The following is a 57,671-nucleotide window of genomic DNA, read 5'->3' on the forward strand; positions in this document are numbered from 1 at the left end:
TACTGGTTTTTGTAGTTTTACTAGCCTCTGTTGAATCTTCTTCATCAACGTCAACATTAGGAAGAGGGGCTTTTCTAATTAAAATCCCAAAAATAAATAGTACAATTGCCATTACAATATATGGTGTAACCACACTGTCAGCCATTGTATCTAATAATTGGCCTTTTTCTGCATCAGAAACCGTTCCTAATTTATCTTTAACATCATCTATTCCTGTTAGCAATAATGCTCCAAATATGATGTTTGCAATAATTCCAGCTAATTTATTAGAAATCCCCATAATAGCAATACGCTTTGCTCCACTTTCAATAGGTCCTAACACCGTAATATATGGATTTGCAGCTGTTTGTAAAATGGTCATTCCTAAACCTTGAATAAAAATTGCAACTAAAAATATCCAATAGGTTCGTGCCCCTGCTGCTGGAATAAACACCAAAGCTCCTAAAGCCATAATAATTAAACCTACTGACATTCCTTTTTTGTATCCAATTTTGTTTAATAGATAAGATGCAGGTAATGCCATGACCACAAAAGAAATATAAGATGCAGATGCTACGAGATAAGATTGTGCTTCGGTTAGCTCATTTATGGTTTTCATAAATGGAATTAGGGTTCCATTTATCCAGGTTACAAAACCGAATATAGCAAACAACCCTGCTATAATAGCTATGGCTCCTGCGTTACTTCTTTTGGATACTTGTGTCATAATCTTTTGTTTTAATTATTAATTAGTTTTTACTATGTCCTATAAAAGTTATCTCAATTTTATAAAAGCTGTACATTTATAAATTAGAATATTATTATTTATAATATAGTCTTTAATTCATTCCTTTTTTAATTTTCTACATCCATTTGAGCCATCATACTATCAATAAGTTTAAATTGATTTTTTGATCTGTCTAAATTGTGCTCTGGATACTTTGTTTTATAATATACATCTCCATTTAAAAAATCTGTTAAAAAGCGTATAGCCATAATAAAAATCATGGTTTTTGCTGCTAAAGGCAATGTTTTTATCTCCAAAGGAGATAATGCCGATTCTACCTTTTCTAAAAACCCTTTTTTATAGGCTTTATAATACTCAACATTAAAGTTTACCAAATCTAAATTAGTTTCGTCCTCGGCAGCTGTATTACAAATGGTTCTTATGGCATCACCGAAGTCGTAATGTACTACTCCAGGCATTACGGTATCAGTATCTATCATACAAAGGCCCTTATTGTTTTTGTCAAATAGGGCATTAGATATTTTTGTATCATTATGAGTAACTCTTAATTTTATATCTCCTGATTCCTTTAAATTTTGGATAATATGCATTTCTTCTTTAAGTGCATTAACCCTGTCTATATATTCTCCTGCTTGTTCAAGCCTTTCTTTAGTAGCTACTTTTAAAGCTTCATCAAATTGCCAAAAACGAAATGACATATCGTGAAATTTCGGAATCACCTCGGTTAAAATCGAAGCATTAAAATCGCTAGTTAAATTTAAAAATTCTCCAGCTAATTTCCCTCCTTCATATGCAACTTCCACATTATTTACAATTTCATGAGTGTTACTATCACTAATGTAAACCATGACATTCCAATAATCACCGTCTTCATCTTTATAATAGTATTCTCCACTTTTTGCTTGAACAAAAGTAAGCACACTTCTTTTCAGTTCTTCTTCAGATAAATGTGATAATTTTTTTTGAATATGTTTACTAACACTTACTTTATTAGAAATTAAACCTGGTACATCTTTAAAAACCAGGTGGTTTATGCGTTGAAGGATATAAAATGGTTCTTCTTTTGTTTCTATTAAATAAGTGTCATTTATATGTCCTGAAGCCAATTCTTTATGCGACACATAAGTTGAAGCATGATTAAATTGGTTAAATTTATATTTTAATTGCTCCTGTGTCATTAATCCCAAAGGTTTTTTGGATAAACATTTTTAGTTTTTAATTCTCTAATTGCATTTTGAACAATTTCTTTGTCTTCTTTATATGTTACTCCAAACCATTTAGCATCTGACTTTAAGACTTCAACAGTTGCTTTTCCAGATTTCAATATGTCATTGACAATAGAAGGAATATAAAATTCAGATTTTAAGTTTGTTTTATTAGCTTCTAAAAACTCTTCAAACAAACGATTTCCGAAGTTAAAACATTTAGGTGTAAATCCCCAAAAATTCATTGAAACAATAGTATTTTCATCTATTGGAATAAATTTTCCTTCGTCATTTTTTCGCATTAATCTACCATCAACTCTTTCGATATGTGTCCGTTCTGTTACATCTGTTAAAAAACCATTTTCATCAACTTGACACTCCCCTCTTGATACATAACCATGCTCTGAAATAGTATTTTTCAATAAATACGCCATGGTATTAAACTCATGAGATGCTTTATCCTTAGTTTGTAATGATTTAGCCATGACATTAAAGGCTTCTTTTCCGTAAAAGTCATCGCCATTAATAATGGCAAAGTTTTCTTTTACTACATCTTTTGCCATTAAAAGTGCATGACCGGTTCCCCAAGGTTTTACTCTTTCTGGATTTATATATTTATCGGGAACATTTTCTAGCTCTTGATATACATATGCAACTTCTGCTTTTCCTTTTAGTTTGCCGTCAATATTTTTTTTGAATTCGTCTTCAAAACTTTTACGAATGATAAATACAAATTTTCCAAACCCAGCTTGCAGTGCATCGTATATTGAAAAATCAATAATAGTATCTCCTTCTGGAGTAAAAGTATCCATTTGTTTTAGGCCTCCGTATCTGCTTCCCATGCCAGCGGCTAAAATTACAAGTGTGGGTTTTTCCATTTTAATTTTTATAGCTATTAATTTAACTCTCTTTATTACTGTTATTTATCAACGAAAAACAGGCAAACTTACAGATTAATTAATCAAAAAAAAAGGAATTCAACAAAAAAATGTGCTCGAACACATAAATGATTTAATGTATAATATATATATTTGCCTTACATGAAGAAATATACTATAAAAGATATTGCAAAATTAGCTGGTGTTTCTAAAGGAACTGTAGATAGAGTAATCCACAAACGTGGTAAAGTTTCGCAAACGGCTTTGGATAAAGTAACTAAACTGCTAGAAGAAATAGATTACCAACCAAACCTTATTGCAAGGAGCTTAAAAAATAGTAAAAATTACCACATTTGTGTTATTCAACCTGATCCTGAAATTGATCCTTATTGGCAACCGTGTACAAATGGTGTAGATGAAGCTATTAATGAGTATAAATCTTTTGGAATAACAATTGACTCATATTATTTTAATCATGCGGAAACTCATTCTTTTTTAGAAGTGAATGAAGAAGTATTAAAACAGTCTCCAGATGCAGTTTTAATAACACCAGTTTTTCATAAAGAATCTATTGAAGTTATAAAAAAATACAATGCTAAGAATGTTATTGTAAGTACTATTAATGATCCTTTAGAGCTTAATGGGATTACAAGTTATGTGGGACAAGATTTAATACAAAGTGGTCGTATTGCAGCTAGTCTAATGGAAATGATTGCTCCAAAAAACCAAGAGATCTTAATTATTCATTTAGATGAAGTTTTTAATAACTCAATACATATGCAGTTAAAAGAAAAAGGCTTTAAAAATTATTTAAAAAACTTGTCCAATAGTAATTATAATTTAAAAACTTACAGTTTGCAACAATCAGATCTAGATGAAAAATTACACGATTTATTAAATAATCCTAACAATGTTTCTGGAATTTTTGTAACCACATCTAAGGTATACAGCGTTGCAAAAATTGTTCAAGATTTTCCTGATTTAGACATTAAAATTATTGGTTATGATTTATTAGACGAGAATATAAAATATTTAAAAAATAATGCTATCGCTTTTTTAATTAATCAAAATCCAAAACATCAGTCCTACCTTTGTATAACTCAGCTTGCAGAATACTTTCTTTTTGATAAAAAAATTCCAAAGCAAAAATTATTACCAATAGATATTGTTAATTCTGAAAATTTTGATGGGTATACAAACGATTAAACTACATTAATTTTAAAACACCAAAAGAAGTGGGTGTGTGAAAATTTGGCTGCTCAGTTTCTGGGTTAACCCAGGTAATCCAAGTAGGCTCATAATTTCCGTTTACTTGCTTATTGTATTTAGCGCGATAAATTCCTGTTTCAATCCTCCCATTTTTTAGTAAACTAAGCTTGGTTAATGAAGCAAAACTTATAGCCCCTTCTACAGTAAAATAATTATTCCCTTTTGAAGATTTAACATTAATATCTTTTAGTGGCCAATTCCAATTAAAATCGAATTGTTTACTTGGTCTAGCTATAAAATCCATAATTCTTGGAGTAGGATCAATTTCCAAACAATAATATGGATTCAAATTTTTATCAGATCTAAAAAATAGTTCAACACGATCAGAATTATTAATACTATTGTCTGTATCATCAGTTAAGTCAACATAAACATCATCATCATAAACTTTAAAACAAAAGAATAAATCTTCAGAATCGTGAAGTGCTCTAAACTCAATCTTATCTATTTCTTCTTCATCCCATGGCGAAATGAAATTAGTCAAAACCTCAGCTTGTTTCCAAGCTTTATCATCCCCTTTCCCTGTAACAATTAATCCTCTATAATCAATTTGGTTTACCTTATATGCTTTCAATATGCTATGAATGTTTTATAAATTATTAAATAAGTCACTTCATTTTTAATACTAAAAAGACGACTTAACTACCGCTTAAATGTGTTTTAATATATTGGGTAGGAGAATAGTTTGTCGTTTTTTTAAATTGCCTATTAAAGTTTGAAATATTATTAAACCCAGATTCAAAACATATTTCTGAAATATTATATTTTTCCTCCATTAATAATTTACAGGCATACCCTATACGAACTTCATTTAAATATTCACTAAAAGTTTTTCTATTTACTCGCTTAAAAACTCTACTAAAAGCTGTGGGGTTCATACAAGCAATGCTAGCAACATCATCTAAAGTTATTTTGTCTTTAAAGTTTTTAATAATGTATTCGTAAACATCAACCAAATTATTTCTTCCTGTCTTTTTAAAAGAATTCACAAAACCTATACTTGATAATAACTTATACTCTTGATGGTTTGCTAAAAAATTTAATATTTGAAAAAACTTCATGAGTTTATCAAACTTCATTAATGTTTCTAGCTCTTTAATCCAATTAATCACCAACTTAAGATCGCCAATAAAACGGATACCGCTTTGTGCTCTTATTAATAATTTTTCAATTGAACTCATTTCTGGCAGGTTAAAAAAGGCATCTCCCGCAAAATTTTCGTTAAAATGTATACTAATAGCTTGAGCTTCAAGTTTTGAATCTTTTTCAAAATATTCTTTATCATTTAACCACATATGTGGCAAATTTTTACCTATTAAAACAATTTCTCCTTCATTAAACTTTTCTATATTATCACCAATAAATCTAGTTCCTGAGCTTTTTAGTATGACTACTAACTCTAATTCAGGGTGATAATGCCATATTTTCAATAAATTAGGATAACGATTATTTCTTATCAAAAAAGAAGTGTTACTTAACTTAGTGCTTCTATCTAATAAATGTAATTTCATCCTAAACTATAATTAATAAATTCTGTAAAAATTTGATTTGAAATTATAAAAATATTTAGTTTTAAGCAAAAAAAGTATCAATCAAAAAACAAAAAATATAACCAACCCTTATCCTTTCAGAACTTACATGACACTAAATGAAAAAGTTAACTCAAATTAAAGAGTCAATTATTTTCTACTAAACTTTTGAATTTTTAAATACAGAAGGCAGTTAAAAACACTACTCATTATCGAATATTACACTAATCTATTAAATGGTTCTTAAAATCCTCAACTTTCTCACAACAAATTTGCTCCATAACCTGCTGCAACTGAGTTTTTAAAAGCGATATGGTGTGATCGCCTCCCTTATTCCCTAACGCTGCTACGCCATACATAAATGACCTACCCATAAAAGTAAATTTTGCGCCAGAGGCTAAACTCCTTGCTATATCTGGGCCAGAACGAATGCCGCTATCCATCATCACCTCTATTTGATCTCCATACTTTTTAGCAATTCTTGATAATGGTTTAATTGTAGACTCTCCTGCATCTAATTGTCTACCTCCATGGTTAGAAACAATAATGCCATCTAACCCAAGGTTTATTGCACGTTCGGCATCTAATTCATTAGCAACACCTTTTAGTACAAGTTTACCTTTCCACATATCTCTAATGGGTTTTATCTTTTCCTCGTTTAACCTGCCAGAAAACGTATCATCCATAAATTTACCCAATTGCTTTAAATCAAGGTTTTTTGGCATGTATGGTTTCAAAGTTTCAAAATTTGGTTGGCCATGCTTTAACGTTTGTAAAGCCCAATTTGGTTTTCCTAAAATTTGCAGTATATTTTTAATGGACATAGTTGGTGGCATTGCTAAGCCATTTCTAATATCTCGGGGTCTAAATCCAAACGTGGGTACATCACATAAAATAACTAAAGTATCATAGCCTGCTTTTTCACATCTTAGTAAGATATCATCTCTAAGCTCATTTTTTGCAGGATGATATAATTGAAACCATGCTTTGCCTTCTGTTAATTCTCCAATCCTCTCAATACTACTAGTTGTTACAGTACTTAAAATAAATGGAACATTATGCGTAGAAGCTGCTTTGGCTAATATTTCTGGTGCATTTGGCCACATAAGCCCCTGTAAGCCAACTGGCGCCATACCAAATGGCGCATCGTATTCATGACCAAACAAGGTCGTTTTCATACTTGATGCTGTATGCTTACTTAAGTATTGAGGTAATAATTCTACTTCTCTAATTTCAGCTGTGTTTTTATATAAATTTACATCTTCATTACAGCCTCCATCTAAATACTCGAAAGCAAATTTTGGAATCCTTTTTTTAGCACGACTTCTTAGGTCTTCAACAGAAGGATATTTAGTATTAAAACTCAAAGTGGTAATATTTATTTTTTAAAAGTATGTTTTGCATAGTTAAGGCCTAAAGCATCAAACCTGTCTTTAAAAGTGTTTAATCTAATGCTAAAGTCTTCCCAATTCCTATTTTCCTTTGATGACCAAACTACTTCTGACAATGCAGACATTCTTGGTAAAATCATATACTCTACGTGATCTGTAGTTTTCATATACTCAGTCCAAACATTAGCTTGAGCGCCTAAAATATATTGCCTTTCTTCAGGAGTTAATTCTTCTGGCATTGGTTCATAAGCATACACATCTGCAACTGTTGTTTTCCCTCCAATGGCTAATGGTTCTTTATCTTTATCTTCCGTTTGATAGTGATCAAAATATACAGAATGCCCGGGCGTCATTACTACATCATGCTTTTGTTTTGCAGCCGCTATACCTCCTTCTGTTCCTCGCCATGACATTACTGCTGCATTTGGAGCTAATCCTCCTTCTAATATCTCATCCCACCCAATAATATTTCTTCCTTTAGAATTTAAGAATTTTTCAATTCTCTTTATAAAATAGCTCTGCAGTTCATGCTCATCTTTTAAGCCTTCACGTTTTATAACTTCTTGGGCAAATTTGCTATTTTTCCATTGAGTTTTAGGAGCTTCATCTCCCCCAATATGAATTAATTTGCTAGGGAACAATTCTATAACTTCGGTTAATACGTCTTCCAAAAACCCAAATGTTTTTTCACTTGGTGCATAAATTTCATCATAAACTCCCCATCTAGTTCCAACCTCATATTGTTCTCCTGTATTTCCCAACTCCGGATAGGCAGTGATTGCTGCTAGAGAATGACCAGGGAGTTCAATTTCTGGGATTACGGTAACATGTTTTGTAGTTGCATAAGCCACAATATCTTTGACTTCTTCTTGAGTGTAAAATCCACCATACCTTTTACCATCATATTTTCTATCTAACTTTTTAGTAGCTCCATGACCAACTAATGTTTCTTTTCTCCAAGCACCTATTTCTGTTAATCTTGGATATTTTTTTATTTCTATACGCCATCCTTGATCTTCTGTTAAATGCCAATGAAATGTATTCATTTTATGCATAGCAATTAAATCGATGTATTTTTTTATAAATTCTGCAGGGAAAAGATGACGACCTACATCTAAATGCATTCCTCTGTACTTAAATCTTGGGTTATCTTCTATTTTTACAGCAGGTATAGTTAATTCTTTTAAACTACCATCTTTAGCTTCAATACTTGCAGGCATTAATTGTCTTAACGTTTGAATACCATAAAAGATCCCTTTTGCTTTTTTAGCAGATATTTCAATCTTATCGAATGCCACATTTAATTTGTAACCTTCTTCATTTTCAATAGCATCATCTAATTTTAGAGTAATATTTCCTTTGCCTTCAGAGGAAAAACTAATTGATTCTGCAGTCGCGCTACTTAACATATTAGCTAATAGTTCTCCTTCATTTTTTAAAGCCTCACTGCCAACAACCCTTGTATTTGCATTTACTAAAAATTTACCAGTTAACATACCCATCTTAGATGGTTTAGGAATAACTTGATAATCCTCAGGTGTGTTTTTAACCTCTTTGTATTTGTTGTTACAAGAAAAAGTTAATAAACAAACAAATGCAATAATTGAAATCCTCATTTAATTTAATTGTTATTTATAGTTGATATATTTTATCCATTAACAGCCATTTTTCTCCTGCTTTGGCGGTTGGTAGTGCTTGTTGATATTTCCACATTAACATTTCCCATTCTTGTACTTTAGGATTGTTGGCATCCATTTTAGATTTCTTTTCAAAGGAAAATGAGTCGTTTACTTCCATAATCATAAACATCCTATTACCTACGTTATATATTTCTAAAACCTCAATACCAGAATCTAAAATACTCGCTGTTATTTCTGGCCATATTTTTTTGTGATATTCTTTATATACTGCCATAAGTTTTGGATCATCAACCAAATCTAAAGCAAAACAATATCTCCTTAGTTTATTCATTTAGAATTTATTCAGTAACATGTAATGCATCATCAGTTGCTTCGTGTCTTTTATAAACTCTTAAACCATACCAAGCGATATAAACAAAACATATTAATGGTAGAATGAATGAAAAGTTAACTTCTGAAACGCCCATTATTTTAGTATCTGCAACTCCATTGCCGCCAATATCTATAATCGTTCCTTGCAAGAAAGGCATTGTAGCACCACCAACAATTGCCATTATTAATCCAGCTGACCCAACTTTAGATTGCTCCTCAGTTAAATCTCCTAAAGCTATACCGTAAATAGTTGGGAACATTAATGACATGAAAAATGAAATAACTACTAAACAATACAATCCAACAATTCCTTGTATAAATATTGTTCCAGCAGTAAATAATAATGATAGTATTGCAAAATACATAAGTAGCTTACCTGAGCTTATAAATCGTAACATGTAAGTTCCTACTGCACGACCAACTATAAACAAACCAAAAGCTGCGAGCTGGTAACTACCTGCAGTAACGCTGTCTACGCCTATACCTTCTGCATATTGGTAAATATAGGTCCAACACATAATTTGAGCACCAACATATAAGATTTGAGCTAAAACACCCAAAACATATTTTACATTTTTACCAAGAGCAGCAAAAGTATCACCAATACTTGGCATGTCTCCTTCTTCTTTAGATTGAGGCATTTTACTAACCAAAAACAATACAAAAATACCTATAAGTACTAACCCTAGAATTACATAAGGGTTACGAATAACCATTAAATCTGAGGTCTTAATAGCAATTTTAGAAGCTTCGTCTAAAACACTAAAATCTGTAATATCATCTGATTGGAGATTCTTTAATACAAATTGCTGTGCAACAATTAGTCCTGCAATTAATCCAACTGGATTAAAAGCTTGTGCTAAATTTAAACGCTGTGTAGCTGTTTCTTTCGCTCCCATTGCTAATATATATGGGTTAGCAGCGGTTTCTAAAAATGCTAAGCCAAAAGTTAAAATATATAAGCCAGCACAGAAAAACATAAAATTCTCTGACTGTGCAGCTGGGTAAAACAATAATGCACCAGTAGCATATAACGCTAAACCTATTAAAATTCCCACTTTATAAGAGTATTTACGCATAAACATAGCCGCTGGTAAAGCCATACAAAAATAACCTCCATAAAATGCCATTTGCACCCATGCTGCTTGTGAATTTGAAAGTTCTAATACTTTTTTAAATGCTTGTACCATGGGGTCTGTTACAGCGTTAGCAAATCCCCAAAGGGCAAATAAAGAGGTTACTAAAATAAAAGGAATTAGTATCTTTTTTGATACTACAACAGGTTTTGAATTACTCATTTTTAATTGGTATTAATAATGGGTTAAAAATTACTGAACTATTTTAATCTTTTATATTTTTTTCGCCGAACAACTTATAATGCTCTATCTAAATGTGTATATCCGCCATCAACAAAAATTAATTGTCCGGTAGTATGGCTAGATTTTTCTGAAAGTAAAAACACGACCATATCTGCTATTTCCTCAGCAGTGGTCATTCTATTCTCTAGAGGTATTTTATCGGTTATTTGTTTTAAACGCTCTTCTGGATTATCAAAAGTTTTTATCCATTTTTCGTACAGCGGTGTATAACATTCGGCAACAATTAGTGCGTTTACTCTAATATTATAGGGTAATAATTCTACTGCCCATTCCCTTGTTAATGCATTCCTGCCTCCATTGGCTGCCGCATAACCAGATGTACCTCCTTGACCTGTTAACGATGTTTTAGAACCAATATTTACAATACTACCTTTGCTTTTTTTAAGTTCTGGTAAAGCATGATGAACAATAAGATAATAATGCACTAAATTACGTTTTAATGATTCTATAAAATCTTCATAGTTTCCATGTTCTAAACTTACACCATCATTTACTCCTGCATTATTTACAACTCCATCAATGCGACCATATTTTTCAATTGCTATCTCAACTGCTTTTTTACATTGCTGAGGATCTGTTAATTCAGCAATAGCATAATGCGCTTCTTTTCCATTTGAAAGTATTTTATTAATAACACCTTCAACACTAGCTCTATTTCTACTAACTATTACAGGTATTGCACCTTCCTTTAGTAATGCCTCAGTAATCCCTAAACCTATACCTTTAGATCCACCTGTAACAATAATAACTTTATTTTTTAAATTTAAATCCACTTTAATGTTTGTATTACATAATTAAGACATTCATAAAATAAACGCGTATAACGCAAGGTAACAAATCTAATTTTTGATTGTTCAAAAATCCACTGTTTAAACAACCTTATATGATACTTTTTTTGCTATGTACTATAATTATTAATTCATATAAATACTAATTAAAAGCTTCAGTTATTGGTTTTCCTCTCCAAAACCTTGGAGTTTCCAACCCTAAAAGGTAAGCAATAGTAGCTGCTGTGTCATAAGTTACAATACTTGAGTTAAGTTTTCCTTTTTTTGGTATATTTTTACCATATAGAATCCAAGGAATTTCTATTTCTTCTAAGGTTTTTCCGCCATGCCCTTTACCTATACCTCCATGATCTGATGAAAAAATAATTGCCGTATCATCTAATAAATCATTCATCTCCAAAGCGTTAATAATATTTCCTATTAAACTATCTATTTTCTCTACGGCTTCATAGTATTCTGGTGTATCATGTCCTATACTGTGTCCAGCACCATCTGGTTCGTCAAAATGAATAAAGCTTAAAGTTGGTTTCTCATTTATAATAAAATTTAAGGCTTTATCTTTTGTTTCTTCATCAGATTTCCCATTAAAATCCAAATCAACCATATCCTTTTCGAAGAGGTAGCCTATACCGCCCCAAGTATAAGACACCCCTTTTTTGCTCTCTGGTAATTGTTCATCTATTAAACTAAAAATAGTAGGATATATGTTTCCTTTACCTATAATTCTTGATGGTAATTCAGGTGTTTTACTGCCCCATTCTGTATAACCATGTAACTCTGGTCCGGAACCCATAATCATGGATGCCCAATTTACTGCACTTGATGATGGCAATACTGATCTTGCTTTTAATGAGTAAGATCCTTCTTCCATAAGTCTTCTTAAGTTAGGTACTTTAGCCTTCTTAAAAGCATAGGCTCCAAAACCATCTGAACCTATCAAAACAACATGTTTTACAAGTTGCTTAGGCCTTTCTTCTAATTTAGGATTACAGGAAAAAAAAGTACCTATTAGTAGCAATAATACCATACTTGCTTTTAAAACTGTTTTCATATTTCTTTCCTTTTTTAGTTTATCATTACTTTTCATGCAAGTCAACTTTAATATTTTTTTTGCTTAAAATATTTAATTTTCACTATTACTCAATCACAATCCATTGATACGAATTTGCTGGTATTGCAACATTAATTTTTACACTATAATCTCGTTCCAATTTATACTTTAAAGCTTTTCCTTCTTTTTCCCTTATCAAAACATCTTCGGTAAGTCCGGTATAATAAAGAGGTAGTTTTATTTCTCTCTCCATATCTTTGTCTGTTGGATTAAAAAATAAAGCTAGTCCTTTTTCTTTTAAGCTAGGGTTTACATGTAAAAAACCATCCCAATCTTTTCCAGAAGGACGCTTCAAATGAATAATATCGCTATTAAGTATTTCTCGATATTTTTTATACCAATTAACTACTTTAATAACAACTTGCTTTGTCTTTGGCGTATCAAACAATCGCGGGCCTCTATAACAAGCTTGTACACCAGATCCATAATTTTGTATCATTTGATTTTCATAATCTAACAAGTGATCATTTAAAGGTTCTAATGTAGCAGCAGCACCTCCTCCGTGGTATTCTGTTAAAGGCACAAAAGTCCAATTCATACTAGGTATTCTATCCCATAAACCGTCATAAATGTTCATTCTACCAAGAACTAGTTGTCTATTTCTAGGCAATGACCAGTTAACCTCTCTATATCCTATTCCTGTTTTATTGGACCCTGAATTGATATAAAAATCTGGTATATTCATATAAATACCTTCTGATCGCATCCATTTATATAAACCTTGAATTTGAGCATATTGTTTCCATTGAGAATCTTCTAATCCATTATGGTGCTTATGTTTTGTAGAAGCGCAAACATTCCCAGGATAGGAGCCATCGTTTTCAAAAACCTGCATTCCTGTTTTAGTAAAGAATTTTTTAATTTTCTTGAAATAATCATATCCCCATTCACTACTTAAACATGGTGAAGAACCAAAAATCATTCCTCCTCGTTTTCCTGTTTTAGGATTTATAACGTCTACCTCATCACTAATCCATCTACTAGATAATAAAGAATAACCTCCTAATTCAATGCCTTTAGAGTTGGCATATTCTCGTAACTCTTTGAATTTCAGATAGTATGATTCATCTTCCTTTTCCATATCTAAACCACTACCAAAGCTCAGAATAATCATTTCATAACCCGTTTCTGCACATTGATCTACTGCGCTTTTTATAATTTCAGGGTCGGTAGAAGTTAAATGTAGAAACATTGGGTTTTCAGTAACCCAAGGTGAAATTGTTCGATACAGTTTTCTTTTAAACAAGCCAACCCGTTCTTGGTCTTTACTGTCTAGTGGTGTTTCCCAAACCCTAAAGGTTGTTAATGATTTTCCTATTGGAATTCCTACATCTGGTCCTAAAGGTGGTTTTATTTCTAATAAACATGGTAAATTTAAAGGGTAATTTGTTTGAGAAGTGTAACGCTTATCTTTTTCCCAATACGTCGTTTTGTCAGAAGTTTTTTGCTGCATAGCTCCAAACGCATAGTCACTTTCAATATGAATATTTGGTTTCACCCAATGCTTTGGTGTATCTACTAAATTTTCTCCTTCAACCATAGCTAACTGTTCTAACTTAAATTTATTCAACTGAATCATAAATTTTGATTCATTAATAACTTCTATCCATTTACTAAGTGTAGGAATGCCATCGTATAGTACATAATGTACTCTAACTTTAACTCCATCTTTTGAAAGCGTAAAAACCAATTCTTTTCCTGTTGGCATTTTTGTATTTGAAGCCCAACGCACTCGTTTCCACAATAGTCTATCTGTTAGTTCTTTAATTTCAATGTTTTCAATTGCAAAAGAATTTTGAACTGCAGAAAGTGCATCTACCCATTTCATTAAAGTGTACCCGTACTCTGGTTGCTTACTAAACCCTCCAATTTGGTAGTCTTTGCCATCTATAGTTAAAACCCCTTCATTTGAAACACTTCTTAACATACTTTCTCCTGTCATTTGGTTAACATAGTCTATAGTTGCTAAATTAGGAGTCACTCTAAAAACCCTAGCTATTAAACCATTTGAAAGCACAATGTCTTTTCCACTTTCTGTTTTATATACATTTGCTTTTACTTTATCATTATTTACTAACCAATCATAATCTGGTTCTTTAAGTGGGAAACTTATTTCTGGTAAGCTTTGAATTATACTTTTCAATTTAGTTTTCAATTCATCTGGTTGCTCTGTTACTTTTCCTTGAAATTCTTCAGAAACTACTACTGGGGGAATTTCAAAATAATCAAACATAGCGTCAGCCCAAATAGCGTGATCTCCACTTGGGTCACCTTCAGCATTTTCAACAATTAATTCTAAAATACCTCTGTCTATTTTCAGCTTTATTTCTTTAGCAGAATCACCTTGTTTCATAATCCCACTATTAAAAATCTCTTTCCCATTATGGCGTATTATAAATACAACGGTCCCTTTGTTTACCTTACCATCTATTCCTTCTACACCTAAAAATTGCTTCTTTGTTTGTGTTACATTATAAAAAATTCGCTTTCCATTAGTTAAAGGGATGGTTTTAATAGTTTTTAACCCATAATCTACCTTGGAATCGTTAACACCAACTTTTGCTGTAAAAGAGCGAGAATCATTAGTTTTAATTTTAATAATAGATTTGGAATGCACTCCAACACCATTTTTATAAGGGATTCCTGCTATGGATAATGACTCTCCTGTAACAGATTTATTAATTGTAGGTGCGCTATAGGTTTGTTGCGCCAGTGAAACTTGCAAGTCTTTTAAATGTACTTGAGATTGTGCTTTTGCTAAATTATTAAAACCTAAGAATAAAAAAAGTAAAATTATAATCTGCTCTTTTTTAAAACACTTCATTTGCTTTATAACTAAATTCTTTTGGGTGACTATATGTAACATTCCACTCTATAATGCTTTTACTTTACTATACTAAGGCTATTATTTAACCATATTTTTTCGTTTTTAGGTAACTTTACTTCACTCATTAATGACCCGTACTGAATTTTATAAATTCCTTCATTTTTTGCCAATAACCCAACTTTTACCAATTTTCCTTCTTTCCATTCAATATCTACTTCTACATTTCCTCTTGCCTTTAAACCTTTAACATTACCTGTCTGCCAGTTTTTTGGTAAAGCTGGAAGTATTCTTATAAGAGGCTCATGAGATTGCATTAACAACTCAGCTACACCAGCAGTATATCCAAAATTTCCATCGATTTGAAAAGGAGGGTGCTCGTCAAACAAGTTATCAGCAATAGATATTTGAAAAAACTTTCTAATATTTTCTTCTGCAGAATCTGTGTTTAACAATCGTGCATTAACATTAATCATCCACGCTCTACTCCACCCAGTTCCTGCACCTCCATGTTCTAACCTATAATCAATTGTTTTTTGTGCTGCTTTAAAGGCAACAGTATCTGCAACGGTAATTTGATTACTTGGGTGCAATGCATATAAATGCGACATATGCCTGTGTCCTTTTTCGGGTTCACCATAAGCTTCATTCCATTCTAAAATACGTCCTTCATTACTTACTACTACTCCAGGAAATAGCTTTTCTCTTTTTGATCTTACATCTTTTGTGAAATCGTCTTCAATATTCAAAATTTTAGCAGCTTTTAATACATTATCAAAAACTTCTGCAATTATTTGATGCCCCATAGCAGCACCATATGAAATTGCCGCTGGTTTACCATCTTTAGCAAAATAAGAGTTTTCTGGAGAAGTCTCTGGTGTAGAAACCCATTTTTGGGTATTCTCATCCCAAACGAGCCATTCGGTATAAAACTCTGCTATTGATTTAAGATACGGATATACTTGTTTTTTTAAAAACTCATCATCTTTTGTATAATTATAATGCTCCCAATAATGTTGTCCTAACCAACCACCACCATGAATCCAAGATCCCCAATATGGTCTTGCGGCTCGCATCCAAGCTGGAGCCCACAAATCGGTTGCATGATGCATTACAGCTCCTTTTCCTATGCCGTATTGCTCTTTTGCAGTTATTTTACCTCTTTCTAATAAACGATTAGAAAAATCAAATAGAGGCAAATGCATTTCACTTAAATTAGTAACCTCTGCTGGCCAATAATTCATTTGTAAATTAATGTTTAAATGATAATCAGCGTTCCAAGGGGCTTCAATATGCTCATTCCATATACCTTGCAAATTAGCAGGATTTGTTCCTGGTCTTGAGGATGATATAAGTAAATATCTTCCAAATTGAAATAATTTAGCCGCTAAGTCTGGGTCATCTTCTCCATCTTTAATACGCTGTAACCTTTTATCGGTAGGAATAGTATCTAATTCTTTTCCTCCTAAACTTAGCTCAACTCTATCAAAATACTGTTGATAGTCTTCTATATGATTTTTTAGAAGTTCATTAAACGATTTATTTGACACCTTACTTAAAATATCATTATTACTAGCTTTATAGTCTTCATGATAAAAAGAAGTTTTACAAGACAAAATTATAGTAACCTTTTTAGCTCCTGTTAAAACCAATTTTCCTTGGTCAGCTTTTATACTTCCTGATGAACTCTTAGTTTTTACTCTTGTTTCAAACTTAACGCCATAATCAATTGGGAACGGCTCATTCATCTTTTTTCCTCCATATTGAGTTACCATCCCTTCCATAGTAATCTCATCATTTGATGGGTTTGAAATAGTTACTGTCTTGTTACCTTTATCTTCTGGACGGCTTAAGGAAACACTAAAATTCATTCCTTCTTTTGCATCAGTCTCCAACTCAACAATTAATACATCATCAGCTCCTGAAGCAAAAACCTTTTGAGAATAATTATTACCTCTTGACGTATAATTTACAGTTGATACTGCATTATTTAAATTTAATGTTCTTGTATAGTTTTCTACTTCTCTATCTTTTAAAAAATCTATAAACAAATCTCCCATGGTTTGATGTGACCGCAAAACCGATTTATACGAAAATCGTTCTACAATAAGTTCATCAACCTTATGAGCGTCTCCTTTTTTTAAAAGTCGTCTTAATTCTTCTAAATCTTTTTTATTTCCTTTTGAATCTCCCCAATCTGGACCACCAGGCCACATAGAATCCTCATTTAATTGAATTCTTTCATGGTTTGGATTTCCAAAAACCATAGCGCCTAAACGTCCATTCCCAACAGGTAATGCCTGCATCCATGTTGCAGCTGGTTGTTCATACCAAAGAGTTAAATTGTGATCACTTATTACTTCGTTTTGAGTTTTGTTACAAGAACAAAACGCTGTAATAAAAATAAGAATCAATAAAGTTTGTTTCAAATACATATACTAAAAAAGTTAGTCATTATTTATATCAATTTTCCAATCATCAGTTCTAAAAGCTGAGGCTGGTAATCCTGACATGTTATACAAATTAGGTAATGCTGTGTCTGAAAATGCAAAACGGACAGCTACTGGTTTTTTTACTTTTTTTGAACTAACAACAACGGTGTTATTTTTTATTTTTGCTATGGCTGGATAAAATTTTTGATCTTCTCCTGCAATAAAAAACTCTCTTAACTCCTTTTCTTTTTTTACTAAACCATTTTCTGCATAATCAAAATGAAGCACTATTTTATTCTTTTTTATCTCCATTGATTTATAAACAGGTCCACTAAACATAAGGTCCTTCACTCCGTAAGTTTTCACCAATGCCCAAAGTGCTAACCGCTTGCTTACTTCCTGTTTATTTATGGGGTGAATATTCTTTAAGTTCCCAATATCATTTGTTACCGCCATTCCAGTTTTTGGAAGGGTTAACATAGTATATAATTGTGCATCCCTTACCACTGCAGCTTCAATATTAGTCTTACTTTTATAATTAAAAGGGGCTATTTGCGTAAAATAAAAAGGGAATTCTTTTCCCCATTCTTTTCTCCAAAACTCGATAAGTAAAGGGAATGATTTGTAATATGAAAATGCATTATCTCTATTAGATTCACCTTGATACCAAATAACACCAGCAATATTGAATTTTGTAATAGGGTGAATCATTCCGTTATATGCACTTCCAGGCAACCCTGGCCACCATTCATATCTTTTTAGTTTTTTAGCTGCTTTTTTAAGTTCTTCATCATTTTCTATCAATTCTTTTTTTATCCATGGTTCAACAGGTGTGCCTCCCCAACTAGAATTTATCAAACCAATGGGTACATTTAATGCTTGATATAATTCTTTTCCATAAAAATATGCTACAGAGCTAAACTTTCGCATAGTTTCTGGTTTACATTCTGTCCAATCTCCTACTAAATCATCTTGTGGTGTAATAGATTTGGTTTGAGGTACCTGAAAAAATCTAATATTTGGGTAATTAGCCTTTTTAATCTCTTCCTCGGCATTTAAAAGTCCATTCTCTGGAGTCCATTGCATATTAGATTGTCCTGAGCATAACCAGACCTCTCCTAATAATACATTACTTAAAACTATTTCTTCATGTCCTTTAATGGTAACTGTATATGGTCCTCCTGCCTTTATAGTTGGTAAAGTCACTGACCAAACTCCTTGGTAGGCCTTTACTTTAACAACCTCACCATTCCAAGAACCAATAACTTCTATAGTTTCAGCAGTTGATGTTGTCCAACCCCAAATAGTAGCGTTTGAATTTTGTTGCAGTACCATATTGTCTGATAGTATTGACGGTAACCAAATTTTTGCGAAGCTGATATTTGCAGTTAACAGTAGCAGTATAAGTAAATGTATTTTTTTCATGATTTATAAATTATAAAATTTAATAGCATTGCTTCCAAGTATTTTTGTCTTGTCATTTTCTGAAAAACCTTTAATATAATCTTGAACAAGTTGTAATTGTTGTTCATATTTTGCAGCCAGTAAACAGACCGGCCAATCGGAACCATATAAAATTCTATCTATTCCAAAGGCATTAAATACAACATCTAAATAGGGTGTGAAATCTGAAATTTTCCAATGCTTTAAATTGGCTTCAGTAACCATCCCTGATACTTTGCATAGTACATTTTGTGCCTTAGCCAATTCAATCATATTTGCTTTCCACTCATCAATTCTTCCTGTATTAATATATGGCTTTGCTATATGATCAATTACAAATCTTTGATTTGGAAATTTATTCACCAAATCAATAGCGGATTCTATTTGCGGTGGAAATATTAAAATATCATAGGTTAAATTAAACTGCTCTAATTTACTAATACCATTTTGAAAATCTTTACGTAACATAAAGTCGTTTGCCTCGGCTTGAACAATATGGCGAACTCCTTTGAACAGAGAATTGTTTGAGTAGTGCGCTAATCGGTCTTCAACATTTGAAGCTCTTAAATCTATCCAACCAACTGCCCCTTTAATAAATGGATTTTGCTTGGCATTTTCTAATAAAAATTCGGTTTCAATTTCGCTTTGATCTGCTTGTACAGCAATACATCCATCAATATTATTATCTTTTAGAATAGGTTTTAAATCTTGAGGCAGAAAGTCTTTTCGAATGATTTGCATCGAATCATCAATCCAAGCATCCCGAACAGGGTTGAATTTCCAAAAATGTTGATGTGCGTCTATTTTCATTAACTCTTTTTGCTTTTATGTATACATTAGTCTTTTATATCAAACTCAAAACTATAATCAGACATTTCTGCTGAATACACCATGCCTTCAATTCCTTTTGGCATTCCCATATCGTAAGGAGAAGGAGTCATCCATTTGCTTTTAACACCTTCAATATGTATAGTTCCTTTTTTATTTATTGTAGCAAAAGCATACAACGGGTCTTTATAACCGGCTATATGAGGCAGGTTACCATATTGATCATAAAAACTTTTCGGAAAACGCTCAGTACTTTTATATTTACCAGATACCCATTGATAAGACATACTATTAATTTCTATATAGTCTATTCCATTTTGATGAAAATGATAATCTAAATGGTTATGGCCATTCATACAGCAAATTATTTTTTGTTTATTGGCTTCTAATATTTTTTGAAGTGCTAATCGATTTTTTACTCCCCATTGATAATGCCATAAGCTTTGATGTGAAAACACAATAGTTGGCAAATTTGTAGTTTCCAAATCAGCTTTAAACCACTCTATCTGTTCATTATCAATATAGGTTTTAATGCTGCTATCGACATAAAAATTTGCTTTATTATAATCTATAAATTCGCCATCTTGATATAAAAAATTAGCATCCAAAACAATAAAATGAATTCCTTTAAAATCATATGAATAATACGTTTTTGGCATTTGCCAAAACTCTAGCATATCCTGTTTCGAATTTCTATCCATATCATGGTTTCCCAGTACATGGTATTTTGGACTTTGAAAAGTATTCCAGATTTCTAAAAAGTCTTTATTTTTATTATCAGCCATACAAAAATCACCAAGCTGGATAATAAAATCAACTTTCCTTTCTGTAGCTTTATTTATAAATATTTCTAGCCTTTTATCTGCATCTGGCATTAAATCTTTATGCACATCGGCTACAATACCAAAGCTTAAATTTTCAGAACTTTCTGTTAATAAAGTTGATGGTGTAAAAGAAAGTAATGTACTAGGCAAAAAGACGGTAGTAGCACCTATTCCTAACTGATTTATAAATTTTCTACGGTCCATTTTTATTGTATTACATCTTCATAAATCAATTCTAAATTTAAAACATCTCCTTTTTCCTTTTGCAATTGAACTAGGTCGTTAAATAGCGATTTTATTTTAGTAATATTTTCAGGGTTAGATGCTATATCTTTTAATTCCAAAGGATCTTCTTTAAGATTATATAATAAGACTTCTTTCGTTTTTGGATATAGAATTAACTTGTAGTTATCTTTTCTAATCATCCGTTGTGAAGCTTTTTCGTAAACGCCATAAATACTACTATATTTACTTTTGGTTTGTGTCCCTTTTGCTAGTTCTAAAAGACTATTAAACTCTATGTATTCGGGCTTTTTAATACCTGAAATATCTAATGCTGTTGCCATTACGTCTTGCAAATAAATATCTGTATCTATTTTTTTTCCTTTATCAATATTGGGTCCAACAATCATTAAAGGGACTCTCATACTGTGGTCGTACATATTCTGTTTTCCTAAAAGACCATGTTCTCCTATAGCCAAACCATGATCTGAAGTAAAGAAAATATATGTGTTTTCTTTTAGCCCATTTTTCTCTAAAGTTTCTATAATATCTTTTATCTGATCATCTAAATGTGTAGTAATGGCATAATACTCTTGTCTATTTACTTTTACCGCGTATTCAGTTCTTGGAAATGGGGCTAACCTTTCATCTCTTAATTTTCGTCCTGCTCCCATTGTTTCTGCATAGGGATATTCGGGTATAAAACTCTCTGGTACCGAAATGTTTTCCAGAGGATATTTATCTACATATTTTTTTGGAGATTGTCTAGGGTCGTGTGGTGCATTAAATGCGATGTACATAAAAAATGGATTATCTTTTTTAGCTGCATCGTCTATAAAAGATACTGCATCTTCTTTTACTAATTCGCTCCAATGCTTACCTCCTTTCCAATAACCTCCAAATTCTTTTTTCCAAGGTTTCCATAAGGTATCATTACTACTTTGTGGGCGGTTATATCCTTCTGGTGTATCAAAAGGCATGCCTCTTAACACATGACCAACATGGTTAAAAATAGAATCAGGTTTTGCTTGCACATGCCATTTCCCTGACATATAAGTTTCATAACCTGCAGTTTGCATAAGCCTAGGCCAAGTTTTATCTAAATCTTCATTTTTAGAATAATTTCCAGAAATTTGCTGTGCTCTCCACACAGATCTTCCACTAATAATCATAGCTCTGGAAGCTACACATATGGCTCCATTCCAGCCCCCCATATTATAAGTATGTGTAAAGGTTGTCCCTTCTTCTACTAATTTATCCATAGTAGGAGTAATAACTTCAGGATTACCTAAAGCATTAACGTCTTTAAAGCTTTGATCATCAGAAAACAAGAAAATAATATTAGGTTTTTCATTTGTTTTAGTTTCAAGATTAGCTTTTTTAGAATGTTCTTTACATCCTAAAAACATGAGGAGTAATACTATTTTAAAACCAATTACCTTTTTCATTTTTTATTAATTAAGTTTATACTAATTGTTAGTTTTTATGGGTATATGAACATTAAAAGGAAGGCTTAAACTGTCTTTTCCTTTTTTTAGTTGTGCCGCACAAAACAACATAGCCGGCTGCCCTTTCTCATTTAGCCAAATTTGAGGCCTCTCTAAATATTGTAACTCACTTACTGTTCCATCTTCCCATACTATTTCTGGCTTCATTACATTAGGGTTTTTAGAAACTTCCCATTTTTCACCATTAGTAGAGGTAAACAACGCTAACCCATGAGTTCCTGTATATAGACCTCTCTGGTCATCAAGTACAGCATAATACTTTCCTTCTTGATACCATAGAAAAGGATCTTCAGCTTCCTTATCTGTTAAAATTGGATTTTCTGCAATAACAAAGGGTCCTTCAGGACTTTTAGATGTAGCTATGCATTGTATCATTCTATTTTTAAGGTCTGGTTTATTGGAGCGCGTTTTAAAAATCATAAGATATAACCCATCTGGAGTCTTACAAACACTAGGGTTTACCATATACCCTTCTGCTCCTTTTCCTTCTTGGTAATCAATCAAAGGTTCTTTTGACACCTCCCATGGTCCTCTAGGATTATTGGCTATTGCAACTCCAATTCTTTGACCCCAACGATGGTTTTCCGTATCATTCTTTTTCCCAAAGTCTTTATTTACATGAGAGATAAAGTACAAATAATATTTATTTCCGAATTTTTTGATATGCGGATTATGAGCAGATTGTTCGTTCCAATTTCCTTTTCCAAATCCATCTAATATCACTTTTTCGTGTACGTAAGGGCCTCCTATATTATCTGATGTTGCATGTGCAATTGCAGAATAATCTAGCCAGCCTCCAAAACCTTTAGACTTTGGCCATCTTGAATAATATAAGTGATATTGCTTATCATCACCTTGCACCATAGAAGCTCCCCATATATAATAATTAGGATCTTTTAAAACAGAATGGAAAGGAACGGGTTGGATTAATTTACCTAAATCTAACTCCTCATGATTTTCGGTTACCTCTTCTTTTTTATCTGCCTGCTTATTGTCTTTACAAGAAACTAGTACTATAAAAGCTATGACAAATATTTTTAAAATGTATTGTTTCATGCGTTATATTTTCCCTACTTCTCTTTTATTAAGATTTAAATTAGCATCAAGTTCTGTCATAATTTTCTTTAATTCGATTATCTTTTCTGGTAGGCTTTCTGATATATTATATGCCTCAGAAATATCACTTTCTAAATCAAATAAAAAGGTGTCATCTTCAATAATTAGAAGTTTATACTTACCTTTTCTTATGCCTTGAAGTTCCCCTCTGCTAGAATAATACAAAAATGGTTTACTTTCTTCATTTTGTTTTTCTCCAAAAAGTGCCGAAGAAACATCAACACCATCAATATCTTTTTTTGGCAAATTTGCACCGCATAAATTCGCAATTGTTGGTAACAGATCCATATTTGTAATAACTTTTGTTTGAAAAGAGCCTGAAGGTATTTTCCCTGGCCACCAAGCTATACAAGGTACACGAGTGCCTCCCTCCCAAGTAGTTCCTTTTCCACCACGAAGTGGTCCTGCAGAACCGCCATCGGTTTTAAACACTTTCCAAGGTCCATTATCTGAAGTAAAAATGACTAAAGTATTACGCTCTAAATCGTACTTTTTTAATGTTTTTAATACCTCTCCTACACTCCAGTCGATTTCTTCAACTGTATCTCCGTATTTACCTCTTACACTCGTATTTTGAAATTTTTCAGAAGCATATAAAGGAATATGGGGCATTGGGTGCGCTAGGTATAAAAAGAACGGGGTGCTCTTATTCTTCTTAATAAAATCTACAGCCTTATGCGTAAGTCTTTTTGTTAAGTATTGTTGATTTGGGTCTAACTCAATTGTATCTTTTTGAGACATTAAAGGAAGTTGCCATTTGTAGTTTTTATTTCCATAAATATCCTGTTCCTTTCTACTCATATCATTACTAAAAGGGATACCATAAAAGATATCAAAACCTTGATTGATTGGTAAGAATTTTTCTTGATAGCCTAAATGCCATTTACCGATACAAGCTGTAGCATAATCTTTTTCTTTTAAAATTTCTGCAATGGTTTTCTCTTCTGGATTTAAACCTGTTTTAGATGAAGGAAATAATACTCCTTTCTCTAAGCCAACTCTTTTAGGGTAAGCTCCTGTTAATAAAGCCGCCCTTGAGGGAGTACATACAGGTGCTGCAACATAAAATTGAGAGAGTTTCATTCCTTGGGTAGCCATTTTATCTAACTCTGGAGTATGCAATGTTGGGTTTCCATAACTACTTAAATCACCATAACCCAAATCGTCAGTATAAATAATAACCACATTTGGTTTATTATTAGCTTTACCTTCTCTATTTAATTCTTGAGAATACCCTTTAATTCCTATAAGTAAAAGGAATATTAATATTTTAAAATCAGTTGTTTTTTTCATTTATATTTATGTTTTCATTTTAAACCTTGATATTGTTGGTGCAATAGGATCGTTAGGCAATGTTTTTGGTAAATTCATTTCTTTAGGCCCTGGTCCAACAAATTTTGTCTTTTTAGGCTCTATAATTATACAATTGTCTTTTATTTTTACAAAAGTGAATAATGGGTCTTTATATGGGATTGTATATTTAATCCACTCATATTTTTCATCAATTTCATTACTATACCTAATAACTTTATGTTCTCCTCCAACCCATCTATAGGATGCGCTATTAATTTGAACATAATAAACACCATTAATTTGAGTCATATAATCTGTATGCGTATGCCCACTTATACAACACATTACTTTTTTAAAACCTGCTTCTTTATTTGTGCTTTCTATAATTTCTCGAATCTCTTTCATATTAGCCACCCCATCATACTCTAATTCTAACGATTGGTGACTAAAAATAACAGTAGGTTTATCAGTTTTCTTTAAATCTCTTATAAGCCACCGCTTTTGCTCATCTCCAATGTAACGGTTGTATCCCGACCATGGTTTTGGATTAGCATCATTACCATCTAAAACTATAAAGTGAACACCTTTTTTATCAAACGAATAGTAGTTTTTGGGCATGTTCCAATATGCCTTGGTTTCATCTCTCGTAAACCCACCATCGGTATCATGATTTCCCAGCACATGATATTTTTCGCCTTTATAACCATTCCAAATATTTAAAAATGGTTTGTTATAATCGTAAGGCCTACAGAAATCTCCTAGCTGCAAAATAAAATCTAATTCTTTTTTATTTGCTGATGCTATAAATGCTCGTAACCTTTCATCTGCATCATGCATAACATCTTTGTGTACATCTGCAATTAAACCAAACTCAATGGTTTCCTTTTTTATAACTGAAGAAAAAACATTTATCGGCAAAGTAATAGCTCCCGCTACTAGTGTCGATTTTCTTATAAAGTCTCTACGCTTCATTAGCTTGCATTTATTAAACTTTTTATTATTTAATTTACATTTTTACTGATATACTTTTACCCAATCTATAACCATATTTACTGGCAAATCTTTTGGGTTTACTTTTCCAACCCAAGCTCCTTCTAGTTGCTGATCTATTAACAAATAAAAAGGCTGATCGTATGGCCATTGCGATGCATCTACATTTTTTACCCGCGGATAGGTAAATGTTTCTTCTCCGTTTAATGTAAAAACTAACTTATCAGGAAACCATTCTAATCCAAAGGTGTTAAAAGCTTCTTTATTAAACTTTGAAGTTTTGTAATATGGTGGATTTGTTTTTTGTTTAAGCTCAAGAGTATAATAAGAATGAGTTGTTTGATAAATCATATCATCATAGTTTAGATGTTCCATAATATCAATTTCTCCATTTCTTGGATACTTCCCGTATTTATTATCTTGAGATAGCATCCATATTGCTGGCCACGCACCTTGTGCGCTTTCTAATTTGGCATGAATTTCAATTTTACCATACTGAAAGGCAAACTTTCCTTTTGTATAAATACCTCCAGTTAAAAAAGGTCTAGAATCAGAAATAGTATCAGTATTTACAATACCTTTTAAAAACAATTTTCCATCAGAAATATCAAAACATTTAGAATCATTCGTCATATAATTCCCCCAATCAGCATTGTTTTTAGGAATTTTTGTCCATTTAGTAGTGTCTAAACTTGTATTTTCAAAATTATCTTGCCAAACTATTTTCCAATCTTCTTTCTTAACATCAACATTCTGAATATACTTATAGTCATCAACAACCTTAAATGATTTGCTTTTACAACCAACTAAAATAAATGTAAGTAAAATGAAACTATATTTTAACATTTGATTTTTTATATAAATTAACTTTTATAAGCTTTAGTTACTTGTTTTGAAATTCCTAGTCCTTCTATTCCTAATTCCATAACATCACCTGGCTTTAAATATTTAGGAGGATTAAACCCTAAGCCAACTCCAAAAGGTGTCCCTGTTGAGATTATATCTCCAGGAAGTAAGGTCATGTATTGACTAATGTATGAAACTACTTCTTGCACATTAAATATAAAATCTGAAGTTGATGAATGTTGCAATCTTTCTCCATTAACATCCAACCATAATTCCAAATCATTAGGGTTTTCTATTTCATCTTTTGTAGCAATAAATGGTCCTACAGGAGCAAAAGTATCGCATCCTTTTCCTTTACACCATTGTCCTTCTTTTTCAATTTGAAAAGCTCTTTCTGAAACATCATTATGAAGCACATAACCTGCTATATGATTAAACGCATCAGCTTCTTCAACATAAGAGGCTTTTTTACCTATTACAATAGCTAATTCTACTTCCCAATCCGTCTTTTCTGAGTTTTTGGGAATAATAACGTCATCATTTGGCCCGCACAACGCTGTAGTAGATTTAAAGAATAAAACCGGCTCTTTTGGCACAGTCATGCCTGCTTCTTCTGCATGTTTTGCATAATTTAATCCTACACAAACTATCTTAGATGGACGTGTTAAAGGAATTCCTAAACGAGCATCATTTTCAATTACCGGGCAACTGTTTTGATTGGTCTCTAACCATTTTTCTAGTCGTTCTAACCCATCACCGCCAAAAAAGTCTTCGTTATAATCTTGTCCAAATGCTGATATGTCAATTCTAGTCCCGTTTGCTAATTGTATGCCTGGTTTTTCATTCCCTGCTGCTCCAAATCGTATTAATTTCATTTTTATTTCTTTATTAATTCATTATATTTTTCTCGTATAAACTTTCCCCAAACTTGATATCCTTCTGGTTTTAAATGTATTCCATCACCGCTATAAAGGTTGTCTTTTAAATTACCGTCTTCATCTGAAAACAAATCAACTAGATTGTAGTAGTTCACTAAAGGTTTCTCATCTAGATAGGCAATTGCTTTATGAATAGCATTGTATTTTTCTCGTCGTTCAGAACTGGCATCCAAACCTGTAGGCAAAGGTCCAAAAAATAAGATTTCCGAATTAGGAAATTCGGTTTCCATCAATTCAACAACTTTTACAATACCAACGCTAATTTCTTCAGCAGTATTAAATCTAAAATTATTAACTCCAATTGCCAAGGTTATTAATTTTGGAGTGTTGGAGTTATAATTCCCATTTCTTATTCTCCAAAGTATATGTTCTGTTCTATCGCCAGAAATGCCTGCACTTACATAGTTTAACCCTTTAAAGTGGGCATCTGAAGCTCCTTGACCTGGGCTATAAGTGGTTAATGTACGATTGCCTCCCCAACCTTGAGTAATGGAATTTCCAACCAATAAAATATCTAAATTTTTCGTAGCTTGACATAACGAATCGATATCTTCCATTTGATGCCACCAGCCTTTTCCTTGTTTCCATCCAGCTCCCGAACGATATTCTGAACCTGGTGTAGGGATGATTGCTAAGTTTACTTTTTTATTAGTAGCTCTTAAAATAAAATCGACAATTGGTGTTGGGTTTTCTAAACTATGAGGATGATGTCCCACTCTTGCTTTATAAATTATTTTTATGTTCCCCCCTTTATCTTTTATTTTCTGTTCAAAAATTCGGGTATTCTCATCAACAGGAACTACATTATCAGTTACACCACATACATGAAACATTGGGTAATCACCTTTTACAATGGCCTCAATTTTATGAATAGGGTTTCCTTTAAAATTATCTAGCTCTTCTTCTGTAGCAATATTATACATTTCCTTAAAGGCTTTCCAATCGCTTTCACTTCCTTTTCCTTTACCTTTGCCCCCGGGCCAACTAGCTCCATCTAAAACAGGAGCATCTGAATACACACAAGCCACCTTTTCCGGGTTTTCAGCAGCCCAATTATAAACTATAAGACCACCTCGACTCATGCCTTCTAAAACTACTTTTTTAGAAAACCCGTTTTGGGTCATAAAATCGTAAAAAACATTCCAACGGTTAACAGCTTCATTATTTCCAAAAAAACGGGAGACATCGCAATAAGCAATATGAAAACCTCTTTCTAATAAAGCAATATCTGTTTGTGGTTCGTGACCAAAAAAGCGAGCACGTAATACCCAAGGCTTTCCTTTTGCAATCTTTTTGGGTGCTACTATTTTACAGGGAACATTTTTATATTTGAAATCAGTTTGGGTGAATCCATAAAAATTACTTGTTTTAATATCTTCAATTTTTGAAACATCAAATCTTTGCTGTATGTCATCAATATTAAGAATGACATCCTCATAAATCCGTTTTGCAATTCGAGTCGCTCCCAAAGAGGATGGATGGATAGTATCTGGAAACATCCCTGGCTCCCCTGTAAATAATTGATATAAATCGATGACTTCGCTTTTAGTATCAAAAGCTACTTTTTGAGTTAAAGGAATTATTTTATTTTTAATAATAGGATTCCATATACTTGTTGAATCCTTTAGAAAAGAAGGTACAGGTAATAGCAAAACGACACGAACTTGATTGTTTTGTTGTTTAAATGATTGGATGAGTTCTTTGTAATCATTTTCGAAATCTGAATCTAAATAAACACGGTTTTGTTGTTTGCTATCATTCGTTCCTAATTTAATGTAAACTATATCTGGAGCAAATTCCAAGGCTTCTTGGTATTTATCAGATTTCCAATATGGATAGTCTCCTCTTTTTAATAATGTATTACCGTTTACACCAAAATTTTTTATTTGATAATTCTCTCCAAGTAGGGCTTGTAATTGCTTTGGATAAGCATTATTCTCGCGATTATCTACACCAGCTCCATAAGTAATACTATCTCCTATGCAAGCTATTTTTATAGGTTGTTTTTCTGGTTTGCAACCTGTAAAAGTTAGAATAATTAATAAAGATAATTTCAAAAAAAACTTCATATTAACTTATCTATATATTCATAATTGTTTTGTATTAATCTTTCTAATCTCTTCTGAAAGAAACTCAGATAAAATTTTTGCTAGCTTTTTATAGCCCTCTTTAGAATAATGTACATCATCATCTCCTTTCCCAAATTCTTTATGAATAACTTTAGATTTTTTATAAATATCATTCACCTTAATATCATACTTCTTCATAACCCTTTTAGCTACCTTATTAAACTTTTGAGCATCCTTCTTAAATCTTCCAGCTTCATATTTTGGGACATAACTTGTGGTAACAAATATTAATTGAGCATCAGAAACCTGTTTGATTGACCGTATAATATCTTCTAAATTCTTCTCATATTCTTCTAAAGAAAAAGTAACATTCCCATTTACTTTATCTCTGTTACCGTATACCTTTGCATCTGGATGTCGGTAACACAAATCCCATAAACCCCAATTAAACTGAATAATATCCCAATCTTCATTTCCTATCCATTCTTTAACTTTTTTAAGTCCTGTTCCTGTATGTTGCGCATTCCATGGATTATGCTTTACAATGGCTTTACTGCTTAAGTTTTCTTTTACAAAAGGAGTATATCCAATAGATATAGAATCTCCAATAATTAAAACTTTTGTTTTTTTATTTGAAAAGCTACAAAAAACTAAGGCTGTTACAACCAGTACAAAAAAGTAAAAATTATTTTTCGTTCTCATTCTATTGGTTTTATATAATAAGCGCTTAAGTTTTTTATTTGAGGCTCTCTTTCAAATTTCAAAACTTTTAGCCTAATTCTACTAACTTTTACAGTTTCAAATTGTTCAATTCTTTTATTACCAACACTTTCGCCTTTAGTGATGATTTGCCATTTTCCATCCACTAAACCTTCAATCTGGTAACTTCTAACACGTTCTCCTTTTTGAATATCTTCTTGAATAATAACATGGTTAATTAAACTAGGGGTGCTAAACTTGAGGGTTATTCTATTTCCTTTTCCTGAAGTAGAAGCTATTGGTATTTGAAATCTTCTTTTAATTTCGTCTCCCCATTCTTTCAATCGTTTTACGTCTGGTTTTGGCATCAACCCATCTGGATTTGGTGTTAAGCCCATAATTAAAGTTGAATTTCTACCTACAGATTTATAATACATTTCCATTAAATTTTCCAATGGAAAAATATGTTTTTCATCTCCCGGTTCCCAGAACCATTCGTGTCTTCCATTATATCCTCTTAATGGTGCATCGGACATTGCTGGAACCCAAAACTTACCATTAGAATCTCCTTGCTTTAATAGCTTATAATTGTCTTTATAAATGTTTTTTTGAGCAGTTTCTCCAGCTCCAGTACTGTTATAAGGAAATGTTGCCCAACTTGGATAACTTATTGTTCCTGATTCTGAACCTCCCCAACGAGCTTCTGCTAATTGTCCATTATGATAAAATAAGCAATTAGGTTGGTATTTACGAACTATAGGTAAAACATCTGGAGCACCATTATCTGGATGGTCTGCACCACCATCAAACCATATTTCAAAAAGCTCTCCATATTGGGTACAGATTTCTTTAACCATACCTTCTACCATGTTGTTATACCATTTTTGACGATTCTCTCTAAAAGCACCTTCACCATTTACTTTAAAATCATGGACTCCCATAAATGAGTTCCAACGAATTCCTAAATAAATTCCTGGTTTTATATCATATTTTTTACATGAAGCCACAAAATCTGCAACTATATCGCCATTACCATCACGCCATTTAACAGCCTTTAAACTATATGGGTTTACATCAGACTGATACAAAGCAAAACCTGTTTCGTGAGTTGCAGTTAAAATAGCAAACTTAGCGCCTGCATCTTTAGCTGTTTTTACCCATTGGTCTGTATCTAAGTTTATAGGGTTAAATATTTGATAATCAGGAATAGGATCAATTCTGTTTCCGCCTTGACCATACTTTTTTCCATCAAACACATGCAAATCGTAGTGAAAAACAACTCCTAATTCTGCTTCTTGCCATGCCAATTGCCTCTTATTAGGTTTTGGGTATGTAACTTCTTCTATAGGAATAAAAATACTATACGAGTCATTATCTTTCTTAACAGCAAGACTTAACACTTTTGGTTTACCGTTTTCATGATAAATAAACGGACGCTCTAATCGGTCTGGTATAAGCACCGAGCCATCTTTCATCCTAACTTCTTTTCTCATCAAAACATATTCGTTTGATTTTTTCCAGTTGATACCGTCTTCTGATGTTACCATACCTATGAAACCGTGTGTGTGAAAGACACCATAAAATCGGTTTCTAGTTTCATCATGCCATATAGACATATCTTCGGTATCTATATAATCAATAACAGGTTTTTCTTGTATTATAAAAGGTCCAGCTGGTGTTTCAGAAATTGCTACTGCTTGATTCCTAATAAAACGTTTCTCATTAGGTTTATCTCCTTTTATTACCAAGTAATATTTACCATCTTTTCCTTTATCAATTGCAGGATTAACAGTGAGTGTTGTTATTGGTCCCGACGGTTCTATTAAAGGTTGCTGCATACGTTGCCATGGACCATTAATGGAGTTAGATACTGCAACTCCGGTTCTCTGATTTGGGCGTAATATTTTCCAATTGGGATGGCTATATCCTGTTTTAGCCGTTTCAATTAAGTCTTCTTCTAAATAGGCTTTATCGCCTAAATTTGTAGAGATATAGTACAAATAATATTTTCCTTCAAAATACTTTATTTTTGGGTTATGAGCTGTAATTGCATCCCATCTGTTTTTTCCAGCGCCTTCTAAAGCGGTTTTTTTATATTTCCAAGGTCCTGATGGGTTTTTCGATGTAGCATGGGCTATTTCAGAATGTGTTAGCCAACCATAAAAACCGTACTCCTTTTTCCATCTCGAGTAAAACATATGATATTTACCATCTTTCCCTTTTATTATAGATGTTCCCCAATTATAATAGCCTTCAGTCTTAAAAATGTTCTCTGTAGCTATGGGCTCAAACTTATCATACAATCGTAAATCGTCTGTCTTTTCTTGAGCATTAATACAAAATGAAAAAAGCAATACTTGAATTAAGACAAATCCATTATTTATAAAAATATTACTAAAACTTTTCATTATCGTTTTTTAATTAATTATTCGAAAAAATCCAATTCAGCAATGCTTGCCGTTTGCTTATTTCCTGCAATAACTTTAGACTCTATTCTTATATACTGCGTTGTAACTGGCGTTTGAAAGGTATGTTTTCGAGTCGTTGGGTCGTTGATAAGGTTACCAAATTCAAAATCTTCCCATTTTTTCCATGTTTTACCATTACTGCTAACTTTTACAATTCCTTTTTCTATCATACCATTAGCATGCTGTGTTTGTGGTGTATATGCAAATTCTTTGATGGTGTATGCTTTTCCTAAATCGATATTAATATAGTGTATCTTCCCATTTGCTTTAGATTGCCAATAAGTATTTGGGTTTTCGTCAATAGCATGATTCTCTTCATTTTTATTTTGATGGCTATCAGTATTTAAAACATTCCAATCTCGCTTCAAAATTCCAAACGTTTTTGAAGCTGCACTTCCCATTTGATCTTTATCTATGGCAATGGCTTTAATTTCTGTTGATAAACCTTTAATCCCTACTTTAAATAGTTTTGAAGTTTTATTGGGTATACTGCCATCGGTTGTATACCTAATTTCATAATCTGAGTTTAAGTTTCCAGAAACATCTTCACCATGAGGTTTCCAACCAAAGTCATGCTTTTTAGGTTCTATATTAATTACACCTTCAATATTCCTTGATATTGAAAGTTGTGGAGGTCTTGTTTTGTAATAATGTGCAGTAATATTTGAAATTGCTGGACTTAAACGCGAATCCAGAACTCGGATTCTAAATTTATTTGACGTCGTTTCTGGAAAACGTAAAATACGTTTATACCCCACATTAGTTGCTGCTACTACTTCTTTCCAAGTATTATTTATCCATGCATCAACAGCATGTTTCTCAATACGTTCACTATGCGTTGTTATAGCTTCTTGAATAATTAATCTATTAATAGTTATTGGAGCCTTTGTTTCAATAATAACTTCCTTTTTGTCTGAACCTAATAATAAATAAGTATTAGTATTACCATCTAACACATTTTTTGAACCTGATGCATCAGCAAATAGATTTGTTGTATATGTATTATTTATACGCTGACCAACTTCATTTAAAACTTGAACGTCTTCTGGTGAAAATTTACCTTCTCTATTTGGTGGAATATTTAATAAAAAGGTAGTGTTTCCTCCAACCGATCGCTCGTACATATCAAAAACGTCATCAGCACTTCTTACCTTTTGGTGCGTATCATCTCTATAAAACCAGCCTTCACGAATTGATGTATTCGTTTCTGCTTGCTGATAGTGTAAATATTTAGCATCAATTAATTTTTTTCTGCTACCAATATCTTGCTCCATAATATCAGCAAATCTGTTCATCTCATGTGGGTTGGTTTTATACGGAATTATATTCCATTCGGTATCTCTAGTTGCTCCAGCTTCATTACCACACCAGCGAATGTCTTGTTTACCAAAAATAACTGCTTCTGGAGCTAAAGTTGATATTAGCTCTTTCCAAGCTAAGTAATTATATTTTTGCCCTCCTTTTCGTTTCGGGTGTGCACCATCAAACCAAACTTCATGAATTGGTCCATATTCAGTTAATAATTCGAATAGTTGATTTAAAAAGTACTCATTATAGTCGTCAACATTAAAAGTGAATGTTTTTTTATTCTTAAAAGGGCGTCCTTCTAATGGTCTAGGAATAACCCGATCTGTATATTTACTTAAATTACCATAAAGCCCTTCTTTGTTTTCAATTTGATATAAATCGGCTGGTGATAAATACACTCCTAATTTTAATCCGTACTTCTGGCAAGAGGCCGACAATTCTTTTAAAACATCACCTTTACCATCTTTAAAAGGTGAAGACATAATGCCATGCTTTGTGTAACGACTTTGCCAAAGTACAAACCCGTCATGATGCTTAACAGTAATTATTACCATTTTCATATTAGCATTTTTCATTGCTTTACACCACTGATCTGTATCTAAATTTTTAAGATCGAAAATTTTAGGGTCTTCAAAACCATTACCCCACTCCATTCGAGTAAAAGTGTTTGGTCCAAAATGTATAAAGGCTATAAATTCATTTTTTAAAGCATTGTATTGATTTTTAGTAGGTACTACATGCGCAGCTTTAACTATAATTGAATCTTTAGTATCGCTATCTAAAACTTCATATGTATTCTTAACTTCTAATAGAGTTCCCTTTTGCTCTTGAGCACAAGATGATAATATTAAAAGAGTTAAATTTAAGCATACTAAATGCAAAGTTCTTACTGTATTTTTCATTGGTTTTAAATAATTTATAGTCTTTATTTTTTTAACATTTCTCCTACCTTCAAAAGGATTTCAACACTTTGTTTGGGAACATTCCCGTTACCATCTGGTCCTATGTTTAATAATAAGTTTCCGCCTTTATTATTAATATCTTTTAGCTTATTATAAACTACTTCTGCATTTTTCCAATCTGTATCACTCGTTTTAAAACCCCAAGAGTGGTTCATGGTGTAACAAGCTTCCCAATAATGTTTTAACTTATCTTCTGGATGCTCTTGTTCTGGAGTTCCAAAATCTTTTTTAAACACAGCTCTTTTAGAAACTCGATTATTAATTATAATGCTTGGTTTAAGTGTTCTTATATATTGATATAAATCTGCACCTACTTCTAAGTTCCACCACTCTACCCAATCACCATCAAACCAAAGAATATCAGAATCGTAGTTATCAATTAATTCTTTAATTTGGCTTTTCATGTAGGTAATATATTCTTTCTTTTTTCCAAATTTCATTCTAATTTGACCCCACCAACCCCAAGGTTTGTTGCCATCTATATTGCGTTCTTGCGATGGGTGATGCCAATCTATAATACTATAATAAGTTCCAAATTTTAATCCATATTTACGACAAGCTATGCTTAGTTCTTTTAAAATATCTCTTTTAAATGGAGTGCTACCTACATCAAAAGTAGTGTATTGGCTATCCCACAGGCAAAACCCTTCGTGATGCTTTGTTGTGATAACGATATATTTCATACCTGCTTGTTTTGCTGTTTTTGCAATAAAATCTGCATCAAAATCTTTAGGGTTAAAAGTAGCAGTAAGCATAGCGTACTCTTGAGCTGTTATATCTGCATTAGATTGAATCCACTCTGCATAACCATCATAGGATTTGTCTTTCCATACACCTCCAAGTTGACTATACAGGCCAAAATGTATAAACATTCCATACTTGGCTTCTGAAAACCATTGCATACGTTTTTCGTAATCTTTAGTACTTTCTGTTAAATAATCAATTTTTTCTTGAGCTTGTATACTTAAGAAGCTAAATACAATTAGAAATACAATCGCTACTCTTTTCATTTTTATTTATTAATTTTTATGGCATAAGCATAATCATCAGTTTCTTTAAACTTTTTAGGCAAATACACTGGCATTTCTATAATAAAATCTGAGCCTTTCTGTACTCCTTTTAATGGTTCTCCTGTGGCCAATAAAGTTATAGTCGTACTACTAGAAGGTTTAAAGTTTCTTATAATAACCAGTTCTCTCCATTCTGGCACAATTACAAAATTGGCATTACTGTTTTGAGTAAAAAACAGTTCTTTTACAGCATAACCTGGTTCTGGGTCTATGGTTTGTTTTAAAATAAAATCGCCTCCTAAATAATGCTGTTTTGGTTTATAGTTCTTTTCTCCCTTTAATGACCACTGAAATGAGTTTTTCCAAGGCTTTGTTCCATATATAGCTTCTCCATTTGTACTTAACCATTCCCCTATTTGTAACAAACGTTCTTGCATAATTACTGGAATACTTCCACGAGCATCTGGTCCTATATCAAGTAATAAATTCCCTCCTGTGCTTACAATGTTTACGAGATTAAGAACCAGGGTTTTTGGCGAATTATAGTCTTCAAAATCTTCGTTTTGATTATACCCGAAAGAAAAGCCCATACCGCGACATTCTTCCCAAGGACGTTTAAACTCAGGAGCTTCAGCTTCGTATTCTGTAGTAAAATAGCCTCCATGATGTTTACGAATTCCTTTTCCCCACCTATCATTTATAACAATATTATCTTTTGCTACCGATTCGTTAAATAACCAAGCCAAAAATTCTTTCGATTTCCATTTGTCAGCTTCCATATCCCACTCGCCATCTGCCCATAAAACATCAGGATTGTACTTAGTTACCAAATCTTTTACCTGCGGTAAATAATGCTCATCAACAAAACGTTCTTTGTCATTTAACCATAAAGGGTGATACCACTCGTAGAGCGAATAGTATAATCCCATTTTAACACCGGTCTTTTTTACTGCAGAAGATAGCTCACCAACCAAATCACGCTTAGCTCCAACCTCCATACTATTCCATGCAAAACCTCTATCATTAGCTTCTTTATTTGGCCATAAAGTAAAACCATCATGATGCTTTGATGTTAACACTATATATTTTGCTCCAGATTTTTCAAATAATTGTGCCCACTCATCTGGATTAAACAAATCGGCTTTAAATAGTTCGCCAAAATTGTAATAAGAAAAGTGATCTCCATAAGTTCTTTTATGAAAATTAGCTACTTCATCTCCTTTAAAATTTCCATTTCCAAAAAGTGATTTACTTTGCAACCAATATTGATACCATTCTGAATATGTGCCTTTTGGTGTCCATGCAGGAACTGAGTAAGGCCCCCAATGAATAAAAATTCCAAATTTTGCGTCTTGAAACCATCCTGGAATTGGTCTACTATCTAGCGACTCCCATGTTGGCTTATAGTTTTCTTGAGATTTTGAAATACCACAAACTAAAATCATCAGGAAAAAAATAACTATCCTATGCTTCTTCATACTTTTTTTCATTTTAAATTAATTTTTAATTTTTGAGATTTTTGATTTCTATAGATCTCCAGATTTAATACTCCTTTCCAATTATTATTTTGATAAACATTCATTAAATCTGCAATAACTTTTGTCTTATCATTTTCAGCACTAATAATCACATCTCCCTTTTCAAGAGTTGACTTAGCAATAATAGAATTATCTTCAATATCAAGTATTAAGACTCCAGAGGTTTCATTAAGTCCAGCAGCCGAACGCTCAGCCATGGTTTCAATATTTTTAAGTGTAGCTCCTAACCAACTTACTTTTAAATTCTTTTTAGAAGCATTGGCACTCCATATAATTGGTGTTTCTGGTTGCTTTGCAAGTGCTTTCAGGTTCTCGTTTTTTACGCCAAAGTCATTCATTTTAAAGTTTTTAAAACCAATCTGAAAAGCTGGAGAATTTTCAGAAACTGTATAATCGGCTTGCTCAGGATTTTTAAAGTTGGGATTTCCAAAAATGCTGTGAGTATCTACGCCATTATTTTGAGCTTTAAGTAATGCTGTTTGATCTGGAAATAAATTGAAATCAACTTCTTTTCCCCAAGCTTGAAGTCTAATATCTTTATGTTCAGTTAATACTATATTTCTTCTGAATATATCTTCACTCTTTTTAAACCAAACATGTGGATGAAAACCATTATTAATCATAATGTTATTTTCTACTGTTCTGTAAAAACCTTCTCGAAGTTTTAAGCCTCCATTTAAACAAACATTGTTGTAAATTTTATAATTGGAAGAACCATCGTCCAAATCTATATCCCAACCATGATCACACCTAAATCTGTTATTCCTAATGATTGTTTGGTGTATAGCATCCCACTTAGGCATATTTGGGTACATAGTAACAATACTGTCTAATATAGACCTGTTTGGGTGCCAAAAACGATCTCTCCCCCAGGAGTTAAATGCGCCATGGTCACCAGATTCTAAAACAGTATTAAATACATCATTTTGCTCAATAATATGTCCTCCCCAAGTACCATCACAAATATTAATACCTGCTCTGGGTACATCGTATATAGTATTATTACTAACCGTAATATCCATGGCCATAGATATATTTACACCTGCAGTTTGTTTTTCTATCCGTCCAATACGATAAATAAGATTATTGTCAACTTTAGATACACTTGGGTAGTTATTATTTTTAGGCCCCTTAATAGTATCTAACTTGGTAAGCTCTACAAATTCATAATATTGAAAAGAAGGTGAACGTACAGCTGTTGGGCTTCCCACAAAATTAATGGCAGTTGCGCCACAATCATGAATGTGATTATTTTTTATGGACACATCTCTATTGTATGCGCTTACAAAAATAGCATTGCCTCCCAGATTTGTGAATTCGCAATTTTCAATTTCAACATTTTCTGTGCCTTCGATAAATAATGCTCCTCCTCTGTATATGGTCCAATCGCTGCGCAATAAAGGTTCGTAATCTTCAAACAATGTACGCTGTGTATGTTCGAATTTAATACCACTAATGCTAATATTTTTTACAGGATTTTCTTCAGAACCAACAATATCGATAAGGTGTTTTTGTTGCACAATTTCGAAAGTAGCATTGTTTAAATCTGCTTTTGCATCTGGCCAATAGTATAATTGATTATTTGAATCTAAATACCATTCTTTTGGGCTATCAAGTTCTTCAAAAACATTTTCAACCATACGGTAAGTGTCATGCATTTTTGATGGTCTATTATTTTGATGCCCTTTAGTTAATATTAATTCTCCTTTATCATTTACACCTTCAGCGAGGTAATGAAATCCTCCCCATTCTCCTCGATGCATGGCATGTATAATAGCGCCTTTAGGGTTTTTCCATGTAGCAACTCGATCAGATGAAATAGCATCGCTTGCATGCCCCTGCCAATGGCCTCCGTTTTCATTATAGTTAGGATATCGAGCTAATATCTGTTGATTTCCATTAATGTAAAGTTGATCAAATGATTCGTTTTTTGGTATTTGAGCTACCCAAATGTTATCATCATATTTTTCCCATTTCAACTGAAGAGTTTTTGATCCTTTAATAATTGTTTTATCTACCCCTGCTCCTATCAGTTTTAATTCTCCATAGGCTGGTTTTATTTTTGCAGCAGAATTTAGCCTATATACGCCTTCAGAAATATTTATAGTTATAGGACTATTAATATTCTCATTACGCATTTCTTCTACCTTACCAAGTGCCTCTTCAATAGTATTAAAGGTAGAAATAGAATCTCCATTTCCATCAGAAACGACATTAATCACTTGTTCTTGCTGTTTAGAACATGCCGCCATAAAAATGAAAATGGTAAAATATATGAAAGAAGTGTATTTTCTCATACTTTAATTTTTATCAATTTCAAAAGTCCAAGCATCATGAGATGGCATTTCTCTATACTTAATGCTACTTGTATTAATATGCATTTTTCCATTTATATATTGCCATGGCAATGTTTTATTCAACCCTAACAATTTAACCTCAGCATCTTTACCTGGATTTGGAATAGTTAATACTAGGTTTTCTTCTGGCCATTCAAAGCTAATAGCATAAACCTTGTTTTTATTTTGAGTATAACATAGGTAGGTTTTAAGAGATGAGTAACTTCCTGTCAACCCATTCTTTGATTTTTCCTTATCTAAAAACAATGCAGAAGGTGGGACTAATTGCTTGTCTTTATTTTTTGTGTTCCAAAATAAAGCAATAGACGCGTTTTGCTTTTTCTCTCTATATTTAATTTGAATGGCATATAGTTCACCCGTTTTTAATTTTATTTTCCCCATTGATGATGCACTTGTATTTGCCCCCATTACTTCAGATTGAGACCCTTTTGCTGTATAATTTTGATTAATAACTAATTTGTTGTTTATATAAACAACAGCTTCATCATCAGCTTTAATTTCAAAGGTATATGTATCCGTTTTTGGTGCTTCAATGAAGCCATTCCACTCAACCGCAAAATTGTCTTCTTTAATTCCTTTCATTGGAGAGTTTCGTACCCAATTAAAATTAATTTGATTATCTATACGGTTAATAGTAACTTCTTTTTCTTCTTCTTTAATTGAAAATGGCTTAGAACCATAAATAGCATCACCATTAATTTTTAACCAACTACCTAATTGAATTAAGCGTTCTTGTTGAATTAAAGGTATTTGCCCATCTGCTTTAGGTCCAACATTTAAAATCATTCCTCCTCCATTAGCAACTGCTTGTACAAAACGATGAATAAGCTCTTGTGATGTTCCATAAGCCTCCAAATTTTCATTTCTGTTTAAACCAAAAGATCGGCCTAACCCTCTTACTTCTGCCCAAGGTCTATTGGTTACTTTTATTCCAGCGCTATATTCAGGTGTTAAAAACCCAACATCTAAACCATGCCCCCAACGGTTATTAACAATTGCATCATCTCCTACTAGGTTATAATACCAATCAATTAATTCAGCCGAATGCCATTGCTTTGCTGTATTAAACCATTCGCCGTCAGCAAAAATCAATGATGGTTTGTAAGTAGAAATTAATTCTTTAAACTGAGGAATCATATAATTGTCTACATAATTTCCAATACTATCGTGAGGATCGGTATACCAACGGTGTAATGGATGGTTCCATTCTGCAAGAGAATAGTACAATCCCATTTTTAGTCCAGATTTTCTAACAGATTTAGTTAATTCTCCAACCAAATCACGTTTAGGTCCTACATCAAAACTATTCCAGTTTCTATTATATTTACTCGGCCATAAGGCATAACCATCGTGGTGCTTTGATACAAACATCACATATTTCGCTCCAGCATTTTTGAATAAGGTTGCCCATTCATCTGGATTAAATAATTCGGCTTTAAATAATGGAGCAAAGTCTTTATAAGTAAAATTATCACCATAAGTCTTCTTAACAAAACTTGTACGTAAAGTGTCATTTAGTTGTAGCCCTCGTAAAAACCACTCAGCATATGATTCTTTACCACCATAAGCTGGTACTGAATACAGACCCCAATGTATAAAAATACCTAATTTGGCATCTTTAAACCATTCAGGGTATGGGCGTTCTTGAACTGATTTTATCAATTCTAATTCATTAATATTTTGTGCCTTTCCAAAAAATATACTCAGCGAAAAAAATATAATTGTTAATCGTATTATTCTCATTCGTTTAAAACTGTTTTGCTAATTTTAATAAAACTTATTAATTTTTAATTTCAGCCGTTTTCATAGATACATAATTAATTAATGTACCTATAGGTGAAATAGTTATGGTTATTTTATCTCCTATTTTAAGTGTAAAATCATCATCAGGAACTAAGCATGTTCCTGTCATTAAAAAAACACCATTTGGAAAATCACATTCTCTAAAAAGATACTCTATCAACTCATTATGAGTTCTTTTCATCATTCCTATCTCCACTTTTCCGTAATACATCACCTTATCATTTCTTTCAATTTCTATTTCAATTTCTGTTTCAGTAGGTAAAGGGTTTTCAGATATATAGATGCAAGGGCCTAAACCTGCGCATTTTTCAAACACTTTGGCTTGTGGCAAGTATAATGGGTTTTCGCCTTCTATACTTCTAGAACTCACATCATTTCCAATAGTATATCCTTGAATTTCTCCAGCTGAATTTATTAATAACGTTAACTCTGGTTCGGGTACATCCCAATCTGAATCTTTTCTAATATTAATTTCTTTTCCTGTACCTACTACTCTTTGAGATGTAGCTTTAAAAAATAACTCTGGCCTATCTGCATCATACACTTTATTATAGAAAACATCACCTCCTGAAGCTTTCGCTTCATCCATTCTTGCTTCTTTGCTTCTAAGGTAAGTAACTCCAGCTGCCCAAACTTCTTGAGCTCCAATTGGAGCTTCAATATTTTTAAGTAATTTTTTACTAACAACTTTTGCCGTCTCAATTTGTTTTTTCAAAAAAGCATATAAACCACTTCTATTAATAAAATGATCCCAATTATTTACTTCTAATTCATAAAAAGAGTTTTCGAATTCTACTATTGCTGTTTGCTCTTTTTTATATACTTTCATTTATATATCAACTCTAAATTTGCAAAAAATTCACCTTTTAATTAACTATGATTTCATCTATCCAGATATGTGACCGACTTCCATTTTTATGATGTCCTTCTGGAATAGGGTTAAGCCCTTTTGCCTTAATTTTTAATGTTTTTACATTAACTGCATCAAAAGGCAAACTAATATTTACTTTATTCCTCCCTTGCTCAGTTGCCACTTCTAACTGTTCTTTTTTGGTTAATAGCTTAAATGTTTTTCCATCTGTAGAACCAAAGACTTCAATTTCTGATGGTGGATAAATTCCTGAAATAGTAAACCGTAAAGCATCAAATTGTATTTGCTTTACTTGAGTTTCTTCATTGAAAACAACATCAAATTCTACAGCGTCTAAAAAATGACACCAAGACTTATCCCCTTTTGAAAGGGATCCATAACTCAAATCGGATAATTTTTCAATTCTCTTTCCTTGTTTATCAAAAACTTTTGCATTTTTTGCTTTATGAATTAAAAACTTTTTTGCTGAAACATACCCTACAGGTTTATCATTATTAAATGATCTAGCTTTTAATTGTGCTGTTTCTAAAATACTAAATGGGCCATTATATTTAGAAGATTGAATAGTAGGTTCAGTTCCATCTAAAGTATAATGAATATTTAACCCATTAACCTCCGTTTTCATTTGTATCTCTATTTCTTTTCCATTCCCAGTATGGTCAATCCAAGGGCTAAAAGCGCTTACTGCATACCTAACTTCTTGCGCGTCTAGTCTATTGAACTGTGTATAAAGCCGGTTTGTAAAATCATTCCAGTTTTTCTTCTCATGTGGTGTCCATGCACTTTCGGCAATAGCATAAGTTCTAGGGAAACTCATGTAAGTAAATTTGCCCCAATCACTAATGGACTCGGTCCACATATTGGCTTGAATACCTTTTATAAGCCGCCCTTCTTCTTGTGTTAATGCTTCTGGTATAACTTTGTAACTATATGATGTTGAAAGCAATAAGCGTGAGTACCCTAAATTAGGTTCTAAGTCATCATGACCTTGTTTTAAATCTATATAACAATAATTACTGGGTGTCATTATAACTTCGTGCCCCGCTTTTGCAGAAGCGATACCTCCTTTTTCTCCTCTCCAACTCATTACTGTAGCATTAGGAGCTAAACCGCCTTCAAGTATTTCATCCCAGCCAATCATGATACGATTACGTTTATTAATTATTTTTTCAATACGCTTAATAAAATAGCTTTGTAATTCATGCTCGTCTTTTAAGTTTTCATCTTTCATTCTTTGCTGTGCATGCGGATCTACTTTCCATTGCTCCTTACTACACTCGTCACCACCAATATGAACATATTTAAAAGGGAATAAATCCATAACTTCATTAAGCATTGTTTCGGCAAACTGAAAAGTTTCTTCTTTACCAGGGTTATATGTGTTATTCTTAAAAACGCCCCCTGTAGCAACATAAGGCTCAGCATTTACACAGCCAATTTCTGGATAAGAAGCTATAGTAGCCTGAGCATGTCCTGGCATATCAATTTCTGGAATAATCTCTATATATCGTTCTTTGGCATAATCAATAATCTCTTTAACATCTTCTTGTGTATAAAATCCACCATAAGTCGCTTTTTCATCAGGTTTCTGTTCTGGCCTTCCCCACCAATTAGATTTAGTTTCATCAGTAATATTATAATCTACTCTCCAAGCTCCAATCTCTGTAAGCTTAGGATAACTTTTAATCTCTAAACGCCACCCTTGATCGTCTGCCAAATGCCAATGAAACCGGTTTAGTTTCAGCTCTGTCATATAATCAATTACTTCCTTTACTTGTTCTTTATTAAAAAAATGTCGTGATACATCGAGCATATAACCACGCCAACCAAACGCTGGATTATCTTTAATATCTACAATTGGAATACCCCATCTAACATTTTGTAATGTGTTTTTATAAAAAGCCGTAGGTAGCAATTGTTTTAAACTTTGTAAAGCATAAAAAAAGCCTGCTTTCGATGATGCTTCAATGTTTATCGCATCAGCAGAAGTTTTTAATTGATACCCCTCTGCTTCAATTGTTTTATTTGTAGAAAAGGTAATATCACCTTTATCTGCAATTACTATTTGAGGTGTCCAACCAGCTACTTCTTGAAATTGGCTAAAAAATTGACTAGCAATATTTTCCTGCATTTCATTTTCAACAGCTATTATTGAAGACTCCTTTATTTCAAAATGTCCTTCAGATTTAATAAGGTTTATTGGCTTAGGAATAATATGTGCTTCACCTATTTGAAGTTCCAGCTTTCTTTCATTACATGAGCTTAATAAAATTAAGCTCAATATAAGTGCGCTAAAATATTTAAGTCTTCTATTATTCTTCAAAATATTCATATTCAAAATTTTAACCATTTAGTTTTATAAATCCGCCATCAATAGGAAAGTCAGTTCCTGTTATAAATGATGCTTCATTTGAGCATAAGTACAAAGCTAAATTTGCTATTTCTTCAGGTTTCCCCATTCTACCAATGGGCTGTGTTTTTGACAGTGCATCAAACATTTCGTCTTCTTTTCCTGGATAATTCTTTTTAATAAATCCATCTACAAAAGGCGTGTGCACTCTTGCTGGAGAAATACAATTACAACGGATATTACTATCTAAATAATCTTTAGCAACAGAGTAAGTCATTGTTAAAACAGCTCCTTTAGACATGGAATAGGCAAAACGATCTGAAATACCAACCGACGATGCTATTGATGCCATATTAATAATAACACCTCCACCTTGCGCTTTCATTTTTGGTACCGTTGCATAAATACAATTATAAACGCCTTTTACATTAACATTATAAACGCGGTCTAAATCTGATTCAAAAGTATTTTCAACATTACCAACATGCGCAACTCCTGCATTGTTTATTAATATGTCTATCTTATTATTTTTAGCAATTTCATCAATAATATTTTTTACTTGCAAATGGTTGGAAACATCACATTGGTAAAAATTAGCTTCTCCTCCATCATTCTTAATTTCTTTTACCGTTTGCTCTCCGCTTTCTTTACTAAATTCTAAAATATGAATGTAGGCACCTTGTTGTGCAAATGTTTTAGAAATTGCTTCCCCTATACCACTTGCTCCGCCTGTTATAATAGCTGATTTTCCTTGTAAATTGAATTTTGACATTTTATACTATTTTTTGATAAATGAAAAGCCCAAGTTGGATACTTTAAAATAATTATCTTTATTTAATAAAATCATAATGAAACACCTCTTTTCCAAGGTATAAAATCATCCTGTTCTAATTTTGTTGCACATGTCTGATGCCTACCACTTGCAACTTCAATGATTAAGTCTATAAGTTCTTCTGATAGAGATTCTTGTGAAACGTTCTCAGAAATCATTCGCCCTGCATCAAAATCAATAATATCTTTCATTTTTACAGGCAACATAGAGTTTGATGATATTTTTATTACTGGACAGATAACATTGCCTGTGGGTGTACCTAACCCTGTAGAAAACAATATAATATTAGCTCCAAAACCTGCTAAGCCTGTAGTAGACTCAACATCGTTACCTGGGGTACATAATAAATTTAAGCCTTGCTTTGTAGCATACTCTCCGTAATCGATAACATCAGCAACTGGTGCACGTCCTCCTTTAGTGGCTGCGCCTGCTGATTTTATAGCATCAGTAATTAAACCATCCTTTATATTACCAGGAGATGGGTTCATATCGAAGCCCGAACCAACTTTTTTGGCTTGACCATTATAACTCTCCATAATATAAATAAACTTCTTTGCTACATCTTCGTTCGGGCATCTATCAATTAAGTCTTGCTCTACACCACATAATTCTGGAAATTCTGACAAAATACTTTTTCCTCCAATAGCATTAATTTTATCAGAAACGACACCCATAAGTGGATTGGCGGTAATTCCTGAAAACCCATCAGAACCGCCACATTCTAAGCCAATACTTAACTTACTTAATGGAGTAGGTTGTCTTTCAATTTGATTTACTTTCTCTAATGCTGTATAAGTTTCTTTTATTGCTTCTGTGAGCATATTATTTTCAGTAGCATATTGTTGTTGCTCAAAATACAGTACAGGCTTATCAGTACTAAAACGCTCATGTAAAGCATCTTGCAGCATACTCATTTGGGCATGTTGACAGCCTAAACTCATCACTGTTGCTCCAGCAACATTAGGGTTTTTAATATAGCCTGCTAATAAGTTCACCAAAGCTTGAGCATCATCTTTTGTTCCTCCACAACCTCCTTCATGAGTTAAAAACTTAATCCCATCTATATTATTAAATACTTTTTGGTTTAAAACTTCTTCTTCGTAAGGTATTTCAGAATTACCATTAACTAAACTTCTTAGTTTAAGACGATAGGGATTTTCTTTTTTAAAACCCAACTCAGCTTCAAAAGCTTCTTTTAACACTTTAAGATTTCTATTTTGACAAAATACCATTGGAACGAAAATCCAATAATTTGAAGTTCCTACTTGTCCATCTTTTCTATGGTAACCCAAAAACGTTTTTCTATCTAAGCCATTGGTAAATGGTTTTTCATAATTATAATTGGTGTTTTTATATTGATAAGGTGCAGCTACATGCTTTAAATTTTCAGTTGTTATTAAACCTCCTTCTTCAATAGATTTAATAGCTTTTCCTACAGGAACACCGTACATTGTTACTATATCTCCAACATCTAAAGATTCAAGAGCAAACTTATGCTTTACAGGAATATCATCGGTAATAACAATATTAGAACCGTTAACTGAAAAATTCTCTCCTTTTTTTATAGAAACTAATGCAACTGAGACATTATCTTTAGGAGATATAATTAGATTTTTCTTCAAAATATCAATAATAAGATTAGCAAGTAAAATGTTACATATGTTACTATTAAAGCGTTCATACGCAATACAAACAAAAATAATATAGATGTATATGTGTTGCTACCTTTTAAAATACCTAAACTAATACTTTCTTTGCAGCGAAATGGTATTTATAGTGTAAAAACAGAATTATTCTTCAAAAGTTAAATAAGCAGATACTAACCAATGATTTAATTTATCTCCATCAATTGGTGTTGCTGGTATTTGTATTTTAAGTTGATGTTCTCCTTTCTTTAAATCGCCTAATTTAACAATCATAGGCTTTACAGATGAACCCGGACACCAATTTGAGCGTGATAAATCTGATGATGCTATACGCTCCTCAATTACTTTTATAGCTCTCTTTTTAGTTTCAAAATCATAATAAGCAGCAGAATCTTTTTTAATCCATACACCAGAAGTTGGATTAAATCGTCTAAAAGATGCGCAATCATCTCGCCACGGAATAGTATCTAATACTAATTCATTATTAAAGTAAATGCTATTTTTTATTTTGATAAATTCATCGCCTCCACTATGACCGCCATGACCTGTTGTTATGTAGTGTAATTTTGCGTTTTTTACATCTTCATCTAAACGAAAAGAATGGGTTAAAGGTTTTTTAGCAAAAATATCAGGGATACTTTGTCCATTAACGTAAGGTATCGTATTGACTAATGGTAACACTTTAAGTGTTTTTCTTTCTCGATTAGAATATGATAATTTCAAATCAAAATTATACCCTTCAGCAGTCCAAGAGTCTATCCAAACGCCTATATAAAAGCTACCAGAAACCACGTCTTTTAATTGCGAAATATCGTGTTCCCAAACCACTTGTTTTTCCCAACTTGGTATATACACTGGTCTACGGTACTTTACTCTATTATCACTATAATGACCAACACCAAAAGGTGTCATAAATCGCATTAACTCTATTACTGGTTGATAGGTTTTCCCTGAGACAATACCTGGATGATTTTCAATATTGAATGAGCCTTCAGGAAACTTTTTGTGCCCCAATGAAACATCTAATATTGAAATTAATTTTGGGTCGGAGACAACAAAACAAGATCCTGATTTATCCCAACGGTCCCCATTAGAACGGACTGTTAATTTTATATTTACATCAGTTCCCTTAGGAAAATTTGGCGTCGTTATTTTTTTATAAACCACACGCCCACTTTGTAACATACGCGTTTCTATATCTAGGCCTTTTTCGCCATTAAAATTTAATGGTTGCTTGTTAAATACATTTATTTCAAAATTACTTTCTTGTCCAAAAACACAAGTACTAAACAATAATAAACTGATTGCTAAAATATTTCTAATCTTCATTTTAAACTAAATAATTGTAAGGTACTAAAATTCAAAATCTATTATAACTGGCAAATGGTCTGATGGGTATTTACATTCTTTATTATCACTTAAAACCGCATATTTAAGTACCTTAATATTTTTTTTACTCGTAAAAACATAATCAATTCTATTTGAAACTGGTTTGTTAAAATTAAAACCGTTATAAGTTCCTGTTGGTCCAAAAGATTTTAATGCACTAACATTTTTAGTGTCATTTAAAACTTTTGAAAATAATTGAATCGGTTTGGTTTCAGGTTTTAAATTAAAATCTCCCATTACAATCACTGGTAAGTTATTGATGTTAAATTCTTTGATTTTTTTAATAATCAGTTCAGCACTCTTTTCTCTTGCCACATTACCAATATGATCAAAATGTGCATTAAAGACCCAAAAACGCTGGTCACTATCTTTAATTTTAAAAAGCCCGTAAGTACATATACGCTCCATTGAAGCATCCCAACCTATCGAAATCTTATTTGGTGTTTCAGACAACCAAAAGGTACCTTCACTTAATATACTAAGCCTTTCTTTATTATAAAATATGGCACTATACTCTCCTTTTGTCTTGCCATCGTCACGACCAACTCCTACATAATTATATTCAGTAAAAATGCTATCTAAATACTTTACTTGGTGTTCTAATCCTTCTTGAATTCCAAAAACATCAGGATTATTGTAAGCAATTTGATTACTTAAAAAAGCTTTTCTTTTTGACCATTGATTATCACCATCATTAGGATTGTCATACCTAATATTATATGTCATTACTTTATAAGACTGCGCTATTGCTCCCTGAAAAAAACAAATTGCAAGAGCTAGTATTACTTTTCTAAATAGCATAATTATTAATTTATAATGACTTCGTCAGCAAACACCCAAGATGGTAATCCTGCACCATGATGCCAATAAGGGGCTTTTTTATGATTTTCAGCTTTTATTTTTATATACCTCAATCGAGATGGTTTTGTTTCTAAATTAAAATACTGGATATCGTTTACTTTACTTTTTTTGTTTAAGGGCGTTTCATTTAAAACAACTCCAAGTTTTGAATATCTGTTTCCATCAATTGAACCATAATAAGTAACTTCTTTAGGAAAGAAAACAATATGATTTGTTACCTGCAAAAATGCTGTTGAAACAGTAGAAATTTCCTGCTCCTCTTCCAAGTCGATAACAGCTTCTAAATGATTGCCTTCAAAGCCTAACCAGTTGGAGTAAAAATTACTACCTCCTAAAGCCCCATCGGTTAAGGCTTGCGGGTTTTCGTTTGCATATTTTTTTGGCTTTGTTAATAAAGTTACTTTTTTACCAGATGCTATGTTAGGTTGTAAAGCCACTTGAATAGATTTTACATAAGCACTTCCGTAATCTTTAACCGTATAACCCATTTCGTTCATTAATACAATGTTAGCTTCGCTGCTAACGGATGTAAAATTCTCAATCAAAGATTTAGTGTCTTCACTAAGTTTAAAATCTTCAGAAATACTTTTTCTACAAGCTTCTAACACCGCATAATCTGTACTTAATCGTGCCACTTTTACACGCTTTAAAATTTCAGGTTTATCTGCTACTGCTTTTTCGGCTTCATCAAAAAAAGTAACATATTGTTTTAATAAATCTGGACTTAAATAAGCATCAAAGGCTTGCGATGGGTCTCCATATAAAAACAGAAAAAAATCTGGGTGTTTTTTTAATTCTTTGTGTATTAAATCTACATAGGATTTTATGTAGCTACCAGCTTCATGATAATATCCGTTAGTAAAATCTGTTATAATATCATCAACGTTTGCATCAGGGTTCCATAGTAATTTTGCCATTAAATATGAACGCAATTCAAACAACTCACTCGGGTTATTGCTGTGCTGTTCAAAAACCCACTTAGTATTATAATCTCTAAAAAATTGAATATTGGGTTGAAGCGTATTAAAATTGGGAAATGGTGCTAAAAAATTGGTAAACTGTGTAGTGTAATCCCAAATTCTAATATTTTCAGTTAAAGCGCTCCAGCCTTTTATATCATCTGCGAAATCGGTACATTTTTCTGTAATTGGTGCACTTCTATCACATTCAATTGAACATAAGGTAATCAGTACATTCTTTAAAGGTTTAGTTTTACAAGGTTTTCTGGTATATTGATATGCCAATGTTGAAATGGTTTTATCTGGAAAAGATTTTGCTACTTCATTTACAAAACGAATCATTGTTCCTGCATGACTTCCCTCTTCTTTATCTATTTCTTTACAATTTCCACATTCACAGTACTGAGTATTATCATTACTACTTACCGATATAACACTTGACTCTGGGTAACGCTGAAACATAGCTTTTACTGAGTCTTTTACAATTTCTAATACCTTTTTATTAGTTAAACATAATTGCGTAGGTAAGCGTTTGTTTCCGCGAAGTGCAAAGTATTCGGGATTTGATTTATAAAACTTTTCTTCTGGCAAAAAACGATGGAAGGTATGTACTTTTCCATTTGGTACATAAAAAGGGAAAGCTTCATAAGTTACTTTACGCTTATCAGCAAAGTCATGATTTTCATAAAACAATCTAGAATGCACCGTACGTGTTTTAATTTCTGGGTTGTAATTATAGTTTATATTTAAAGGCAACGTAATTGCTTTTAAACTCGGAATATCTTCAACATTTGGGGCATACCATTTACAATTCAAATAACGCTCTAAAAACTCATAAATCGCGTTTCTTAATGCTTCATCTGAACCTCCAGCAATGATTAGATTTTTGTTTTCTGTTTTAATACTAATTTCTTGATCTTGTAAATTCTCATTCAAAACATTTCCAATATATACTTTATGAGTCTTGGTGCTCTGCGAACTTTCCTCAATAATATCTATTTTAATGCCTGATATTTTTTGAAGATAATTTTGAAGAATTTCAGCAGATTGAGAACTATACTTTGTTGAAGAATCTAAAATTACAATTTCATAATCTGAAGCTCCCTTATTAACTAGAGTAATATTTTTGTCTTCGCAAGAAGAAACAAAAAGTAGAATTAACAAGCATTTAAAAGCTTTGGCAATATACTCACTAAATAAACTAAACATTGCTTATTGTTTTAAGTTAAACTGAATTTTTGAAGCCTTAGTAAGTGCTTCGTGACTTACAAAAAAAGAGGTATTAGTTTTTCCATTAATAGTAAATGATTTTAAATTCCCTGTTCCATTTTTTTCAATTATTAATGTCTTATTCTTATAATATCTTGTATCTAAGTGTATTGTTATTTTATCAAATCGTGGAGTAGTAATAGTATACAAAGGCTCTGCTGGAGATATTGGATAAATACCCATCATGCTATAAATTAACCACGCTGACATTGTTCCTGTATCATCATTTCCTGGTAAACCAGCTGGTTTGTTAGTAAAATATTCATTTATTAAACTGGTAACACGCTCTTGAGTTTTCCATTCAAAACCTTTTGTATAATTGTATAAATACGGGTAACCGATATCTGGCTCGTTAGCCATATCAAATTGTTTCTTTTCAAAAACTTCATCCAATTTTGCGACATACTTTTTGGTACCTCCCATCATCTTAATTAATGTTCTAGCATCGTGTGATACCATAAATGTGTATTGCCAAGAATTACCTTCAATAAATCCTAAATTCTTTTCAAAATTAGCTCCTTTATTAGGATTAAAAGGTGAATACCAAGAGCCATCATCATTTTTTGGGCGTAATAAGTTAAATTGTTTATCAAATAAATTTCTATATGTAACAGAACGTCTAGAAAACAATTTATAATCTTCTTTTTTACCCAAAGCTTGAGCTAATTTAGCAATAGCAAAATCTGTAATATTATATTCTTGAGTTGTTGAAACTGAACCACTTTTGGTCGTTTTTGTTGTTAAATAGCCTTTCTTAATATAGTCTTTAATACCTGGTCGTAATGGATTTTCTTCTAACTGTGTAGCACTTTTACGCATAGCTTCATATGCTTTTTCAATATCAAAATCTTTAATTCCTCTTAAATAAGTATCTGTTAAAATAATACCAGCAGGATCGCCTACCATGGTTGTAGTTTCGGTAGCATTAAGCTCCCATTTTGGTAACCAGCCGCTTTCATCATAAATATCCAACATGCTTTTTACCATATCTGATTGTTGCTTTGGATATATTAAAGACATTAACGAGTGTAAATTTCTATAGGTATCCCAAAATGAAAACACTGTAAAGCGAGTTCCATCTGTTTTAGCTGTTTCTCTCTTGGCCATAGTTGGATATTCACCATTAAAATCATTCAACGTATTTGGATGAATCAGTGTATGATATAAAGCCGTATAAAAAATGGTTTTATCATCTTTTGTTCCGCCTTCTACTTCAATTTTAGATAATAGTTTATTCCATTGCGAAGATGTGTTTTTATAAATCTCATCAAAACTCAAACTCTGGGTTTCTTTTTCAAGATTTTCTCTAGCATTTTCTATACTAACGTAAGACACTCCAATTTTAACCTCAACTTGGGTAGGCTTGTCAAAATGATAAGTAAAATAGCTTCCAATGCTATCTCCAATAACTTCTCTTCTGTAATCTTTGTATAAACGCGTTTTTCCGTTGTAAGGCATCCATTGCCCTTCTATTCCATTGTACTTTTTAGTTTTTTTCCAAACTCCAAAATCGTCAGCTGGTTTGCTAAATTTTGCTACAAAATAAACTGGATAAGACTCTTCTGGTTTGTAATAACAAAACGATCCTACATTGCGTATGCCCTCAATTTCGGTAGATGAAACTACTTTAACTGACGCACCTTCTTCATTCGTTAATCCCAATCCAAGATTGATAAGTATGTTTGATTGTCCTTTAGGGAACGAATATTTACTAACTCCAACCCTAGTTGTTGCGGTTACTTCTGTTTTTACATTATATTTTGAAAGTTTAACACTATAATATCCAGGTTTGGCAAGTTCATATCCATAAGTTGAACCATACTCTAAGTGATTAGTATTTAACTTTCCAGTTGTTGGCATGGTTAAAATAACGCCTAAATCTGGACAGCCTACGCCACTTAAATTAACATGAGAAAACCCAGTTAAAAATGTGTTTTCATTTACATACGGATTTGACAACCATCTGCTATCTTTTTCCAGAGGCAAATTTTGCGCGCCAGCAACATTAAACGGTGATACACTTGCCATACCACGCGGTGCGATAGCTCCGGGGTTAGTAGCTCCAAAATTTGAAGTTCCTATAAACGGATTTACATATTCAACTGGTTTTTGCGCATGATTGTATGATAAAAATGCAACTGAAAATATTAATAACAAAAAGTATTTATGCATATTAAAAATATATTATTTCTTTTTTGAAATTTTAAATACCCAAGCATTATCACAAGGTGGTTTGTTTTGTAATGCTTTAGGAATACTGACTTTAAATCCGCTTTTAAGCGGCTTCCACTTTAAATTTACACTGCTCCCCAATAACTTGATTTTTGATCCTTTTTTAGGAGATATTGAATTTACAACAATTTCTGAAGGCATTTTAGTTTCTTTTTCATTAGCTAAATACAATGCAAAAACATTACCCTCCTTATCTTGTGTAAAACAAATATTTTTTTCTTTATATGGTGCTAAGGGTTTGGTATTATATATAGCTGAGCTATTTATTTTCATCCAATCGCCATATTCTTTTAATAAATTATATGCTCCTTTTTGCCATTCTCCTTCAGGGCTAGGTGCAATATTAAGCAACAAGTTTCCTCCTTTTGCAACAACATCTACTAGCATATGTATGCCTTCTCTCCCACTCATATACTTAGCATTAGGTGTATACGACCATCCGCCACCAGAAATAATACACGATTCCCAAGGGTAAGGCAATGTTTTTTCTGGCACTCTATTTTCTGGAGTTAAATAATTTTGATTTTTACCATGAACAGCTCTATCTACAACAATTAGTCCTGGTTGCTTTTGTCTAGCTTTTACAACCAATTCGTCCATTTTTATGTCTTGATTAATAATACGGTGTTTTAGATAACCTTCTTCTGCATTATCAATAGTATGCTTATACCATTCAGTAATTTCAGCTTTAGGGGTTTTAGCAACCCAACCTCCATCTAACCATAAAATATCCATTTTTCCATAATCCGTCATTAACTCCATGATTTGATTATGAGTAAACTCTACATATTCGTTCCACTTTTCTGGGTTTTCAACAGGAGAATAATTTACGTTTCTATCTTTTGGTGGGAAATACGGGTCCCAGTAACTTTTAACATTCCAATCTGGTTTAGAAAAATAAGCTCCTGCCCATAATCCTTCATTTCTAAATGAATTAAATATCTCTTTAGCTATGTTTGCTTTAGGATGTGACGAAAACGGAGTATTTGGTGATGTGATTTTGTAATCTGTATATTTTGAATCAAACATACTAAAGCCGTCATGATGCTTTGTTGTAAATACCACATACTTCATTCCAGCATTTTTTGCAGCATTTGCCCATTTATCTGGATCGAACTTAACAGGGTTAAATGTTTTTTGGAGTCCTTCGTATTCCTTCTTATATAAAAAATAATTATCTGGGTTACTACCTTTTTTTCTTTCGCACCAACCATATTCTTCAGGTGACAATGACCAAGATTCAACAATTCCCCATTGACTATATGTTCCCCAATGCATAAGTAATCCAAACTTAAGACCTTGCCATTCATCTAATTTTTCTAAAACTAATGGGTCTGTTTCTGGTACATATCGTTCGTCTTCGTATATCGCTTGAGAAAAAGAAAAAGTGGAAATTAATAATGCTAATACTAAATTTTTCATCTGTTTTTGTTTTACTCAAAAATATTTTTTCTGATGGGAAATAACTACACATTAAATGGCTATAACCGATACTTTTTTTTCTTTAATAAATAAAAGGGATATACTTATTTAGTTCACTTTTATTAATAATACCCAAAAAGATCATTTTAGCTCTATTTTATAAAAACTTTAATAACATTTATTATTATTTTTATAGAATTTGGTTGAAAAACTCAAATCGGTATAACTCCTAAATCAAATTATTTACGCGTTTTATTTGCTTAACGAATAAGGCACATTTTCAGGATTACTTGCCCATTTTTTATTAGGAGTAGCATTCATATCAAACTCTAATTCTCCGCCTCTTTGAATGTCTTCAAAATTGATAAAACTATTATTCCATACCTTCCCATTTAATAATGCAGATTCAATGTATACATTATCTTTTGAATTATTAGGCGCAGATATAACAAAAGTTTTTCCATTTTCTAAAGTAATTGTAGCTTTCTTAAACAATGGACTTCCAATAACATATTCATCTATAGAAGGTGTTACAGGGTAAAACCCTAGCGAACTAAACACATACCATGCAGATGTTTGTCCATTATCCTCATCTCCACAATAACCATCTGGTGTAGCACTATATAATTTGGTTAAAACATCTCGTACTTTTTTTTGGGCTTTATATGGTGCATTTGCATGATTATATAAATATATCATGTGTTGTATAGGTTGATTACCGTGTGCATAATTACCCATATTAGCAATTTGCATTTCTCTAATTTCGTGAATAGTGAACCCATAATACGATGCATCAAAATCTGGTGGCATTTCAAAAACTTCATCTAATTTTGCTACAAAACTTTCTTTTCCTCCCATTAAATCAATTAATCCTTGGGTATCATGAAAAACTGACCAAGTATAATGCAAACTATTACCTTCGGTAAAAGCATCTCCCCACTTTAAAGGATTAAAAGGGGATTGAAAATTACCATCTTCATTCTTGCCACGCATTAAATTACTTGATGAATCAAACAAGTTTTTATAATTATAAGATTTTTTATAAAATTCATCAGCTAAATCTTTCTTATTCAGTTTTTCGACCATTTTCGCAATGGTAAAGTCTGCAAAAGCATACTCCAAAGTTCTTGCGGCGTTTTCATGAATACCAACATTATAAGGTACAAATCCTAGTTCATTATAATAATCGCCTCCTGCACGACCTACCGAATTTACAGGCCTGCCTTCTATTACATTTGCATTTTTTAAAATGGCTTCTAATAAAATATTTACATCTTTTTCATTTACATTTCCTTTTAAAAATGCATCGGCAATTATAGTAGCAGAATTAGATCCAATCATACAATCTCTATGTCCTGGGCTTGCCCATTCTGGTAGCCAACCAGATTCTTTATAGGTGTTTGCCAACCCTTCCATAATTTGTGAATTCAGCTGAGGATACATCATATTAAAAAACGGAAATACGGCTCTAAATGTATCCCAAAACCCATTATCGGTAAACATGTAACCAGGTAATACCTCGCCATTATATGGGCTGTAATGAATTACACTTCCGTTAGCGTCGTATTCATAAAACTTTCTTGGAAATAATAATACGCGATACAAACAAGAGTAAAAGGTTTTTATATTATCTATGTTTTCATCTTCTATAACAACTCTTTTTAATTCATTTTCCCAAGCGTTTGCAGCTTTCTCCTTTGTTTTTTCGAATGAATCGTTACCAATTTCAGTTTTTAAATTTAGTATTGCTTGTTCTTGACTAATAAAAGATGAAGCAACTTTTACATGAACCTGTTCGCCCTTTTTTGTTTTAAAGCCAATAATAGCTCCAACATGTTCTCCTTCACTTTCCATAGAGTTTTTAATCAAGTTCCAATCGTCTCCCCATGTATGATTGACTTCAAAATCCTTATCAAATTCGGCAACAAAATAATTATGAAAATTCTCTGGCACTCCTCCGCTATTATTTCGGCAATAACCAACAATTTTTCTTTCTTTAGGAAGAATTTTCACCATTGAACCTTTAAAAAATGCATCCAACATAATGTATGACGAGTCTGCTTTTGGGAATGT

At 32.4% G+C, this 57,671-nt stretch carries 41 protein-coding genes (2 of these 41 cut by a window edge); 1 reads left to right on the forward strand and 40 read right to left on the reverse strand.

Annotated elements, in window-relative coordinates:
- The 3 genes from M3P09_RS14040 to M3P09_RS14050 all read right to left on the reverse strand — a co-directional run.
- Positions 1-706: the 5' portion of a sugar MFS transporter gene (locus M3P09_RS14040; protein ID WP_099564000.1), read on the reverse strand. The gene continues 611 nt to the left of window position 1, outside the view; 706 of the gene's 1,317 nt are visible here — the first part of the coding sequence; its start codon is at positions 704-706; the stop codon falls past the left edge of the window.
- 128 nt (positions 707-834) lie between these two features.
- On the reverse strand, positions 835-1,905 hold the full coding sequence (locus M3P09_RS14045) for a phosphotransferase enzyme family protein (RefSeq protein WP_249973618.1): 1,071 nt from the start codon (positions 1,903-1,905) through the stop codon (positions 835-837).
- Positions 1,905-2,810: a nucleotidyltransferase family protein gene (locus M3P09_RS14050; RefSeq protein ID WP_249973619.1), complete on the reverse strand. Its 906-nt coding sequence runs from the start codon at positions 2,808-2,810 to the stop codon at positions 1,905-1,907. Before M3P09_RS14050 ends, M3P09_RS14045 begins: the two co-directional genes overlap by 1 nt.
- Before the next feature lie 162 nt (positions 2,811-2,972).
- Between M3P09_RS14050 and M3P09_RS14055 the strand changes: the two genes are divergently transcribed.
- A complete protein-coding gene (locus tag M3P09_RS14055; protein WP_249973620.1) occupies positions 2,973-4,016 on the forward strand; it encodes a LacI family DNA-binding transcriptional regulator in 1,044 nt (347 codons plus the stop codon).
- 1 nt (position 4,017) lies between these two features.
- Here the strand turns inward: M3P09_RS14055 and M3P09_RS14060 are convergent, their stop codons facing one another.
- The 37 genes from M3P09_RS14060 to M3P09_RS14240 form a co-directional block, all read right to left on the reverse strand.
- Entirely contained in the window at positions 4,018-4,653 is a 636-nt protein-coding gene (locus M3P09_RS14060; RefSeq protein WP_249973621.1) for a sugar-binding protein, read from the reverse strand.
- Positions 4,654-4,717: 64 nt separating this feature from the next.
- Complete coding sequence (locus tag M3P09_RS14065; RefSeq protein ID WP_099563995.1) at positions 4,718-5,590, reverse strand: AraC family transcriptional regulator; 873 nt, start codon at positions 5,588-5,590, stop codon at positions 4,718-4,720.
- Positions 5,591-5,832: 242 nt separating this feature from the next.
- The gene (locus M3P09_RS14070) at positions 5,833-6,975 is read right to left on the reverse strand and encodes an alpha-hydroxy acid oxidase (protein WP_284041202.1); all 1,143 of its coding nucleotides are present in this window, start codon (positions 6,973-6,975) and stop codon (positions 5,833-5,835) included.
- Positions 6,976-6,986: 11 nt separating this feature from the next.
- Positions 6,987-8,615, reverse strand: coding sequence for a beta-N-acetylhexosaminidase (locus M3P09_RS14075; RefSeq protein ID WP_249973622.1), 1,629 nt, complete (start codon positions 8,613-8,615; stop codon positions 6,987-6,989).
- A 16-nt stretch (positions 8,616-8,631) separates the two neighbouring features.
- The gene (locus M3P09_RS14080; RefSeq protein ID WP_249973623.1) at positions 8,632-8,970 is read right to left on the reverse strand and encodes an L-rhamnose mutarotase; all 339 of its coding nucleotides are present in this window, start codon (positions 8,968-8,970) and stop codon (positions 8,632-8,634) included.
- Positions 8,971-8,977: 7 nt separating this feature from the next.
- Positions 8,978-10,309, reverse strand: coding sequence for an L-fucose:H+ symporter permease (gene fucP, locus M3P09_RS14085; RefSeq protein ID WP_249973624.1), 1,332 nt, complete (start codon positions 10,307-10,309; stop codon positions 8,978-8,980).
- A gap of 74 nt (positions 10,310-10,383) precedes the next feature.
- A complete protein-coding gene (locus tag M3P09_RS14090) occupies positions 10,384-11,163 on the reverse strand; it encodes an L-fucose dehydrogenase (RefSeq protein WP_099563990.1) in 780 nt (259 codons plus the stop codon).
- 157 nt (positions 11,164-11,320) lie between these two features.
- Positions 11,321-12,229 carry an alkaline phosphatase family protein gene (locus M3P09_RS14095; protein WP_249973625.1) on the reverse strand — a complete coding sequence of 303 codons (909 nt, stop codon included), beginning with the start codon at positions 12,227-12,229 and terminating at the stop codon, positions 11,321-11,323.
- 85 nt (positions 12,230-12,314) lie between these two features.
- Positions 12,315-15,113 carry an NPCBM/NEW2 domain-containing protein gene (locus M3P09_RS14100; RefSeq protein ID WP_249973626.1) on the reverse strand — a complete coding sequence of 933 codons (2,799 nt, stop codon included), beginning with the start codon at positions 15,111-15,113 and terminating at the stop codon, positions 12,315-12,317.
- Positions 15,114-15,172: 59 nt separating this feature from the next.
- On the reverse strand, positions 15,173-17,527 hold the full coding sequence (locus M3P09_RS14105) for a glycoside hydrolase family 95 protein (protein WP_249973627.1): 2,355 nt from the start codon (positions 17,525-17,527) through the stop codon (positions 15,173-15,175).
- Positions 17,528-17,560: 33 nt separating this feature from the next.
- Entirely contained in the window at positions 17,561-18,970 is a 1,410-nt protein-coding gene (locus M3P09_RS14110; RefSeq protein ID WP_249973628.1) for a sialate O-acetylesterase, read from the reverse strand.
- Positions 18,971-18,973: 3 nt separating this feature from the next.
- Positions 18,974-19,798 carry an amidohydrolase family protein gene (locus M3P09_RS14115; RefSeq protein ID WP_249973629.1) on the reverse strand — a complete coding sequence of 275 codons (825 nt, stop codon included), beginning with the start codon at positions 19,796-19,798 and terminating at the stop codon, positions 18,974-18,976.
- A gap of 26 nt (positions 19,799-19,824) precedes the next feature.
- Entirely contained in the window at positions 19,825-20,844 is a 1,020-nt protein-coding gene (locus M3P09_RS14120; protein WP_249973630.1) for a metallophosphoesterase family protein, read from the reverse strand.
- A gap of 2 nt (positions 20,845-20,846) precedes the next feature.
- A complete protein-coding gene (locus M3P09_RS14125) occupies positions 20,847-22,310 on the reverse strand; it encodes a sulfatase family protein (protein WP_249973631.1) in 1,464 nt (487 codons plus the stop codon).
- Between the two features lie 21 nt (positions 22,311-22,331).
- Positions 22,332-23,426 carry a glycoside hydrolase family protein gene (locus tag M3P09_RS14130; RefSeq protein WP_249973632.1) on the reverse strand — a complete coding sequence of 365 codons (1,095 nt, stop codon included), beginning with the start codon at positions 23,424-23,426 and terminating at the stop codon, positions 22,332-22,334.
- A gap of 3 nt (positions 23,427-23,429) precedes the next feature.
- On the reverse strand, positions 23,430-24,779 hold the full coding sequence (locus tag M3P09_RS14135; protein WP_249973633.1) for a sulfatase family protein: 1,350 nt from the start codon (positions 24,777-24,779) through the stop codon (positions 23,430-23,432).
- A gap of 6 nt (positions 24,780-24,785) precedes the next feature.
- Positions 24,786-25,751, reverse strand: a complete 966-nt coding sequence (locus tag M3P09_RS14140) for a metallophosphoesterase family protein (RefSeq protein ID WP_249973634.1) — start codon at positions 25,749-25,751, stop codon at positions 24,786-24,788.
- Positions 25,752-25,793: 42 nt separating this feature from the next.
- Complete coding sequence (locus M3P09_RS14145) at positions 25,794-26,615, reverse strand: glycoside hydrolase family 16 protein (RefSeq protein ID WP_249973635.1); 822 nt, start codon at positions 26,613-26,615, stop codon at positions 25,794-25,796.
- Between the two features lie 17 nt (positions 26,616-26,632).
- The gene (locus tag M3P09_RS14150; protein ID WP_249973636.1) at positions 26,633-27,490 is read right to left on the reverse strand and encodes a fumarylacetoacetate hydrolase family protein; all 858 of its coding nucleotides are present in this window, start codon (positions 27,488-27,490) and stop codon (positions 26,633-26,635) included.
- 2 nt (positions 27,491-27,492) lie between these two features.
- Positions 27,493-29,610, reverse strand: coding sequence for a GDSL-type esterase/lipase family protein (locus M3P09_RS14155; RefSeq protein WP_249973637.1), 2,118 nt, complete (start codon positions 29,608-29,610; stop codon positions 27,493-27,495).
- A gap of 30 nt (positions 29,611-29,640) precedes the next feature.
- On the reverse strand, positions 29,641-30,324 hold the full coding sequence (locus M3P09_RS14160) for an SGNH/GDSL hydrolase family protein (RefSeq protein ID WP_249973638.1): 684 nt from the start codon (positions 30,322-30,324) through the stop codon (positions 29,641-29,643).
- Positions 30,321-32,729 (reverse strand): alpha-L-fucosidase, encoded by a 2,409-nt coding sequence (locus tag M3P09_RS14165; protein WP_249973639.1) that lies wholly within the window; start codon positions 32,727-32,729, stop codon positions 30,321-30,323. Before M3P09_RS14165 ends, M3P09_RS14160 begins: the two co-directional genes overlap by 4 nt.
- Before the next feature lie 17 nt (positions 32,730-32,746).
- Complete coding sequence (locus tag M3P09_RS14170; RefSeq protein ID WP_249973640.1) at positions 32,747-34,999, reverse strand: alpha-L-fucosidase; 2,253 nt, start codon at positions 34,997-34,999, stop codon at positions 32,747-32,749.
- 23 nt (positions 35,000-35,022) lie between these two features.
- Positions 35,023-36,069, reverse strand: coding sequence for an alpha-L-fucosidase (locus M3P09_RS14175; protein ID WP_249973641.1), 1,047 nt, complete (start codon positions 36,067-36,069; stop codon positions 35,023-35,025).
- A 2-nt stretch (positions 36,070-36,071) separates the two neighbouring features.
- The gene (locus M3P09_RS14180) at positions 36,072-37,547 is read right to left on the reverse strand and encodes an alpha-L-fucosidase (RefSeq protein ID WP_249973642.1); all 1,476 of its coding nucleotides are present in this window, start codon (positions 37,545-37,547) and stop codon (positions 36,072-36,074) included.
- Between the two features lie 8 nt (positions 37,548-37,555).
- Positions 37,556-39,904, reverse strand: coding sequence for a PDZ domain-containing protein (locus M3P09_RS14185; protein ID WP_249973643.1), 2,349 nt, complete (start codon positions 39,902-39,904; stop codon positions 37,556-37,558).
- 3 nt (positions 39,905-39,907) lie between these two features.
- Positions 39,908-41,707: an alpha-L-fucosidase gene (locus tag M3P09_RS14190; protein WP_249973644.1), complete on the reverse strand. Its 1,800-nt coding sequence runs from the start codon at positions 41,705-41,707 to the stop codon at positions 39,908-39,910.
- A 37-nt stretch (positions 41,708-41,744) separates the two neighbouring features.
- A complete protein-coding gene (locus M3P09_RS14195; protein WP_249973645.1) occupies positions 41,745-42,596 on the reverse strand; it encodes a fumarylacetoacetate hydrolase family protein in 852 nt (283 codons plus the stop codon).
- Between the two features lie 37 nt (positions 42,597-42,633).
- Positions 42,634-44,970, reverse strand: coding sequence for a beta-N-acetylhexosaminidase (locus tag M3P09_RS14200; protein ID WP_249973646.1), 2,337 nt, complete (start codon positions 44,968-44,970; stop codon positions 42,634-42,636).
- A gap of 10 nt (positions 44,971-44,980) precedes the next feature.
- Complete coding sequence (locus tag M3P09_RS14205) at positions 44,981-45,760, reverse strand: SDR family NAD(P)-dependent oxidoreductase (RefSeq protein ID WP_099563970.1); 780 nt, start codon at positions 45,758-45,760, stop codon at positions 44,981-44,983.
- A 71-nt stretch (positions 45,761-45,831) separates the two neighbouring features.
- Entirely contained in the window at positions 45,832-47,442 is a 1,611-nt protein-coding gene (locus tag M3P09_RS14210; protein WP_284041204.1) for a UxaA family hydrolase, read from the reverse strand.
- Between the two features lie 168 nt (positions 47,443-47,610).
- Complete coding sequence (locus M3P09_RS14215; RefSeq protein WP_249973647.1) at positions 47,611-48,795, reverse strand: PNGase F N-terminal domain-containing protein; 1,185 nt, start codon at positions 48,793-48,795, stop codon at positions 47,611-47,613.
- 24 nt (positions 48,796-48,819) lie between these two features.
- Positions 48,820-49,656 (reverse strand): endonuclease/exonuclease/phosphatase family protein, encoded by an 837-nt coding sequence (locus tag M3P09_RS14220; protein WP_249973648.1) that lies wholly within the window; start codon positions 49,654-49,656, stop codon positions 48,820-48,822.
- A gap of 5 nt (positions 49,657-49,661) precedes the next feature.
- On the reverse strand, positions 49,662-51,884 hold the full coding sequence (locus M3P09_RS14225) for a glycoside hydrolase family 20 protein (protein ID WP_249973649.1): 2,223 nt from the start codon (positions 51,882-51,884) through the stop codon (positions 49,662-49,664).
- Between the two features lie 3 nt (positions 51,885-51,887).
- Positions 51,888-54,116 carry a GH92 family glycosyl hydrolase gene (locus tag M3P09_RS14230; RefSeq protein WP_249973650.1) on the reverse strand — a complete coding sequence of 743 codons (2,229 nt, stop codon included), beginning with the start codon at positions 54,114-54,116 and terminating at the stop codon, positions 51,888-51,890.
- Between the two features lie 12 nt (positions 54,117-54,128).
- Positions 54,129-55,598 (reverse strand): alpha-L-fucosidase, encoded by a 1,470-nt coding sequence (locus M3P09_RS14235; RefSeq protein WP_249973651.1) that lies wholly within the window; start codon positions 55,596-55,598, stop codon positions 54,129-54,131.
- Between the two features lie 252 nt (positions 55,599-55,850).
- Positions 55,851-57,671 carry the 3' portion of a GH92 family glycosyl hydrolase gene (locus M3P09_RS14240; protein WP_249973652.1) on the reverse strand. Its footprint extends 495 nt past the window's final position, so 1,821 of the gene's 2,316 nt are visible here — the last part of the coding sequence; its start codon lies off the right edge, out of view; it ends in the stop codon at positions 55,851-55,853.

Source organism: Jejuia spongiicola, from assembly GCF_023502325.1.
Lineage (GTDB): Bacteria > Bacteroidota > Bacteroidia > Flavobacteriales > Flavobacteriaceae > Wocania_A > Wocania_A spongiicola.

Bases quoted from the DNA above. Each gene is read 5' to 3' on its own strand.
- M3P09_RS14045 (WP_249973618.1), bottom strand. From the start codon at position 1,905: ATGACACAGGAGCAATTAAAATATAAATTTAACCAATTTAATCATGCT.
- M3P09_RS14050 (WP_249973619.1), bottom strand. From the start codon at position 2,810: ATGGAAAAACCCACACTTGTAATTTTAGCCGCTGGCATGGGAAGCAGA.
- M3P09_RS14055 (WP_249973620.1), top strand. From the start codon at position 2,973: ATGAAGAAATATACTATAAAAGATATTGCAAAATTAGCTGGTGTTTCT.
- M3P09_RS14065 (WP_099563995.1), bottom strand. From the start codon at position 5,590: ATGAAATTACATTTATTAGATAGAAGCACTAAGTTAAGTAACACTTCT.
- M3P09_RS14075 (WP_249973622.1), bottom strand. From the start codon at position 8,615: ATGAGGATTTCAATTATTGCATTTGTTTGTTTATTAACTTTTTCTTGT.
- M3P09_RS14080 (WP_249973623.1), bottom strand. From the start codon at position 8,970: ATGAATAAACTAAGGAGATATTGTTTTGCTTTAGATTTGGTTGATGAT.
- fucP (WP_249973624.1), bottom strand. From the start codon at position 10,309: ATGAGTAATTCAAAACCTGTTGTAGTATCAAAAAAGATACTAATTCCT.
- M3P09_RS14095 (WP_249973625.1), bottom strand. From the start codon at position 12,229: ATGAAAACAGTTTTAAAAGCAAGTATGGTATTATTGCTACTAATAGGT.
- M3P09_RS14100 (WP_249973626.1), bottom strand. From the start codon at position 15,113: ATGAAGTGTTTTAAAAAAGAGCAGATTATAATTTTACTTTTTTTATTC.
- M3P09_RS14110 (WP_249973628.1), bottom strand. From the start codon at position 18,970: ATGAAAAAAATACATTTACTTATACTGCTACTGTTAACTGCAAATATC.
- M3P09_RS14115 (WP_249973629.1), bottom strand. From the start codon at position 19,798: ATGAAAATAGACGCACATCAACATTTTTGGAAATTCAACCCTGTTCGG.
- M3P09_RS14120 (WP_249973630.1), bottom strand. From the start codon at position 20,844: ATGGACCGTAGAAAATTTATAAATCAGTTAGGAATAGGTGCTACTACC.
- M3P09_RS14125 (WP_249973631.1), bottom strand. From the start codon at position 22,310: ATGAAAAAGGTAATTGGTTTTAAAATAGTATTACTCCTCATGTTTTTA.
- M3P09_RS14130 (WP_249973632.1), bottom strand. From the start codon at position 23,426: ATGAAACAATACATTTTAAAAATATTTGTCATAGCTTTTATAGTACTA.
- M3P09_RS14135 (WP_249973633.1), bottom strand. From the start codon at position 24,779: ATGAAAAAAACAACTGATTTTAAAATATTAATATTCCTTTTACTTATA.
- M3P09_RS14140 (WP_249973634.1), bottom strand. From the start codon at position 25,751: ATGAAGCGTAGAGACTTTATAAGAAAATCGACACTAGTAGCGGGAGCT.
- M3P09_RS14145 (WP_249973635.1), bottom strand. From the start codon at position 26,615: ATGTTAAAATATAGTTTCATTTTACTTACATTTATTTTAGTTGGTTGT.
- M3P09_RS14150 (WP_249973636.1), bottom strand. From the start codon at position 27,490: ATGAAATTAATACGATTTGGAGCAGCAGGGAATGAAAAACCAGGCATA.
- M3P09_RS14160 (WP_249973638.1), bottom strand. From the start codon at position 30,324: ATGAGAACGAAAAATAATTTTTACTTTTTTGTACTGGTTGTAACAGCC.
- M3P09_RS14165 (WP_249973639.1), bottom strand. From the start codon at position 32,729: ATGAAAAGTTTTAGTAATATTTTTATAAATAATGGATTTGTCTTAATT.
- M3P09_RS14170 (WP_249973640.1), bottom strand. From the start codon at position 34,999: ATGAAAAATACAGTAAGAACTTTGCATTTAGTATGCTTAAATTTAACT.
- M3P09_RS14175 (WP_249973641.1), bottom strand. From the start codon at position 36,069: ATGAAAAGAGTAGCGATTGTATTTCTAATTGTATTTAGCTTCTTAAGT.
- M3P09_RS14180 (WP_249973642.1), bottom strand. From the start codon at position 37,547: ATGAAGAAGCATAGGATAGTTATTTTTTTCCTGATGATTTTAGTTTGT.
- M3P09_RS14185 (WP_249973643.1), bottom strand. From the start codon at position 39,904: ATGAGAAAATACACTTCTTTCATATATTTTACCATTTTCATTTTTATG.
- M3P09_RS14190 (WP_249973644.1), bottom strand. From the start codon at position 41,707: ATGAGAATAATACGATTAACAATTATATTTTTTTCGCTGAGTATATTT.
- M3P09_RS14195 (WP_249973645.1), bottom strand. From the start codon at position 42,596: ATGAAAGTATATAAAAAAGAGCAAACAGCAATAGTAGAATTCGAAAAC.
- M3P09_RS14200 (WP_249973646.1), bottom strand. From the start codon at position 44,970: ATGAATATTTTGAAGAATAATAGAAGACTTAAATATTTTAGCGCACTT.
- M3P09_RS14205 (WP_099563970.1), bottom strand. From the start codon at position 45,760: ATGTCAAAATTCAATTTACAAGGAAAATCAGCTATTATAACAGGCGGA.
- M3P09_RS14215 (WP_249973647.1), bottom strand. From the start codon at position 48,795: ATGAAGATTAGAAATATTTTAGCAATCAGTTTATTATTGTTTAGTACT.
- M3P09_RS14220 (WP_249973648.1), bottom strand. From the start codon at position 49,656: ATGCTATTTAGAAAAGTAATACTAGCTCTTGCAATTTGTTTTTTTCAG.
- M3P09_RS14225 (WP_249973649.1), bottom strand. From the start codon at position 51,884: ATGTTTAGTTTATTTAGTGAGTATATTGCCAAAGCTTTTAAATGCTTG.
- M3P09_RS14230 (WP_249973650.1), bottom strand. From the start codon at position 54,116: ATGCATAAATACTTTTTGTTATTAATATTTTCAGTTGCATTTTTATCA.
- M3P09_RS14235 (WP_249973651.1), bottom strand. From the start codon at position 55,598: ATGAAAAATTTAGTATTAGCATTATTAATTTCCACTTTTTCTTTTTCT.